General features: G+C 65.3%; 52 protein-coding genes and 2 pseudogenes. 28 read left to right on the plus strand and 26 right to left on the minus strand.

Features of this window, described 5'->3' with window-relative positions; translation table 11 throughout:
- Positions 1 to 61 precede the first annotated feature (61 nt).
- On the plus strand, positions 62 to 679 hold the full coding sequence (locus ACGFK1_RS27520) for a TetR/AcrR family transcriptional regulator (RefSeq protein WP_393437092.1): 618 nt from the start codon (positions 62 to 64) through the stop codon (positions 677 to 679).
- Here the strand turns inward: ACGFK1_RS27520 and ACGFK1_RS27525 are convergent, their stop codons facing one another.
- Positions 680 to 2,095, minus strand: coding sequence for a S1C family serine protease (locus ACGFK1_RS27525; protein ID WP_393437095.1), 1,416 nt, complete (start codon positions 2,093 to 2,095; stop codon positions 680 to 682).
- A gap of 67 nt (positions 2,096 to 2,162) precedes the next feature.
- Positions 2,163 to 2,780 (minus strand): TenA family protein, encoded by a 618-nt coding sequence (locus ACGFK1_RS27530; RefSeq protein ID WP_393437097.1) that lies wholly within the window; start codon positions 2,778 to 2,780, stop codon positions 2,163 to 2,165.
- 147 nt (positions 2,781 to 2,927) lie between these two features.
- Here ACGFK1_RS27530 and ACGFK1_RS27535 point away from each other — a divergent pair, with 147 nt between their 5' ends.
- The gene (locus ACGFK1_RS27535; RefSeq protein WP_393437099.1) at positions 2,928 to 3,434 is read left to right on the plus strand and encodes a hypothetical protein; all 507 of its coding nucleotides are present in this window, start codon (positions 2,928 to 2,930) and stop codon (positions 3,432 to 3,434) included.
- On the opposite strand, the gene ACGFK1_RS27540 is transcribed toward ACGFK1_RS27535, so the two are convergent.
- Both ACGFK1_RS27540 and ACGFK1_RS27545 read right to left on the minus strand, forming a co-directional pair.
- A complete protein-coding gene (locus ACGFK1_RS27540) occupies positions 3,419 to 4,627 on the minus strand; it encodes a metallophosphoesterase (protein WP_393437101.1) in 1,209 nt (402 codons plus the stop codon). The two genes, ACGFK1_RS27535 and ACGFK1_RS27540, sit on opposite strands and share 16 nt — an antisense overlap.
- Complete coding sequence (locus ACGFK1_RS27545; protein ID WP_393437104.1) at positions 4,590 to 5,498, minus strand: LysR family transcriptional regulator ArgP; 909 nt, start codon at positions 5,496 to 5,498, stop codon at positions 4,590 to 4,592. Before ACGFK1_RS27545 ends, ACGFK1_RS27540 begins: the two co-directional genes overlap by 38 nt.
- Positions 5,499 to 5,569: 71 nt before the next feature.
- Between ACGFK1_RS27545 and lysE the strand changes: the two genes are divergently transcribed.
- The 3 genes from lysE to ACGFK1_RS27560 all read left to right on the plus strand — a co-directional run bounded on the left by lysE (position 5,570) and on the right by ACGFK1_RS27560 (position 7,954).
- Complete coding sequence (lysE, locus tag ACGFK1_RS27550) at positions 5,570 to 6,169, plus strand: L-lysine exporter (protein ID WP_393437107.1); 600 nt, start codon at positions 5,570 to 5,572, stop codon at positions 6,167 to 6,169.
- A 26-nt stretch (positions 6,170 to 6,195) separates the two neighbouring features.
- The gene (locus ACGFK1_RS27555) at positions 6,196 to 6,795 is read left to right on the plus strand and encodes a TetR family transcriptional regulator (protein WP_393437110.1); all 600 of its coding nucleotides are present in this window, start codon (positions 6,196 to 6,198) and stop codon (positions 6,793 to 6,795) included.
- A gap of 76 nt (positions 6,796 to 6,871) precedes the next feature.
- Positions 6,872 to 7,954 (plus strand): hypothetical protein, encoded by a 1,083-nt coding sequence (locus tag ACGFK1_RS27560; protein WP_393437112.1) that lies wholly within the window; start codon positions 6,872 to 6,874, stop codon positions 7,952 to 7,954.
- Positions 7,955 to 7,993: 39 nt separating this feature from the next.
- On the opposite strand, the gene ACGFK1_RS27565 is transcribed toward ACGFK1_RS27560, so the two are convergent.
- Together ACGFK1_RS27565 and ACGFK1_RS27570 are read right to left on the minus strand one after the other, a co-directional pair.
- Complete coding sequence (locus tag ACGFK1_RS27565) at positions 7,994 to 8,341, minus strand: heme-binding protein (protein WP_393437115.1); 348 nt, start codon at positions 8,339 to 8,341, stop codon at positions 7,994 to 7,996.
- 38 nt (positions 8,342 to 8,379) lie between these two features.
- Positions 8,380 to 8,685 (minus strand): hypothetical protein, encoded by a 306-nt coding sequence (locus tag ACGFK1_RS27570; RefSeq protein ID WP_393437117.1) that lies wholly within the window; start codon positions 8,683 to 8,685, stop codon positions 8,380 to 8,382.
- Positions 8,686 to 8,963: 278 nt separating this feature from the next.
- Between ACGFK1_RS27570 and ACGFK1_RS27575 the strand changes: the two genes are divergently transcribed.
- Genes ACGFK1_RS27575 through ACGFK1_RS27600 form a run of 6 tightly spaced genes read left to right on the plus strand, consistent with a single transcriptional unit; the run spans position 8,964 to position 13,380 of the window.
- Entirely contained in the window at positions 8,964 to 9,518 is a 555-nt protein-coding gene (locus tag ACGFK1_RS27575; RefSeq protein WP_393437120.1) for a hypothetical protein, read from the plus strand.
- Positions 9,515 to 9,913 carry a YybH family protein gene (locus ACGFK1_RS27580; protein WP_393437123.1) on the plus strand — a complete coding sequence of 133 codons (399 nt, stop codon included), beginning with the start codon at positions 9,515 to 9,517 and terminating at the stop codon, positions 9,911 to 9,913. The genes ACGFK1_RS27575 and ACGFK1_RS27580 overlap by 4 nt, the downstream gene beginning before the upstream one ends.
- A 2-nt stretch (positions 9,914 to 9,915) precedes the next feature.
- A complete protein-coding gene (locus ACGFK1_RS27585; RefSeq protein WP_393437126.1) occupies positions 9,916 to 11,235 on the plus strand; it encodes a Dyp-type peroxidase in 1,320 nt (439 codons plus the stop codon).
- Positions 11,236 to 11,245: 10 nt separating this feature from the next.
- Positions 11,246 to 12,247, plus strand: coding sequence for a hypothetical protein (locus tag ACGFK1_RS27590; RefSeq protein ID WP_393437129.1), 1,002 nt, complete (start codon positions 11,246 to 11,248; stop codon positions 12,245 to 12,247).
- A 22-nt stretch (positions 12,248 to 12,269) separates the two neighbouring features.
- On the plus strand, positions 12,270 to 13,076 hold the full coding sequence (locus ACGFK1_RS27595) for an SDR family oxidoreductase (protein ID WP_393437132.1): 807 nt from the start codon (positions 12,270 to 12,272) through the stop codon (positions 13,074 to 13,076).
- Positions 13,077 to 13,104: 28 nt separating this feature from the next.
- Positions 13,105 to 13,380, plus strand: a complete 276-nt coding sequence (locus ACGFK1_RS27600; protein WP_393437135.1) for an EF-Tu/IF-2/RF-3 family GTPase — start codon at positions 13,105 to 13,107, stop codon at positions 13,378 to 13,380.
- A 3-nt stretch (positions 13,381 to 13,383) separates the two neighbouring features.
- On the opposite strand, the gene ACGFK1_RS27605 is transcribed toward ACGFK1_RS27600, so the two are convergent.
- The 4 genes from ACGFK1_RS27605 to ACGFK1_RS27620 all read right to left on the minus strand — a co-directional run bounded on the left by ACGFK1_RS27605 (position 13,384) and on the right by ACGFK1_RS27620 (position 19,070).
- A complete protein-coding gene (locus ACGFK1_RS27605) occupies positions 13,384 to 13,689 on the minus strand; it encodes an STAS domain-containing protein (protein ID WP_393437138.1) in 306 nt (101 codons plus the stop codon).
- Entirely contained in the window at positions 13,689 to 17,861 is a 4,173-nt protein-coding gene (locus ACGFK1_RS27610) for a SpoIIE family protein phosphatase (RefSeq protein ID WP_393437141.1), read from the minus strand. The genes ACGFK1_RS27605 and ACGFK1_RS27610 overlap by 1 nt, the downstream gene beginning before the upstream one ends.
- Positions 17,862 to 17,943: 82 nt before the next feature.
- Entirely contained in the window at positions 17,944 to 18,312 is a 369-nt protein-coding gene (locus tag ACGFK1_RS27615) for an STAS domain-containing protein (RefSeq protein ID WP_393437144.1), read from the minus strand.
- A 98-nt stretch (positions 18,313 to 18,410) separates the two neighbouring features.
- Positions 18,411 to 19,070 carry a PAS and ANTAR domain-containing protein gene (locus ACGFK1_RS27620; RefSeq protein ID WP_393437148.1) on the minus strand — a complete coding sequence of 220 codons (660 nt, stop codon included), beginning with the start codon at positions 19,068 to 19,070 and terminating at the stop codon, positions 18,411 to 18,413.
- A 247-nt stretch (positions 19,071 to 19,317) separates the two neighbouring features.
- On the opposite strand from ACGFK1_RS27620, the gene ACGFK1_RS27625 reads away from it, so the two are divergent.
- The 9 genes from ACGFK1_RS27625 to ACGFK1_RS27665 all read left to right on the plus strand — a co-directional run bounded on the left by ACGFK1_RS27625 (position 19,318) and on the right by ACGFK1_RS27665 (position 27,461).
- Positions 19,318 to 20,238, plus strand: coding sequence for an ABC transporter substrate-binding protein (locus tag ACGFK1_RS27625; protein ID WP_393437151.1), 921 nt, complete (start codon positions 19,318 to 19,320; stop codon positions 20,236 to 20,238).
- Between the two features lie 12 nt (positions 20,239 to 20,250).
- On the plus strand, positions 20,251 to 20,940 hold the full coding sequence (locus ACGFK1_RS27630; RefSeq protein ID WP_393437154.1) for a queuosine precursor transporter: 690 nt from the start codon (positions 20,251 to 20,253) through the stop codon (positions 20,938 to 20,940).
- Positions 20,941 to 21,015: 75 nt separating this feature from the next.
- Positions 21,016 to 21,708, plus strand: coding sequence for an allophanate hydrolase subunit 1 (locus ACGFK1_RS27635; RefSeq protein WP_393437157.1), 693 nt, complete (start codon positions 21,016 to 21,018; stop codon positions 21,706 to 21,708).
- Positions 21,705 to 22,589, plus strand: coding sequence for a 5-oxoprolinase/urea amidolyase family protein (locus tag ACGFK1_RS27640; protein WP_393437160.1), 885 nt, complete (start codon positions 21,705 to 21,707; stop codon positions 22,587 to 22,589). The genes ACGFK1_RS27635 and ACGFK1_RS27640 overlap by 4 nt, the downstream gene beginning before the upstream one ends.
- A gap of 102 nt (positions 22,590 to 22,691) precedes the next feature.
- Positions 22,692 to 23,255, plus strand: a complete 564-nt coding sequence (locus ACGFK1_RS27645; RefSeq protein ID WP_393437162.1) for a GNAT family N-acetyltransferase — start codon at positions 22,692 to 22,694, stop codon at positions 23,253 to 23,255.
- Between the two features lie 107 nt (positions 23,256 to 23,362).
- Complete coding sequence (locus ACGFK1_RS27650) at positions 23,363 to 24,757, plus strand: nitrate/nitrite transporter (protein ID WP_393437165.1); 1,395 nt, start codon at positions 23,363 to 23,365, stop codon at positions 24,755 to 24,757.
- Positions 24,758 to 24,839: 82 nt separating this feature from the next.
- Positions 24,840 to 25,988: a uroporphyrinogen-III synthase gene (locus ACGFK1_RS27655; protein WP_393437168.1), complete on the plus strand. Its 1,149-nt coding sequence runs from the start codon at positions 24,840 to 24,842 to the stop codon at positions 25,986 to 25,988.
- Positions 25,985 to 26,689 carry a sirohydrochlorin chelatase gene (locus ACGFK1_RS27660; RefSeq protein WP_393437170.1) on the plus strand — a complete coding sequence of 235 codons (705 nt, stop codon included), beginning with the start codon at positions 25,985 to 25,987 and terminating at the stop codon, positions 26,687 to 26,689. Before ACGFK1_RS27655 ends, ACGFK1_RS27660 begins: the two co-directional genes overlap by 4 nt.
- 55 nt (positions 26,690 to 26,744) lie before the next feature.
- Entirely contained in the window at positions 26,745 to 27,461 is a 717-nt protein-coding gene (locus tag ACGFK1_RS27665) for a superoxide dismutase family protein (RefSeq protein WP_393437173.1), read from the plus strand.
- On the opposite strand, the pseudogene ACGFK1_RS27670 reads toward ACGFK1_RS27665, so the two are convergent.
- The 3 genes and pseudogenes from ACGFK1_RS27670 to nirB form a co-directional block, all read right to left on the minus strand.
- Positions 27,458 to 27,729 (minus strand): annotated as a pseudogene (locus ACGFK1_RS27670) (indolepyruvate ferredoxin oxidoreductase subunit alpha). The gene ACGFK1_RS27665 and the pseudogene ACGFK1_RS27670 sit on opposite strands and share 4 nt — an antisense overlap.
- Before the next feature lie 138 nt (positions 27,730 to 27,867).
- Entirely contained in the window at positions 27,868 to 28,212 is a 345-nt protein-coding gene (gene nirD, locus ACGFK1_RS27675) for a nitrite reductase small subunit NirD (protein ID WP_393437176.1), read from the minus strand.
- On the minus strand, positions 28,209 to 30,779 hold the full coding sequence (gene nirB, locus ACGFK1_RS27680; protein ID WP_393437179.1) for a nitrite reductase large subunit NirB: 2,571 nt from the start codon (positions 30,777 to 30,779) through the stop codon (positions 28,209 to 28,211). Before nirB ends, nirD begins: the two co-directional genes overlap by 4 nt.
- Before the next feature lie 204 nt (positions 30,780 to 30,983).
- Here nirB and ACGFK1_RS27685 point away from each other — a divergent pair, with 204 nt between their 5' ends.
- Positions 30,984 to 31,400 (plus strand): Hsp20/alpha crystallin family protein, encoded by a 417-nt coding sequence (locus ACGFK1_RS27685; RefSeq protein ID WP_393437181.1) that lies wholly within the window; start codon positions 30,984 to 30,986, stop codon positions 31,398 to 31,400.
- 51 nt (positions 31,401 to 31,451) lie between these two features.
- On the opposite strand, the gene ACGFK1_RS27690 is transcribed toward ACGFK1_RS27685, so the two are convergent.
- Positions 31,452 to 31,943 carry a hypothetical protein gene (locus ACGFK1_RS27690; protein WP_393437184.1) on the minus strand — a complete coding sequence of 164 codons (492 nt, stop codon included), beginning with the start codon at positions 31,941 to 31,943 and terminating at the stop codon, positions 31,452 to 31,454.
- A 45-nt stretch (positions 31,944 to 31,988) separates the two neighbouring features.
- The gene (locus ACGFK1_RS27695; protein WP_393437186.1) at positions 31,989 to 32,513 is read right to left on the minus strand and encodes a DUF302 domain-containing protein; all 525 of its coding nucleotides are present in this window, start codon (positions 32,511 to 32,513) and stop codon (positions 31,989 to 31,991) included.
- A 78-nt stretch (positions 32,514 to 32,591) separates the two neighbouring features.
- Here ACGFK1_RS27695 and ACGFK1_RS27700 point away from each other — a divergent pair, with 78 nt between their 5' ends.
- Complete coding sequence (locus ACGFK1_RS27700) at positions 32,592 to 33,122, plus strand: winged helix-turn-helix transcriptional regulator (RefSeq protein WP_393437189.1); 531 nt, start codon at positions 32,592 to 32,594, stop codon at positions 33,120 to 33,122.
- Here ACGFK1_RS27700 and ACGFK1_RS27705 read toward each other — a convergent pair whose 3' ends face one another.
- The gene (locus tag ACGFK1_RS27705) at positions 33,123 to 33,491 is read right to left on the minus strand and encodes a hypothetical protein (protein ID WP_393437192.1); all 369 of its coding nucleotides are present in this window, start codon (positions 33,489 to 33,491) and stop codon (positions 33,123 to 33,125) included.
- Between the two features lie 9 nt (positions 33,492 to 33,500).
- Positions 33,501 to 34,259: an isocitrate lyase/phosphoenolpyruvate mutase family protein gene (locus tag ACGFK1_RS27710; RefSeq protein ID WP_393437195.1), complete on the minus strand. Its 759-nt coding sequence runs from the start codon at positions 34,257 to 34,259 to the stop codon at positions 33,501 to 33,503.
- 111 nt (positions 34,260 to 34,370) lie between these two features.
- Between ACGFK1_RS27710 and ACGFK1_RS27715 the strand changes: the two genes are divergently transcribed.
- The 5 genes from ACGFK1_RS27715 (at position 34,371) to ACGFK1_RS27735 (ending at position 38,466) form a co-directional block, all read left to right on the plus strand.
- A complete protein-coding gene (locus tag ACGFK1_RS27715; protein ID WP_393437197.1) occupies positions 34,371 to 34,661 on the plus strand; it encodes a hypothetical protein in 291 nt (96 codons plus the stop codon).
- A 45-nt stretch (positions 34,662 to 34,706) separates the two neighbouring features.
- Positions 34,707 to 35,528, plus strand: coding sequence for a hypothetical protein (locus tag ACGFK1_RS27720; RefSeq protein ID WP_393437200.1), 822 nt, complete (start codon positions 34,707 to 34,709; stop codon positions 35,526 to 35,528).
- Between the two features lie 32 nt (positions 35,529 to 35,560).
- Positions 35,561 to 37,474 carry a fumarate reductase/succinate dehydrogenase flavoprotein subunit gene (locus ACGFK1_RS27725; RefSeq protein ID WP_393437202.1) on the plus strand — a complete coding sequence of 638 codons (1,914 nt, stop codon included), beginning with the start codon at positions 35,561 to 35,563 and terminating at the stop codon, positions 37,472 to 37,474.
- Positions 37,475 to 38,227 (plus strand): succinate dehydrogenase/fumarate reductase iron-sulfur subunit, encoded by a 753-nt coding sequence (locus ACGFK1_RS27730; protein ID WP_393437203.1) that lies wholly within the window; start codon positions 37,475 to 37,477, stop codon positions 38,225 to 38,227.
- Positions 38,228 to 38,316: 89 nt separating this feature from the next.
- Positions 38,317 to 38,466: a hypothetical protein gene (locus ACGFK1_RS27735; RefSeq protein ID WP_393437206.1), complete on the plus strand. Its 150-nt coding sequence runs from the start codon at positions 38,317 to 38,319 to the stop codon at positions 38,464 to 38,466.
- Here ACGFK1_RS27735 and ACGFK1_RS27740 read toward each other — a convergent pair whose 3' ends face one another.
- Entirely contained in the window at positions 38,467 to 38,952 is a 486-nt protein-coding gene (locus tag ACGFK1_RS27740) for a flavin reductase family protein (RefSeq protein ID WP_393437209.1), read from the minus strand. It abuts the gene before it with no gap.
- A gap of 1,219 nt (positions 38,953 to 40,171) precedes the next feature.
- On the opposite strand from ACGFK1_RS27740, the gene ACGFK1_RS27745 reads away from it, so the two are divergent.
- Positions 40,172 to 40,903: a BTAD domain-containing putative transcriptional regulator gene (locus tag ACGFK1_RS27745; protein WP_393437212.1), complete on the plus strand. Its 732-nt coding sequence runs from the start codon at positions 40,172 to 40,174 to the stop codon at positions 40,901 to 40,903.
- On the opposite strand, the gene ACGFK1_RS27750 is transcribed toward ACGFK1_RS27745, so the two are convergent.
- The 8 genes and pseudogenes from ACGFK1_RS27750 to ACGFK1_RS27785 all read right to left on the minus strand — a co-directional run.
- Entirely contained in the window at positions 40,823 to 41,698 is an 876-nt protein-coding gene (locus ACGFK1_RS27750) for a poly-gamma-glutamate hydrolase family protein (protein ID WP_393437215.1), read from the minus strand. The genes ACGFK1_RS27745 and ACGFK1_RS27750 overlap by 81 nt on opposite strands.
- Positions 41,699 to 41,799: 101 nt before the next feature.
- Complete coding sequence (locus tag ACGFK1_RS27755) at positions 41,800 to 43,761, minus strand: M15 family metallopeptidase (protein WP_393437218.1); 1,962 nt, start codon at positions 43,759 to 43,761, stop codon at positions 41,800 to 41,802.
- 505 nt (positions 43,762 to 44,266) lie between these two features.
- Positions 44,267 to 48,472, minus strand: a complete 4,206-nt coding sequence (locus tag ACGFK1_RS27760) for a S8 family serine peptidase (RefSeq protein ID WP_393437221.1) — start codon at positions 48,470 to 48,472, stop codon at positions 44,267 to 44,269.
- A 26-nt stretch (positions 48,473 to 48,498) separates the two neighbouring features.
- Positions 48,499 to 49,113, minus strand: a complete 615-nt coding sequence (locus ACGFK1_RS27765; RefSeq protein ID WP_393437224.1) for a hypothetical protein — start codon at positions 49,111 to 49,113, stop codon at positions 48,499 to 48,501.
- 24 nt (positions 49,114 to 49,137) lie between these two features.
- Positions 49,138 to 49,635 (minus strand): hypothetical protein, encoded by a 498-nt coding sequence (locus ACGFK1_RS27770; RefSeq protein ID WP_393437226.1) that lies wholly within the window; start codon positions 49,633 to 49,635, stop codon positions 49,138 to 49,140.
- On the minus strand, positions 49,632 to 50,132 hold the full coding sequence (locus ACGFK1_RS27775) for a hypothetical protein (protein ID WP_393437229.1): 501 nt from the start codon (positions 50,130 to 50,132) through the stop codon (positions 49,632 to 49,634). The genes ACGFK1_RS27770 and ACGFK1_RS27775 overlap by 4 nt, the downstream gene beginning before the upstream one ends.
- Positions 50,129 to 50,836: a hypothetical protein gene (locus ACGFK1_RS27780; RefSeq protein WP_393437232.1), complete on the minus strand. Its 708-nt coding sequence runs from the start codon at positions 50,834 to 50,836 to the stop codon at positions 50,129 to 50,131. Before ACGFK1_RS27780 ends, ACGFK1_RS27775 begins: the two co-directional genes overlap by 4 nt.
- A gap of 755 nt (positions 50,837 to 51,591) precedes the next feature.
- Positions 51,592 to 52,234: pseudogene (locus ACGFK1_RS27785) on the minus strand (DUF222 domain-containing protein); the annotation flags it as partial.

Consider the following 52,234-nt stretch of genomic DNA (forward strand, 5'->3'; position numbering starts at 1 on the left):
CGTGTAGCTTAAAGCTACGCCACGTAGCTTCACCGGTGCGGCGACTGTCAAGGAGGTGCGGATGGCCGAGACCGCGCAACGGCGCAACCGTCCCTACGCACCCCGGCTGTCCCCGGAGCAGCGACGCGAACAACTGCTGGACATCGTGCTCGACGTCATCGACACCGATGGCGTCGGCGCTGTCAGCATGGATGCGGTTGCGCGGCGCGCCGGGGTGACAAGGCCGGTGGTGTACGGCCAGTTCACCGACGCCAACGAGATGCTGCGCGCCTGCCTGGACCGCGAGGAGCAGCGCGCGCTGGCGCAGATTCTGGACGCCATGCCCGCCGCGGGTGAGGACACCATCGAGGCGTTTCACCGCCTGTTCGACACCTACCTCAACGCGGTGGCCGAGGCGCCGCAACGCTGGCGGTCGATTTTCATGATCGCCCCGAGTTGGACCCCGACGCTGAGCAGAAGCATCGCCAGGACCCGTGCTCGCATGGTGGCGGATTTCGAAGGGGCCCTGCATAAGTCACGCCCCGGCGGTAGACAGGCCGACCTGGACCTGTTGGCCCATCACCTGGTGGCCGCGCTGTGGGAATCGGGACGACTGCTGCTGGTATCGCCCACCGAGTACAGCCACAAGCGTCTGCTGCGCTCGCTGGATGCGATGTCCGTCGCGCTCCTGCAGCGGTGACTACGACGACTTCTTGGCGTCGGGCTTGATGGTCAGCGTGACGGTCTTGCCGTCGCGCAGAACGTCGATGGGAGCGTCCTGACCGACCTTGAGTTGCCGCACCCCGACGGTGAGCTCATCGAGATTGTTGATCTTGCGATCACCGATCTTGACGATGACGTCCTTTTCCGCGAGGCCGGCACGTTGCGCCGGGCTGTTCGGGTTCACCTTGGTCACCCTGGCGCCGCCGGTTCCGCTGTCATTGACCGACTCGGCGCTGACGCCCAGCGTCGCATGCGCGATCTTGCCGTCCCGGATCAGCGTCTCGATGACGAACTTCACCTCGTTGATCGGGATCGCGAAGCCGAGGCCGCTGGCACTGTCGGACAGCGACTTGCTGGCCGTGTTGATGCCGATCACTTCGGAGTTCATGTTGACCAACGGGCCGCCCGAGTTGCCGTGGTTGATCGACGCGTCGGTCTGCACGGCGTCGATGACCGTCTTGGTGTCGGACCCCTCACCTGACAGCGGTATCGCCCTGTGCAAGGCGCTGATGATGCCCTGGGTGTCGGTGCTGCGCAGGCCGAGCGGCGCACCGGCGGCCATCACCTGGTCACCGACGCGGAGCTTGTCGGAATCGCCAAGACGCGCCACCGACAGCTTGTCGACGTTGTCGACCTTGATCACCGCGAGGTCGGTTTCGGGGTCGCGCCCGACGAGGTTGGCAGGCGCCTGTTTGCCGTCGTTGAAGATCACCGACAACTTGAACTTGTCCGGACTGGCCGCCGCCTCCGAGATCACGTGGTTGTTGGTGATGATGTAGCCACGGCCATCGACGACCACTCCTGAGCCTTGAGAGCCTTCGGTATCGCTGATGGCCTGGATCGTCACCACCGAATCAGCCACCGCGGCAGCGACTTTGGCCATCTGCCCGGCAGGCAGGTGGTCGGTGTCGGTGGTGTTGAGGGTGGTCTTCGGGATGGTGAAGGCCTCGATGACCTCCGCGGTCTTGCGGCCCATCCAGCCGCCGACGAGCCCGATCAGTAGCGCGACGACGGCCAGCATAACCAGCGCGGGCCGCGACACCCTGCCGCCGAACAGAATGTCGCGGACGCCGAGCTTCTGCGTCGCGACCGATGGCGGTGCCGGAGCGGGCGGTGCTTGCGCGGCGACGGGTTCAGGCACCGGGTCGCCCGGCCGACCCGGCTCGTCATCGGTGGGGTCGGCGGTCAACGACGGGCCGAACGCTTCGGCCAGCACCGGCTGGGGTGGCTGATTGGTCGGCGTGTACTCGCCCTGATCGCGGTCGTCGGTAGCCAGGAATGCACTGTCGACGCCGTCGGGCCTGCCGAACGCGCGCTGCGTGGAGGCATCGACCGCTGGCCGCGAGACAGGGTGCGGCGACTTGTCGCCGCTGGGCTGGTCGCGGTTCGTCACGGGTTTCACTCTTTCCTGGCGCTGCACATCACAGCTGAACTGGCTACAAACGTACCGGAGCCAGGCGTCAGCTCTCTGGTGCGAACGCCGCCTCGAAGAACGCCAGTTCCAGTTGCATGGCTCGGCGGTAGGCGGCGCGCACGGCGGGGGTGTCGGCCTGCTCGTCGAGCAGGTCTTCCAACGAGCGCGCGATGTCGTCGAACGCGGGGTCGGCGTAGGTCGAGACCCACTCGGCGTACGGACCCGCCGCGCTGGCGTCCAACGACGACCCGAGCCACGCGTACAACCGCATACACGGGGTCATCGCCGCGAAGATCTCGTCCGATCCTCGGGTGGCTGCGGTGGCAAGCAGGAACTCCGTGTACGCGAGCGTCGCGGGCCGCGGCGTAACGCCTGCCATGTCGATACCCCACGCGGCGGCGTAGGAGGAGTGCAGTCCGAGTTCTTGCCGAACCCCGGTGAGCAGATCGGCCAGGGTCAGCAGCGTCGAGGTGTCCTGGCTGCGGACCAGAGCCATGGCGTATGCGCGGGCGAACGATTCGAGGAAGAACGCGTCTTGAGCGACGTAACCCGCAAATAGTGGCCGCGGCAGTGTGCCGTCGCCGATGCCGCGGACGAACGGATGCGCAAGCACGTCGGCCGTCACGTCGTCGTTGGCGGCCCACAGTTGTTCAGAAAGCCTCATCGGTCTCCCTTCTCCTCAATGGTCAAACCAGCTGTTTCTTGATTGTTATTCAGGTTTGTCTCAGTTGTCACATGGGTAACTCTGGTACCAGTGGTGTAGTGGCACACCACCGTCCACAGCGAAGAAAGAGATGAATGGAACACCCGTATGAACACTGTCCTGTACTTCAGCCCCAGCGGCGCCGCTTATGAAACCCGCGCGTACACCGCCGCGGATATCGCCCAGCTTGTCAACAACCATGGTTTGCAGTGCCTGACCAGCGCGGATCGACAGTTCGACTTCTGGTTCACCTCCTCTACCCGTCGCTGCCAGCGCCGCGCCAACCGGATCGCCACCGAGCTGCTGCTCGCCACCACATCGTTCACGGCGAAGTCGGTCCCGCTGCTGCGCGGCCACGTCGTCGTCGCCACCCATGATTCGGACGGCGACCTCGACGGGCTCAGTTGGCAACAGCTGGACCTATTGGCCCAACGAGGCCGCTCCTTGACGCGCCGTGAGGAGCGAATCCTCAACCGCCGCTTCGCCCGTGAGGACCGCCGCCAACAACGCAACCGCGCGCTCAGCGCCGCGGCGGAAGTAAAGCCCTTGCGTCGCAACGCAACCGAGTTGGTTTCGCCGGATGTGCATCGTCGAGGCCGTCAGTCCGCGGCCTGAGCGCCCGCGATCCCGCCCGACCGGAGGGTCAGCAGGGTGATCTCGCTCGGCGCGAACACGCGAAAAGGCGGACCCCAGAATCCTGTCCCCCGGCTCGTGTAGAGCTGGGTCCGTTCGCCGTGCCTGCTGAGACCGGCCACCACGGGTTGCTCCAGGCGGACGAGGAAGTGGAAGGGCCAGATCTGCCCGCCGTGGGTGTGGCCCGACACCTGAAGGTCGACTCCGGCCAGGGCGGCGTGCCCAACTTGCTTCGGTTGGTGCGCCAGCAGTAGCACCGGCAGTGCGCGGTCTGTCCCGGCCAGCGCTTCGCCGAGATCGGCGCCGTGGCCGCGCACGCCGGACGCCTTGGCGGTGGCATCGTCGACGCCTGCGACGATCAGTCGGTCACCGCCGCGCTCGACGACGACGTGCCGGTTGTGCAGCGCGGTCCACCCGATGCGCTCCATGTACTCCAGCCAGCCTTGGGCTTCGCTGAAGTACTCGTGGTTGCCCGTCACGTACACGCGGGCTGCGGTGGCCCGTACCGAAGCCAGCGGACTCGCCTGCGGCTCCCGCACCTCGACGGTGCCGTCAGCGACGTCGCCGAGGTGGCCCACGACATCGGGCGCCAGACTGTTCACGCGCGCCGCCACCGCCGCCGACCACCGCGAGCGGTTGATTGGCCCGTAGTGCGTGTCGGTGATCAGCGCCACCCGCAGGCCGTCAAGACCGGCTCCGAGCCGCGCGATGGTCACGTCGACGCGTTTGACGCGTGGGACCCGCATGGCTTCCAGATAACCCCAGATGAGAAGCGCCACCGCCATCGCCACGACCGCGGCCGCGACGGCCCGAGAGCGCAGCGGATTGTCGACGCCGGCGACCAGCAACGCCAGTCGCGCCAGTTGGCCGAGCACCGACCACGCGAACAGCACCCACACCGCGCCCAGCAGAACGTCGCCCGCGGCGGCAGCCCAGTCGAGGTGCCTGTGACCGTGCCCCAGCGCCATCAGCACCGGCAACGCCGCCAGCGCTATCACGAAAGCCGTTGTGCCGCCGATGAAGACTGGAACCGGCCAGGCCGCACCGGGTGCCAACAGCGTCCACCATGGCACGCCGAACAGCAGCAACAAGACACACGTGACGACGGCCCAGCGCCGCCAGTGCCGCCGCGGTCGGTCAACGGATTCGACGACGTCCGCCGGATTGTCTGTCATCATCAGCGACGTTACCGGCCGCCGAAAGCACGGCGTCGGTGATGCGGGCGACGATCGGGCTGTCGAGTTTCCAGCACTGCCAGTACAGCGGCACGTCGAGATGCGCTTCGGCCACCCGGACGAAGGACCCGTCACGTAACAGGGGTTCGGCGAGCGAGTCCGGGAACATGCCCCACCCGAGCCCAGCACGCACCGCAGCACCAAACCCCTCCGCCGTGGGCACGTAATGCAGCGGCCGCTGGATGTCTCGACGAAAAACCCTGCGCACCAACATGTCCTGCAACGCGTCGGCGCGATTCCACGCCAGCGACGGCGCCGCCGCCACCGCGTGGGCGGTGAATCCGTTGGCCAGGTAGCGGTTCTTGTACGCCCGGCTGGCCACCGGCAGATAGCGCATGACGCCCAACGCGTGTACCCGACATCCCGGCACCGGATGGTGTTCGGTGGTCACCGCGCCCATCACCAGGCCCTCCCGCAACAGCCGTGTCGAGTGGTCCTGGTCCTCGATACGAACGTCGAACAGCACCTCACCGATCGATGCGAACACGTCGGTGAACCAGGTCGCCATCGAATCGGCGTTGACCGCCAACGCGATCCGAGGCGCCGCACCGTGCCTGCCGCTTATCTCGGCCAGCGCTTCGCCCTCCAACAACGCCATCTGCGCGGCCAACCGCACCAGCGGCGCACCCGCCGCCGTTGCCGTGCACGGCTTCTCGCGGACCACCAGCACCTGGCCCACCCGCTGCTCGAGTGCCTTGATCCGCTGACTGACCGCCGACGGTGTCACATGTAACCGCTCGGCGGCCGCGTCGAAACTGCCCAACTCCACCACTGCGGCAAAAGCGGCCAGCTGCTGGCCGTCCAGCGTCATATTAGAGATTCTAATGCATCTCAAGAATCATTAGCTGGACTGATGGCAGTCGGGCTCTTACTTTCGGATACGTGAGCTCGCCACTGATCGTCGGTTTCGTCGCCTCGTTCACGCTGATCGCCGCGATCGGTGCGCAAAACGCGTTTGTGCTGCGCCAGGGCATCCGTCGCGAGCACGTGGTGCCTGTGGTGGCGCTCTGCACGCTGTCTGACATCGTGTTGATCACCGCAGGCATCGCAGGCGTCGGGGCACTGATCACCGCTCACCCGAGTGCACTGACCATCGCCAAGGTCGGCGGCGCGTTGTTCCTCGCCGGCTACGGCCTGTTGGCCGCGCGACGCGCCTTGCGACCGTCGACGCTGACGCCCGCGGAGGCCGCACCTGCGCGGTTACTCGACGTGCTGCTCACCTGCGCGGCGATGACCTTCCTGAACCCGCACGTTTACCTCGATACCGTGGTGCTGCTCGGCACGTTGGCCAACGAACATCAGAACGGACGCTGGCTGTTCGGCGTGGGCGCGGTCACCGCCAGCGCGGTCTGGTTCGTCAGCCTCGGCTTCGGCGCGCGACGGTTGGCCGGCCTGTTCGCCACCCCGCTGACGTGGCGCATCCTCGATGGCCTGATCGCGGTGATGATGATCGGACTCGGGGCGTCGTTGGCCTTGTCCTAACACTTTGGCATCGACACAATGGCCCCATGGGGGTCAGCGGCCAGATCCTTGGTTTACGGGATCGCAAGAAGATCAAGACTCGCGAGACCATTCGCCGTGAAGCCATGCGGTTGATCGAGGAGAACGGCTACACCAACACGACGATCGAACAAATCGCGGACGCCGCCGAGGTCTCGCCCAGCACCTTTTTTCGGTACTTCCCGTCCAAGGAGATGGTGCTGATGGCCAACGACCTGGACCAGGTCACCATCGAGGCTCTCGAAAAGCAGTCCCCCGAACTTCCGTCGTTACAAGCCTTCCGCCGCGCTTTAGAGATCACGATGACGACGCTGTCGGAGCACGAGTGGCGGTTCGAGCGGACGCGACTTCGGATGGTGCTGTCGATTCCCGAACTCAGGGCCACCCAGTTCGACGTGTACCGCCGCACCGTCGAGGCGCTCACCGAAGCCGACTGCCGCCGGACCGGGCGCAAGCCCGACGACTTCGAAGTGCGCGTGTTCGTCGGGGCGTTGGCGGGCGGACTGATGGCTGTCATCGACCAGGCGTCAGGGGTAGCCGAACGGCTGTACCGGGCATTGGACTTCATGGAAGCCGGTATGCCGTTGGAATCCGCCCACGTCGAGTGAGTAGTGTCATTCGCAAATAATTGACGTCGCTGTCAGGGTACGGTTCTGCCGGGTAACAACTGGCAGGGGGCTTGTCATGCATACAGCTGTTCGTCCGTTGGCGACAGCCGGAGTCGCGCTGTTGGGGGCTGGTGTCATCGCGGCGACGCCCGTCGCGGCGCCTCCGGAGGCGCCGACGCCGCAGATCCACCTTTCCGAACTACCAATGCCGCAGGTGCAACTGACGGCATCGGTCGTCGACATCTTCACTTTTCCCGCCTTCCGGCAGTGGGTGGTCAACCAGATCGACGACCTCGCGACGCTCGGCATCGGATTGGCCCGATCCGCAGCGGGGTTGGGACAGTCGCTTGCCGCGATTCCCTCGACGTTGGTTACCGCCACTCAACAGGTGCTCTCGGGTGACCTGCTCGCCGCCCTCACCACCTTCGAAACATATTTGGTCGGAAGCCTTGTCGCCGTTGGCGGACCGACGTTGGCCGCGATCATCGAACGGCGCCAACGCGTGCTTGCGGTGAGCGAGGCGATGCAGGAAGCCGTCCCTGCCGCGCTCATCGGGCTGGGCACCGGCGTCTTCGCGGCGGTGGACGGCGTCCTGCGCTCGTCGATCATCGCGGGGCAGAGTGTGGTGGACGCGCTGCTGCCGCCCAATCTGGGCAACCTGGTCAATGCCTTGGTCGGCGGCACCCAGCTGATTGCCGGCTCACTGGTCGACGGCGGCCAGGACATCGTCGATGCAATCGTGTTCGCGCAGAAAACAATTGCGACAGCGTTGGCTGCCAAGCCGGCGGCCTCCGCGACGGCATTCAGCGCTGAGGTGACGGACGTCCCGGATCTGTCGAACAAGGCGGCAATGGTCCCCGTGAGCAGCTTCGACACAGCGGCACCCAAACGGTCGTCAATCGAGGCAGCGAAATCGGTCGGGGATCAAACGGAGCCAGAGTCAACGGGTGGCACGCCCGAAGCGAAGAAGAGCAAGCGTGAGTTGACCGCAGTGGACGGCGCGCCGCCCACTGCGCACAAGACCGATCGAGAAACGACGAACTCGCCGAAGGCCGAGGGTGGAAAGAAGAGCGGCGACTCACCCGAACAGGAGCCTAGAAAGGCGGGCAGCAAGAAGGCCGACAAGGACTCGCAGGCCGAAGCCGCCGAGCACAAGTGACGCTTGCGCCCGGCGGCTAGTGGCCCGATCTCTGCCGGCCTACCCCATCGGTCCGCCGTCCGGCAGAGGCGCGTTGCAGCGGTCACGGAAGTCTGACGCGGGCTGCCTGACCGCTCTGATCTCGTCGGCCACCTGTGGGTTGCCGTCGAAGTAGTTGGTGATCTCGGTCCGCATTTCTTCCCTGGGCTTGCCTTTGAGTCCGGTGAAGAACGCGTTCACGTCCGGATGGCTGAACAGGTAGGAGGACATCCCTGCGTTCACCCCGGACATCACCCCAGCCAGGTCGGCCGCGGTGCAGTTGGGTGGATCGGCCGCCGCGGTTGCCGCGGTACCAATGAGCGTCGCACCGGCGATCACGCCAGCGCCGATCAAGCTGCGGATGAACATGTCAAACTCCTTGTTTTCGTGGATGATTGGGCAATTTCTCAACGTGGACCGATTCCGCCACCGCCAATGCCGCCACCGCCGCCAGGACGGCCGGGGCGGATCGGAGGCAGGATGACATCGACATCCCAGCCGTCGTCGCAGTACCACGGGTCGGCACAGTAGGACGGGTAGGACGGACCCGCCGACGGCGCATCCGGACCGCCGCCGCGAACGGTGCCCTGCGCACACACCGTCGCATTGCCGGCATTGGTGCAATCCGCCGACGCCGGTCCGGCAGTGACAATGCCGAAGGGGACCGCCGCCGCTGTCAGTCCCAGAATCAGGTAGCGCTGGCTTCTTCGCACGGCTACTCCCCTCCTATACGTGAGTGGCTCGCCAAGGTGAACCCCCCCGACGACGCGCTGGATCGTTATGAGCGAAGCGTAAATCGAACCGTTGCGGTGCGTTGGGTTATGCAGAATTTCATGATCGAGTTCTGTTGTTCCGGACAACATCACGATCGTCTACTTGGATTGCTGGGCGGACAACTCGCATTCGCCCTTCGTCTGCCCGAATCAATCACCGCTCGCTGGTAGCGGGTGTACGTTCACGGCATCGGACCGCTGAAATAGGGGCGTACGGAATGCCGGATCAAGATTGGACGAAACCCGCCGCAATGGCGATCCCGAAGGAGGGATATTTCGAACTCGAGCGGGGTCGGTACGGGCCGATTTTTCCGCGCACGCCCGCCTGTCACGGCTTCTCGATCATCGCCAAGGTCAAGGAGGGCCGGGAAGAGGCCGTCCGGGCATACGGCAAGACGATCGAGGACACCATTGCGGCGAGTCCAGAGGCGTTGGCGCCGCTTCGCCTACATTATCTGCGCTGGGTGCTCTTCGACGTCGGATCCGGCCTGCACTTCCAATATCAAGGCATCTTCGATACCGACTTCGACAAGTACACCGAAGACGCGGTACAGCTTTTCAGCGCCACCGGAATCACGACCGTGTTCACCAACCTCGAGGGCTTCCCCGAAGATTGGAAAGAGAACCCGGAGGCGTTCATCAAATTCGTTCGCGAGCACCAAGTTCCGAGCTTCCTGGAGTACGGCGAATACCCTTACGTCACCGCCGACGAGATCAAAAAGGCGCTCAGACTCAAGGCCGCCTTCTCGACGATGCTCGATCAAATGCAATGACTTCCACTCCGCTCGAAGCCATCGAGCAGTACATCAACGGCTTCAACAACGGCGACGCCGATGTGATGGAAGCGACGTTCGCCGTCCCAGGATCGATCCTCGACGGCATGCCGCCACACGTGTGGCAGGGACCGACGGCTGCAACAGACTGGTACCGAGATGTGCTTACCGAAGGCGAACTTCACGGTGATTCAGGCTATTTCGTGGACCTCGGCGAGCCGCTACATGCGAACATCACCGGCGACAGCGCGTATGTGGCGGTGCCCGCGACCATGACTTTCACCGTCGGCGGCGAGAAGGTCACCCAGACCGGCGCTGTTTTCACGGTCGCCCTTCACCAACGGTCCGACGGTTGGCGCATCGCGGCGTGGGCGTGGACGAAGGGCAAACAGTAGCAGTGCTCGAGTTCGACGACATTCAACACATCCTGTTGACCCGCACACCGGCCATCACCGGACGTTACGAGTTCCTGACGTTCGATACGCCGGAAGGAGGTCGCGCGTGGCTCTCCGAATTGCTGGACAAGGTCCAGTCGGCGGCAGATGTGCAGGCCACGATGGACAGTTCGGACCGGTGGGTGACGTTGGCGTTCACATGGAATGGTCTGCGGGCGCTCGGCGTGTCCGAGGAGTCGCTGGCAACCTTCCCCGACGAGTTCCGTGAAGGAATGGCGGCCCGCGCCGGCATCCTTGGCGATACCGGGCCGGCCGCACCCGAACACTGGGTCGGCGGCCTTGCCGGTGACGACCTGCATGCGATCGCGATCTTGTTCTCGCGCACCGACGAGCAGTGCAGGCGGTCCATCGCCGAACACGACAAACTGCTGGCGCGGACCGACGGCGTGCGGTCGCTGTCGTACCTCGACCTCAATGCCACGCCGCCGTTCAACTACGCCCACGATCACTTCGGCTTCCGCGACCGGCTATCGCAGCCGGTCATGAAGGGCTCCGGCGAAGAACCCACGCCGGGCTCCGGGGATCCGCTCGAGCCCGGCGAGTTCATCCTCGGCTATCCCGACGAAAACGGGCCCGTGACGAACCTACCCGAGCCAGACGTGTTGTCGCGCAACGGCAGCTACATGGCGTACCGCCGGCTGCAGGAGCACGTCGCGACGTTCAGGGACTACCTGCGTGAGAATGCCGAAACCCCGGAGCAACAGGAACTGCTTGCCGCGAAGTTCATGGGCCGCTGGCGAAGCGGTGCGCCGCTGGTGCTCGCCCCGGACAAGGACGATCCGGAGTTGGGTGCAGACCCGATGCGCAACAACGACTACAACTACAAGGAGATGGATCCGTTCGGCTACGCATGCCCGCTCGGGTCCCACGCGCGCAGGCTCAATCCACGCGATACCGCCCACTACATGAACCGGCGGCGGATGATCAGGCGCGGCGCCACCTACGGCCCCGCCCTGCCAGAGGGTGCACCCGACGACGGAATCGACCGCGGCATCGCCGCGTTCATCATCTGCGCCGACCTGGTCCGCCAGTTCGAGTTCGCGCAGAACGTGTGGATCAACGACAAGGCGTTCCACGAGCTAGGCAACGAGCACGACCCGATCTCCGGAACCCAGGACGGCTCGCTGGACTTCACCGTCCCCAAGCGTCCGATCCGGAAGGTGCACAAGGGGATTCCGGCGTTCACCACGCTCACCGGCGGCGCATACTTCTTCCTGCCCGGCATCAACGCCATTCACTACCTCGCCTCGCTCGGCAGATAGAAGGACCATCATGCGGGCACGCACCTACAACCAAAGCCACATCGCACGCAATCATGATGGTCGGCGGCGCATCAGCATCTACTGGACGTGGAGTTACCCCTGGGAGTCCCAACGGGATCCGGCCGTCATCTACAACCGCTTCTCCACCATGACCGAAGTCCGAAACGTCCTGTGGCCCTCCTATGAGACACCGGAGTATGACGCGGCGAACTTTCTACAAGGCATCGCCGGAACGCTGGAACTGTTCCACCGCTCCGCGTTGGCCTTTCAGGAGTTGGCCGAGGAAGCCACCGGCCACCCGGTCGCCGTCTTCCAGCGCATCGACCAGGCCGGGTACAAATTGCCGATCGACGAACGCATCCTCGCCGACACGGACACGCTGATGGTGTTCGGGCTCGACCACCTGCTCTCCGAACAGGAGGCTGCGCCCGAGGAGATCGCCGCGATCACCGAGTGGCTCAAGAGGGAAGGCACCTGCCTGCTGCTGGCGCCGCACCACGATGTGGGCTTCACCGAGGATCCCGCACAGCAACAGATGGAGTACGAACACCACGGTGACCGCCTTGTTCCGCGCCAGCAGAGGTTCGGCCAGTACACCCGGTCGCTGATGAAGGCGCTCGACGTGCCCGTGCACAACATCTGGGGACTGCGGCCGGCGGTCGTCGAGGCCACCAAGGAGATCGCGCCGCTGACCGGTTTCCGTGACCTCGATACGCCGCGACTGCTCGACAACGTCAGCACATTCAACTTCCACCCGCATCTGCCGCATTACGAGCTCACCGTGCCGGAGGGCGAGGGCGTGCACGTCCTTGGCCGTCAGCGCGTCGACCCCAACCGGCCACATCCGTTCACCGAGGCAGGCAACACGGAGTTCAACGCGCTGATCTGGATGCCACCGGGCGACCAGCGCGCGGGCGACATCGTGCTCATCGACTCGACACACTTCACCACGCTGTTCGGCGGCACCGACAGCCTCAAGAACCTGTGGCGGAACCTGGCCACCATGAAGTGACGCCGATGGGCAATCATGACTCATGCCCAATAGGACACCCAGCAGATCTGTCTTCATCACCGGAGCCGCCGCAGGCATCGGCCGTGCGACCGCACTGACCTTCGCCAAGAACGGCTACACGGTCGGTGGCTACGACCTCGACGAGGTCGGTCTGAAGGCCTTGGCCGACGAGATCGAGGCGCTGGGTGGTACCGCCGTCGTCGGACATCTCGACGTCACCGACCCGGCCGAAATGGACCAGCGCGTCGCTGAATTCGCAGAAGCCGTAGGCGGTCGACTCGATGTGATGATCAACAACGCGGGCATCCTGCTGGCGGGCCGGTTCGAGGACATTGACATCAGCAGACATCTGGCGGAGATCGACATCAACACCAAGGGCGTCCTCAACGGGCTACACGCCGCGTTCCCGTACCTCCGCGACACCGCTGACTCGGTCGTCGTCAACCTCGCCTCCGCGTCGGCGATCTACGGTCAGGCCGAGTTGGCCAACTACAGCGCCACCAAGTTCTTCGTCCGCGGCATCACCGAGGCGCTCGACATCGAATGGCAGCGCCACGGCATCCGGGTGATCGCGATGTGGCCGCTGTACGTGCAGACCGCGATGACCGACCACATCAGGACCGGCACCACCGAATCGCTCGGCATCAAGCTCACCGCGCAGGACGTCGCCGACGCGATCGTCGAGGCGGTCGCGCCGTCCCGACTACGCCGGGCGTTGCACCAGGTGCATTTTCCTGTCGGCGCGCAGACCAAAACGATGGTCGCTTGTTCGCGGTTCTCGCCTGCGTGGCTGACCCGGCTTGTGAACAAGCGACTTTCGCACTCCTGAGCTCGCCTGCAACTGGCACACTCCTCACATGTTTCGCATGACGGACGAGGACGTGTTCGTCATCCGCAATCGCGGCACCGTCGCGACGGGCCTGGTGGAAAGCGGCACGCTGCGGGTAGGCGACACCGTAGCGATCGACGGCAAGATCGATGCGCGTGTCGACGGCATCGAAATATTTCGCAAGTCGACCGATGCGGCCGGCGCAGGGGACAACATCGGTGTGTTGTTCAAGACTGTCGACAAGGGGCAGATCGGCCGCGGTTCGGTGCTCACCGCAGCCGGCGAGTCGGCCTTCCTCATCTGAGCGTCAGCCACCAACCACGACGCTCATCACGTCGGTGATCCCGCTGATCTTGAGCACCGGCATCAGGATCGGATTGACCACCACGTGCACGCGGTCGCCGCACGCGAACAGCGCGTTGATGGCCCCGCTGTCCAGATATTCGATGCCTTGCAGGTCGAGCCGCACCGGCCGTCCGTCCGCTTGGTCCAGCGCGCCGGCAACCGCGTCGGTGAATCGGTCGAGGTTACTCAGGTCGAGCTCACCCGCCACCGTGACGACGATCTGGCCGTCAGGACCGCGGCTGGTGGACACCGTGATGAGCGTGGCCATCATGCGATCCTCAGGTCCATCGCCACCGTGGTGCCATGGGCGCCGGGCGAGATGTCGACGTGGTTCATCAGCCCCCGCATCAGCATGATGCCGCGGCCACGGTCGGGGTTGGCCTCGGGCTGCGGGGTCTTCCATGATCCGGCGTCGGCGACCGTCACCCGCACACAGTCGCCCGACGCCGTGGCGTGCAGGCGCACCAGCCCCTCCGGGTCGTGACGATGACCATGCTCGATCGAGTTGGCCAGCGCTTCTCCGGTCGCGACAAGTACATTGACCGCCTGGTCCGGCCCGACGCCCGCCTGCGCCAGCCAGCTACGCAACGCGGTGCGGATCGGCGCCAACTGATCGGCTTCTGCCGGTATCGAGATGCTCAGTGGCGGCGGGTGTCGGTACAACAGCATGGCCACGTCGTCCTGGTAACCGTCGTCCGGCGTGATACGCGACATGATCGAGTCCGCGAGTTCGTCGAGGGTCGCGTCGCGGTTGTCGACAAGTAGATGCGCGGCGCGGCCGATACCGCGGTCCAACGGTTCGCGTCGCCGCTCGACGAGGCCATCGGTGTAGAGCAGCAACATCGAGCGGACCGGCAGCGTTCGCACGGCCTCACTTCGTGTGCCGCGGAACCCCAGACCGAGGGGGATGGCCCGGCCGCCGTCGAGCAGTTCGACGCTGGTGTCCGCGTGCACCATTACCGGCGGGGGGTGCCCGGCGCTCGAATACACCAACTCGCCGGTGGCCGGATTCAGCACCGCGCAGAACGCCGTGGTGGTCCGCGCGCCGGGCAGCCGGCCTGCGAAGCGGTCCAGCGCGGTCAGCACGGCGCACGGACTGGACTGTTCCAGTAACAGCGCACGGCACGCGCTTCTCAGCTGACCCATGACGGTGGCCGCCGCAAGACCGTGACCCACGCAGTCACCGACCACCAACCCAATGCGGCCGTCGTCGAGTTCGATGACGTCATACCAGTCACCGCCCACTTGAAGTGGCCGGGTTGCAGGCTGATAGCGCGCCGCGAATCCGCCCGGTAACACCGCCGGACCGAGAATCGCGGACTGCAACGCCAGCGCTGTCTCACGTTGCTGGTCAAGCTGATACACGCGCTGCAACCCTTGCCCGAGGCGGCTGGCAAGCACGGCGAAAAGCGTGCTGTCCTCGGTGGTGAACGGTCGCCGGTGAGCCAACTCCAGATACAGCACCAGGATTCCATGCGGATGTTGTAGGGCAATGGCCGCGGTTCCAGGATCTGACGCATCGCTGACCAGCAGATCACCGTCCCGCATCGCGGTCAGCCGTTCTCGGACGCGTTCGGCGACGTCGTACCACTGCGTCGGCACGCCCGCAGTATGAATCCGCGGCGGATCATCCTCGGAGCCCGTCGAAGCCATGGTGAACGTCGCGGCCAACACTGTGCGGGCCTGCCAGAGGCGGCGCAGCTCCTCAGCGGCGGCGGTGATGGCGTCGTCCAGTGTGTCCGCTTGCGCGAGTTGCTCATTGAGCTCGGCGAGGGCAAGGTCGCGTTGCAGGGCGTAATGCTCGGCGGTGACATCGCGGAAGGAGCCGACAATCACCCGGTGCCCGGTGTCGGGGTCCTCGGTGCGGTTGAAGCTGTAGCTGACCCACAGTTGATGGCCGTCCCGGTGGACCACCGGGATGGTGCCCGCGTCGCTGCCGCGGGTGAACAGTGAGTCGAACGCGGCTTGAACCTGCCGGTATCCGTCCGGGTCGGCGTCTGCATCGGGCCACCACGGGTGGACCGGTTCGAACGGCAGATGTTCCGGCCCGTAGCCGAGGATGTCGGTGAACGCTGTGTTGATCTCGACGACGGCGCCACGCTCGTCGCAGACGAAGAACGCCTCTTGCAAAGCATCGACAAGTGCTGTGCGCCAGCGTGAATGATGTCTGCGCAGCCGGAACAACTCGACATTGGCGCGGACGCGGGCCAGCAGTTCCGCTGCGGCGAAGGGCTTGACGAGATAATCGTCCGCGCCGGCCTGCAGACCCTCGATCGAGGCTTCCTGTCCAGCCCGCGCGGACAGCAACAGAACCGGCACGGCCGCCGTGCGGGTATCCGCCCGCAATGCCGCGACAAGCGCGAGTCCGTCCATCCGAGGCATCATCACGTCGCTGACGACCAGGTCGGGCATGCTCTCCCGGACCGCTTCGAGGGCCGATCGGCCATCGGTCACGGCATCGACGACATAGCCCGCGCTGTGCAGCAGCCGCGAAAGATACTGGCGCATATCGGCGTTGTCGTCGGCGATCAACACCCGCGCTGGCGGCCCCGAGACAGCGAACGTCATGCTCACTTCGGTGTCGGCCGTCAACACGTCCTCGGTCGGTCCGGTGCCGGGCTCGTCTGGAAGCCAACGCAGCGCCTCCGCCACATAGGGTTCTGCCAGACCAGACGGTGCGAGTTCACGCCCTAAGGCGACGACCTCATCGGCGGGCAGGTGATCCGATCCGAATCGCAACCGAATGGTGAAAGTCGTGCCCGCGTCTTCTTCGCTTTCGGCCTCGATGGATCCACCGTGCAACGCGACAAGTTCCTTGACGAGCGCCAAGCCGATCCCGCTGCCCTCATTGGAGCGGGCGCGAGTCGCCTCGATCCGGTGGAAACGTTCGAACAAGCGGGGTATCTCGTCGGCCGCCACACCGACGCCGGTGTCGCGCACCGTGACAACCGCGTGGCGGTCCTCTCGCCGCACGCTGACCGAAAGACTGCCTTCGAACGTGAACTTCAGCGCATTGGACAGCAGGTTGAGCACGACCTTCTCCCACATGTCCCGATCGACGTACACCGGTTCACCCAGCGGTGGACAGTCCACCTCGAACTTCAACCCGGCCCGATTGACCGCGGACCGGAAGACGCTGGCGAGTTCGGCGGTGACGGCCGACAAATCGACTGGCTCGTACCGAGCCTGGGCCCGGCCTGCTTCGATGCGGGAGAAGTCGAGCAGCGTGTTGACCAGCTTGGCCAGTCGCAACGAGTTGCGGTACACGACCTCCAGCTCCTGGCGCACATTCTCGTCCAGAACTGATGCGGGAGAACGCATTTCGGCCACCGGCGCCATGATCAGCGTCAGGGGTGTCCGGAACTCGTGGCTGATGTTGGAGAAGAAGGTGGTCTTGGCGCGGTCCAGTTCGGCGAGTTCCTCGGCGCGCCGCTGCTGCGCTGCATAACTTCGAGCGCTGCCGATACCGGCGGCGATATGACCCGCCACCAACGTGACGAAGTCGCGGTAATGCTCGTCGAGGGCGCGATAACGATTGATCGCCGCGACGAGGAACCCCGCGGGCGCGGCGCCCTGTTGCGCCAACGGCGTCACCAGGGCCTGGGTCGGCGGCTCATGCCAAACACCGCGGGGCAGATTCGGATACCGCTCGCCGTCCAACTCGACGAGAAGCTGTTGCCCGCGCGCAGTTTCCGCCAACGGCCATAGCGGGGGCGCGTCGGCGGACAGCAGTGCCGGTGCGGCCGGATGGCCGGGCTCGATACCGCTGCATCCCGCCAGCCGTGCGCCCCCCTTGCCGTCGAACAGGTACGTCAAGGTGAAAGGCAGATCGCGGGGGTTGTTGCTGAGTTGGCGGGCGGCGTGCGCCAGGGTCTCGTCTTCGGTGCGCACGACGCTGGGATCGGAACCGAGATCACGCAACGTGGTGATCCGGCGCTGCGCGATCACCCGTTCGGTGTCCTCGCTGACCACGCACAGCATGCCCACCGCACGTCCCAGTTCGTCACGCAACGGGCTGTACGAAAACGTGTGGTAGGACTCTTCTGGGTAGCCGGACCGTTCGAGGAACAACAGCAGCGCGGAATCCCACGTCGCCCGTCCGGTGGCCAGCACACCGTCGATGCGTGGGCCGATGTCGGGCCATATCTCGGCCCAAACCTCGTGGGCGGGGCGGCCCAACGCCCACGGATACTTGCGGCCGAGGGTGTCCCGGCGGTAGGCGGCGTTGCAGAAGAACGTCAGCTCCGGGCCCCACGCCATCCACATCGAAAAGCGCGACGACAGCAGGATGCTGACCGCCGTCTGCAAACTCTGCGGCCATTCTTGGGCCGGACCGAGTGGTGTCCGTGCCCAATCGACAGCTGCCAGATCGCGTCCGATCTCCGGATCCGCGTTGAACACCGCGGGTAGCGAGTCTGGTCCGATGTCGTCCGCGCCCATCTCACTCCCGTCGGCTAGCTGACCCCGAAGGGGGTGGGGCAGCGGCAATTGCACGACGCGATATACCCACGATGACGGCGCGTCAACCGCCGTCGTCGGCCGGCGCAGTGAGTGCGTCCGACACCGTCGGGTAGGGCCGAACCACGGAGTCGAGTTGAGTGACTTGCAGCGGCCGCAGCACCTCGGCGGCGTTGGCCACCAGGCGCACTGCCACGCCGCTGGTGGTGCCGAGCTGATAGCACCCCAGCACGGCGTTCAAGCCGGCGCTGCCGAAATACGTTACGTCACCCAGATCCACGATCAGCAGTTTGTGTGATTGGTCGGACGCCACCGTGAGCGCGGTTTCCAGATTGCGGACCAACGCATCGACCGTCGCGGTGTCGATGTCGCCCGCCACTGCGACGACAACCGCGCAGTCGCGCACATCCTGTTTGATTTCCAGATTCGGCACTGCTGATGTGGTCCCCTACTTGTCGCCATCCCCGTTTCGGAGATTAGGCGACGGTGCATCGATAGCGCACAGTTTCACCGCACACACTGGGCCGACGCTCAGCGCGGCACCCGCTGGTGCACGGTGAGCAGCAGGTGATCGAACTGCCGGCGCAGCACGTCGGGTTGATACTGCACACTGTCGAGTTCGGCGACGATCTGAGCGGCCAGCGCCCGGAGTTTGGTATTGGTCTGCTGGGAACGCCATTGCAACATCGCGAAGGCTTGATCGGCATCGATCCGATACACGACCATCAAGGCACCCTTGGCCTGTTCGATGGCGGCGCGGGCTTCGAACATCTCAGGCAGGACCGCGTCGAGCGCGCTCTTCCGCGACTGGTCGACGGAGTCGGTCAGGTCGATGTAGAACCCTTCGGTTCCGACCACGGCGCCCTGGTCGTTGTACATCCTGTCGGCGAGGACGATCACGCTGTGTTCGCGCCCCGCGGTGTCGATGAAACGATGCCTGCTCGAGAACGAGCCGCCCTGATGGAGCGCCTGGTCGAGGAGATCCTGGACGTGCTGGCGGTCGTCGGGATGTTTGTGAGACAGCAGAAGCGCTGTGGTCGGCTCGACGGCGCCCGGTTGGTAGCCGTGCATGCGGGCGACCTCGTCCGACCATTCCCATCGCTGGCCGACGAACCAGAACCGGAAGGCGCCCACGGTCAAGTCGTCGTGCTCGCCGGCTCTGACGCTCGGCGCCAGTTTCGAGAAGGCCATGCTCTATGTCACCACAACGCTGCCGGCTCAGTGGCGAGTCCGCCGTTCGTGGCCATCGGCTTGAAGTTTTCGCTGCGGGGGCCCGGGGATGCGGGCCTGCGGCACGTCGCGGTGTTCGCCTTGGCGACCGTGCCGGCAGCCGTCGTCGGGTTTGGCCTGGCCAGCGTATTGTTAGGTAACGTCCGAATGGGTTAGCGGCTAGGCTCGCGACGTGCGAGCTGCGTTGTCCCGCCGGGGTTTCCTCTCGATGACTGCGAGCGCGGCACTGGTCGCTGCCTGCAGTTCGCCCAAGCCGGGCGCGGTCGCCAAGGACGGCTCGGTGACGGTGAAGCACATCTTCGGCGAGACCAAGATCCCCGGCCCGCCCAAGCGTGTGGTCAGCGCGGGCTTCACCGAACAGGACGATCTGCTGGCCGTCGGCGTCGTCCCGATCGCGGTCACCGACTGGTTCGGTGGCGAACCGTTCGGCGTATGGCCTTGGGCGCAACCCAAATTGGGCAACGCGCAGCCGGTGGTGCTCAGCCTCAACGACGGCATCCAGGTCGATCAGATCGCGTCGTTGAAGCCGGACCTGATCGTCGCCACCAACGCGGGGCTGGACCAGGACACCTACACCAAGCTGTCGGCGATCGCTCCGACGATCGCCCAATCGGGGTCAGACGCGTTCTTCGAGCCCTGGAAAGACCAGGCGACGGCGATCGGGCAGGCCGTGTTCAAAGCGGACGACATGGCCAAGCTGGTGGCGGCGGTCGACGACAAGTTCACCGCCGTCGCAAAGAACAACCCGCCGTTCGCGGGCAAGAAGGCGCTCCTGCTGGCGGGCACGTTCTACGACGACAGCGTCCGCATCACCACGCCCGGCTGGCGCACCGACTTCCTCACCAAGATGGGCTTCACCGTCCCCGACTCCGGCGCCGCTCTGGTGAAGCGCGACAAGATGGCGCCGGTGCTCGATGACGCCGACGTGTTGATCTGGACCACCGAGAGCGACGACGAACAGGCCGCGCTACTTGCCGACCCGGTCGTCGCAAAGCTGCGGGCCACCACGCAAAACCGCAACGTCTTCACCGGCAAGGAGCTGTCCGGGGCGATCGCATTCGCATCGGCGCTGTCGTATCCGGTGGTGGCTGATCGATTGCCGCCTCTGATCTCGAAGGTGTTGTCCTGATCTAATTACCCGGTGACAAGCGACCAGACCACAAAAGCACAGCATGCGGCTTTCGCTCAGGTCGGGTCGAAGTACTATCCGATCTTCGTCGCGGTCTTCACGGCGCTGGTGATCATCTCGAACGTGACCGCCACGAAGGGCGTCGCGTTCGGGCCTATCATCACCGACGGCGGGTTCATCGTCTTTCCGCTCACCTACGTGATCGGCGACGTGCTCTCGGAGGTCTACGGCTTCAAAGCCGCTCGGCGGGCGATCTTCCTCGGGTTTGCTATGAACGGGTTGGCCGCCCTCACGTTCTGGATCACCATCTATCTGCCGGCGGCCGATTTCTACACCAACCAAGCGCACTTCGAGAACGTCGTCCACGCCTACACACAGTTGATCATCGCGGGCCTTGCCGGCTTCATCGTGGGCCAGACCATCAACGCCTGGGTCGTCGTCAGGATCAAGGAGAAGACCAAGGAGAAGCACCTTTGGGCGCGGCTGGTCGGCTCCACATTCGCGGGACAGCTTGGCGACACGCTGGTGTTCTGCAGCATCGCGGCCGGTGCAATCGGCATCAGCACGTTCGGTGACTTCGTCACGTACACGGCGTTGGGCTGGTTCTACAAGACCGCCGTCGAGGTGGTCATGCTGCCGGTGACCTACCGGGTGATCGCTTTCGTCAAGCGCCACGAGCCGACATACAGCGCGACAATATGAGCTATCGCTAAGCCTTCTCTGGCAAGCCTCATAGAGCCGGTTCATTCTTAGCTACCCGCGGGTAAGTTCCACCCCATGAGCGTGATTGCGGATCTGATGGACGTGCCGGCACTCGGCACCGTGCGCGACTATGGCGACCAGGCGCTGCTGCTCGAATTCGACAGCACTACCGAGGTATTGGCGTGGACAGATGCGCTGCGCGAGGCCGACTTGCTCGGCGTGCTCGACATCGTCCCCGCATCGCGCACGGTGCTGCTCAAGCTCGCCGGTCCCCGTTATCAGGCGCCGACCCGGCAGCGGTTGGCGAAGCTGCGTGTGAGCGCCGAGGCGTTGGCGGCGGCGAGCGCACCGCCGAGTGGACACGCCGACCTCGAGATCGGCGTGGTCTACGACGGCGCCGACCTCGAAGAGGTGGCCCGACTGACCGGACTGACCGCCGAGAAGGTGATCGCAGCCCACACCAGCAGGCCGTGGCGCGTCGGCTTCGGTGGATTCGCACCGGGTTTCGGGTATCTCATCGGCGGCGACGAGCGGCTCAACGTGCCAAGGCAGTCCGAGCCGCGAACCAGGGTGCCTGCCGGATCGGTGGCGCTGGCCGGGGAGTTCAGCGCCATCTATCCGCGGGAATCGCCGGGCGGTTGGCAGCTGATCGGGCGTGTCACCGACGACGTGCCCGCATTGTGGGACATCGATCGTGATCCGCCGGCCCTGCTACAGCCCGGCATGTGGGTCCAATTCAAGGCGGTAGGCAAGGGGGCACGGCCATGAGCGTGACACTCGAGGTGCTGCGCACGGGGCCGCTCGCCTTGATCGAGGACCTCGGCAGGCCCGGCTTCGCGCATATGGGCGTGTCCCGCTCAGGGGCGGCCGACCGGCGCTCCCATCAGTTGGCCAACAGGCTGGTGGCCAATCCCGGCGACCACGCCACCATCGAGGTGACATTCGGCGGGTTCTCGGCGCGGGTCCGCGGCGGCGACGTCGCGATCGCGGTGACCGGCGCGGACACCGATCCTGCGGTGAACGGAAACCCGTTCGGTACCAACAGCATTCACTACGCGCACGACGGCGAGGTGATCTCGCTCGGTGCGCCGCACACCGGTCTTCGGACCTACCTCGCGGTGCGCGGAGGCATCGATGTCTCACCTGTGCTCGGCTCCCGCTCGTATGACGTGATGTCGGCGATCGGTCCGCTGCCGTTGCAACCCGGCGACGTGCTGCCGGTCGGCGCACACACCGGCGAGCTTCCAGAACTCGACCAGGCGCCGGTGGCCGCCATCGAGGACGAGGTGCTCGAACTGCGGGTGGTGCCGGGGCCACGCGACGACTGGTTCCTCGATCCGGACATCCTGATCCGGACCAACTGGCAGGTGACCAACCGGACCGACCGGGTGGGCATGCGGTTGATCGGCATGCCGCTGGAGTACCGCTGGCTGGATCGTCAGCTGCCGAGCGAGGGCGCGACGCGCGGCGCAATTCAGGTGCCGCCGAACGGTTTTCCGGTGATCCTTGGACCGGACCACCCTGTCACCGGCGGCTATCCGGTGATCGGGGTGCTGACCGACGACGACATCGACAAGGTCGCGCAGATCCGGCCCGGCCAGACCGTCCGGCTGCATTGGTCGCGCCCGCGCAAGCCCTTCGAGGAGTGAGCCGCGGCGAGTGTGAACTCATGACACGCATCCGACCGAAAACTGCGCAATAACTTCACACTCGACCGGCCGGGGAGCGCGCGATCCTGGTAGACAGACAGTGTGCACACGCAGGAACCTCGCACCCGCGCAGTCCACACCGCCCGCCTGGTCCACACCTCCGACCTCGACAACGAGAGCCGCGAGGATGCCCGCCGAATGGTCATCGAAGCTTTCCGCGGTGAGTTCACCGACGCCGACTGGGAGCACGCGCTCGGCGGTATGCACGCCTTGATCTGCCACCACGGCGCGCTCATCGCGCACGCCGCCGTGGTCCAGCGCCGCCTGCTGTACCGCGGGACCGCGCTGCGCTGCGGCTACATCGAAGGTGTGGCGGTGCGCGAGGATTGGCGGGGCCAGGGCCTGGCGCACGCGTTGATGGATGCGGCCGAACAAGTGCTGCGCGGCGCCTACCAACTCGGCGCGCTCAGCGCCTCGGAGGCCGGCAGGCACATGTACGTCGCGCGCGGCTGGCTGCCGTGGCAGGGGCCGACGTCGGTGCTCGCGCCCGCAGGTCTTACCCGCACTCCCGACGACGACACCGGGCTGTTCGTCCTGCCGATCGGCATCGACCTCGACACCTCCGCGGAGATCACCTGCGACTGGCGCGAGGGCGACGTCTGGTAGCGGCGCGCTCGAACTCACACGGTTGCGCGCGGTGACGTGAGCGGAAGTTCACGGCGGGGTCATCGCGGGGCGTTTGGCCGCAATAAAGCGTTCCTAGCGTTGGCGCCATGTCGAAACGCATCACAGACTGGGATCCCGAGGACGTCGCAGCCTGGGAGGCCGGTAACAAGTACGTCGCCCGCCGCAACCTGATCTGGTCAGTGGTCGCCGAGCACATCGGCTTCTCGGTGTGGTCGATCTGGTCGGTGATGGTGCTGTTCATGCCCGAATCGGTCTTTCACTTCTCAGCGGGCGACAAGTTCTTGCTGGGTGCCACCGCGACGCTGATCGGCGCATGTCTACGGATCCCGTACACGCTGGCCACCGCGACGTTCGGGGGACGCAACTGGACGGTGTTCTCGGCGTTCGTCCTCGTGATTCCCACTCTGGGCACCATGTGGCTGCTGGCGCATCCCGGCCTCCCGCTGTGGCCGTTTCTGGTGTGCGCGGCGCTGACCGGCTTCGGCGGGGGCAACTTCGCGTCGTCGATGACGAACATCAATGCGTTCTACCCGCAACGGCTCAAGGGCTGGGCGCTCGGCATCAACGCGGGCGGCGGAAACATCGGCGTGCCGATGATCCAGATCGTCGGCCTGCTCGTCATCGCCACGCTCGGCAACCGGCAGCCGTACTGGGTGTGTGCGGTTTACCTCGTCGCTTTGGCCGTCGCCGGAATCGGCGCGGCGCTGTACATGGACAACCTCGAGCAGCACAAGATCGACCTGACGGCCATGGCTGCCATCTTGAAAGTGCGTGATACGTGGGTGATTTCGCTGCTCTACATCGGCACCTTCGGCTCGTTCATCGGGTTTGCGTTCGCGTTCGGTCAGGTGCTGCAGATCAACTTCACCGCCGGCGGCCAGAGTGCGGCGCAGGCTTCGTTGCACGCGGCACAGATCGCATTCGTCGGGCCGCTGCTCGGATCGCTGTCGCGGGTGTACGGCGGCAAGCTGGCTGACCGCGTCGGCGGCGGCAGGGTCACATTGGCGGTGTTCGCCGGGATGATCTTCGGCGCCGGGATCCTGGTAGCGGCAAGCACACTGGACGACCACACCGAGGGTGCTGCGACCGGTGCGATGATGACCGCCTACGTCATCGGCTTCATCGTGCTGTTCTTGTTGTCGGGCATCGGCAACGGATCGGTCTACAAGATGATCCCGTCGATCTTCGAGGCCCGCAGCCGCTCCCTTGCAGTCTCCGAGGCCGACCGGGCGGCCTGGTCACGCGCGATGTCGGGGGCACTGATCGGCTTCGCGGGCGCGATCGGCGCGCTCGGCGGCGTCGGCATCAACATGGCGTTGCGTCAGTCATACCTGAGCAGCCACTCCGCGAGCGCGGCGTTCTGGATCTTCCTGGCGTTCTACCTGGTGGCGTGCGCGTTGACCTGGGTGATGTATGTGCGCAGGCCGGTTTCGGCGACGGTCAGCGGTGCGGCACCGGCAACCGGGCTGGCCAGGGCATGACGTCGGCCAGCTCACACCGGGCGACACGGCTCGGCAATGGCCGGGTAACGGGCAGGAAACATGCGCTACGTAGACATGGCACATGAGTGAGCCCGACTGGGCACCGCTCACCGGTTTCAGGGTGGCGGTGACCTCCGCCCGCCGCGCCGATGAACTGGCCACCCTGCTGGAGCGGCGCGGAGCCACCGTGACATGCGCGGCCGCGATCGCGATGGTCCCGCTTCCTGATGACGAGCAGTTGCGCGCCAACACGGAAGCGTTGATCGCAACGCCTCCCGACATCGTGATCGCCACCACGGGCATCGGGTTCCGCGGCTGGTTCGCTGCCGCCGACGGGTGGGGCCTTTCGGATGATCTGCTGCGCGCACTGGGCAGCGCGCGCATCGTCTCGCGAGGTCCGAAGGCGACCGGTGCGCTGCGGGCGGCGGGGTTGCCGGAGGAGTGGTCACCTGAGTCCGAATCGTCGCGCGAAGTGCTGCATTATCTGGTCGAGGGCGATGTCGCGGGCAAGCGCATCGCGGTGCAGTTGCACGGCGCCACCGACGACTGGGACCCCTTCCCGGAGTTTCTCGACGAATTGCGCTGCGCCGGTGCGGAAGTCGTCCCCATCCGGGTATACCGCTGGCATCCGGCACCCCGCAACGGCGACTTCGACCAACTGGTCGCGGGAATCGCCGATGGCAAGTTCGACGCGGTCAGCTTCACATCGGCGCCCGCGGTCGCATCGGTTCTGATGCGCGCCGTGGAACTGGGCATCGAGGACAAGCTCTTGTCGGCGTTGCGGACCGACGTACACGCGATGTGTGTCGGCCCGGTGACCGCCAGGCCGCTGGTCCGGCTTGGTGTGCCGACATCGGCTCCGGAGCGGATGCGGTTGGGCGCGTTGGCTCGCCACATCACCGACGAACTGCCGCTGCTGCAGTCGCGCACACTGCAGGTGGCCGGCCATGTCCTCGAGATCAGGGGCACCTGTGTGATGGTGGACGGCGTGGTGAAGGCCGTCTCGCCCGCCGGGATGGCCACCATCAGGGCGCTGGCCCATCATCCCGGCGCGGTGGTGTCGCGCTTCGACCTGCTCGGCGCGCTGCCCGGCGCAGGCACCGATACGCACGCCGTCGAAACGGCGGTGCTGCGGCTGCGGACCGCGTTGGGCGACAAGAACATTGTGTCGACGGTGGTCAAGCGCGGCTACCGGTTGGCGGTCGACGACGATCTGGCGCATACCCAATGAGCTCCCCAGCTCGCGCGGGGGCCCAGGTGTTGGTCGCACACGGCACCCGCAAACACCAAGGCGTCGCGATGGTCGGCGCTCTCGCACAACGGGTATCGCAGGCTCTCGGGCAGACGGTGCACGTGTCGTTCGTCGACGTGCTCGGTCCCACGCCTTCGGAAGTGCTGGCCGGGTTGACCCGCGGGCCGGTCACCCTTGTGCCCGCCTTCCTGTCCCGCGGCTATCACGTCACCAGCGATATCCCCGCCCAGGTCGACGCCAGCGGACATCTCGACGTCACGGTGACGCAGGCGCTCGGGCCTGGGCCGCAACTGGTACGGGTGTTGACCGATCGACTGATCGAATCCGGTTGGCGGCCTTGTGATTCAGTGATTCTGGCAGCGGCGGGTACATCGGACCCGAGCGCCCAGCGTGACCTGCACACGATGGCGACCTGGCTGTCGGCGGTCACGAGCTCTCGAGTGGAACTTGCGTTCGCGGCGACGGGCACGCCACACGTCGGGGACGCGGTCGAATCGCTACGGCGACGCGGCGCCCGCAGGATTGTCGTCGCGTCATACCTCCTGTCAGAGGGCCTGTTCCAGGACCGCCTGCGGGACAGCGGCGCCGACGTTGTGACCGACCCGCTTGGCACACACCACGGCCTGGTCCGGTTGATCGCGAACCGATTCAGCCGGGCCCGGTATCCCGTCGCCGCCTGAACCCGCTTCGCGAACTGGCCGTTTGCTGCCGGGGTCGACGGGGTAAGCCGCGCGCATGATCAAACTCGTCGCGTCCATTGCTGTGCTTGCCGCGCCGGTCGCGGTCGCGAGCGGTTGCGCCCACCAGTCGGCCGAAAACCCGTCAACTACGACCACATCGGCGGCCGCCTCTCAGACGCTGACCACTCAGCTCAACACGGCCGACGGTAAGCACGTCGCGAATGCCACCGTCGACTTCACCAGCGGGTACGCCACGGTGACGGTGGAGACCGTCGCGACAGGCAGCCTGTCGCCCGGTTTCCACGGATTGCACATCCACGCCGTCGGCAAGTGCGAAGGCGACTTCACATCCGCGGGCGAGCATTTCCAGGCCTCCGGGCACACCGGCCAGCCCGCCAGCGGCGATCTGCCGCCGTTGCTCGTGCGTTCCGACGGTTCGGGCAAACTCGTCGCCACCACCGACGCCTTTACAGAAGGCCAGCTCAAGGGTCCACAGGGTGCGTCGATCGTGCTGCACCAAACCGCCGATTCGGAACAACGCATCGCCTGCGGCGTGCTCAGTCCTGCTAGCGCTTCGGCCACCACGGTGTCCACGTCGATCTCGACGTCGACCGTCACCACTGCGGTGCCTGCCGTGCCGCCCGCGACCGTCACCGAGACGACGTCACCGACACCGGCCACCACGACCGCCAGCCCCACTGCCACGACCAGCCCCACGACGACCACAGTGACGCAACCGACGGTGACCACGACCGCGGCTCCGGGCGGCTAACCGACCCCGACGCGGCCTAGTTTCGCCGCGCCGCAGGGCGAGCCCAGCGGAGTGTCGCGGCCGGGGAGCACCTCGCTGAAGAAGGCGGCGTTGTCGGCGCGGAACTGCAGCTGGTCCTCGGGAAGATCAGTCTCGTAGTAGATCGCATCCATGCGGCAAATGAACGCGCACGCACCGCAATCCACACACTCGTCGGGGTTGATGTAGAGCATCCGATCGCCCTCGTAGATGCAGTCAACCGGGCAGTCTCCGACACACGATTGTCCATCACGTCGACGCAGGCGCTGGGCCAAAAGTCCTCAATTTCCTGGCGCGAGTTTCCTGGCGCGAGCAGACGCAGAAACGTGCAAAACCGGCACACGCAACACGTATCTGCGTCTGCTCGCGGGGAGAGTCTCACCAGGGGCTAGTGGCCGATTTCCACGTGGCCGTCCACGATCCGGGTGGCGTATACCGCCAACGCGACGTCGGGGTTGTCGAGGCAACGGCCGTCGTCAAGGCCGAAGGCCTGCTTCTTGATCGGTGTCTGCACCGTCGCCCGCCCACCCCTGTCGCCGACGATGCCACGCGACATCACTGCCGCACCCGAAAACGGGTCGATGTTGCCGACCGCGCGCAACGATCCGTCGTCGAGGCGGAACAGCGCCGCCTGCGCGCCATCGGCCAGCAGCACTCCCACGCCGCGATTCGGGATCAGGAACTCGTACGCGCACGCGGTGGTCCAGGTCTGAATGTCGTTGGCGAGCGTCATCTTTGCGGGACCTCAGGCATACCGACGGGCACGATGCGGCCCGACTTCTCGGTGAATTCGATGGTGGGGTCCGCGACGTCGGGCGCGTTGACGAACGACACGAATCGCGACATCTTGTCGGGGTCTTCGAGGACCCCCTTCCATTCACAGGCGTAGCCCGCGACGTGGCGGGCCATCGCCTCCTCGAATTCTGCGGCAAGGCCGAGCGAGTCGTCGCACACCACCTCCCGCAGGTGGTCGAGGCCGGTCTTGTCGGGGAAATTCATGGCCTCCAGCCACGGCGCCGTCCGCTGTAACCGGTCGGCGGTGCGGATGTAGAACATCAGGAACCGGTCGATGTAGCGGATCAGCGTTTCGTCGTCCAGGTCGCTCGCCAGCAGTTGGGCGTGGCGCGGGGACATGCCGCCGTTACCGCAGACGTAGAGGTTCCAGCCCTTCTCGGTGGCGATGATGCCGACGTCTTTGCTTTGCGCTTCCGCACATTCACGCGCACACCCCGATACGGCCATCTTGATCTTGTGCGGCGCCCGCAGGCCGCGGTAACGCTTTTCGATAGTGACCGCCATGTCGACGGAATCCTGTTGGCCGTAACGGCACCAGGTGCTGCCGACGCAACTCTTCACCGTGCGCAGCGCCTTGCCATAGGCGTGCCCCGATTCCATTCCGCCGTCGACAAGCCTTCGCCAGATCTCCGGTAGTTGATCGACCCGCGCACCGAACATGTCGATGCGCTGGCCGCCGGTGATTTTCGTGTACAGGTTGAAATCCCGTGCGACTTCCCCGATCAGGATCAGTTGCTCGGGCGTGATCTCGCCGCCTGGCGACCGCGGCACCACCGAGTAGCTGCCGTTTTTCTGGATGTTGGCCAGAAAGTGGTCGTTGGAATCCTGCAGCGACGCCTGCTCGCCGTCGAGGATGTGTTCCGAACTGGTCGACGCCAGAATGGACGCGACCACGGGTTTGCAGATGTCGCAACCTTTTCCGGTGCCGAAGCGTTCGATCAGCGCGGTAAACGTCCGGATCGACGTCGCGGAGATGATCGAGAAGAGTTCAGCGCGCGACTGGCTGAAGTGTTCGCACAGCGCCTTGGACTGCTCGACCCCCTCGGCCTCCAGCAGTTGCTTGAGCATCGGCACGCACGATCCGCAGGACGTGCCCGCCTTCGTGCAGGTCTTCAGCGCCGGGACGTCGCTGCATCCTCCGGCGATCGCATCGCACAGGTCACCCTTGGTGATGTTGTTGCACGAGCATATCTGCGCGGCGACCGGCAGTGACCCGACGCCCAACGCGCCACTTGTTGCGCCTTCTGGTCCGGCGGGCGCGATCAGCGCCATCGGGTCTCCTGGCAGCGCCTCGCCGACCATGGGTCGCAGGACTCCGTACGACGATGCGTCGCCGACCAGAAGGCCGCCCAGCAATGTCTTGGCGTCGTCGGACAACACCAATTTCGCGTAGGTCTGGTTGACCGCGTCGTTGACAACGACTTCGAGGCACTTGGGAGTAGTGCCCATGGCGTCGCCGAAGCTGGCGACGTCGACGCCGAGCAGTTTGAGCTTGGTCGACATATCGGCCTCGGGGAATTCGGCGCCACCGCCGAGCAGTCGGTCGGCGACCACCTCGGCGCTGGTGTAGCCGGGACCGACAAGACCGTAGCAGCGGCCGTCGATGGCGGCCACCTCGCCGATCGCATAAATGTTGGGATCGATTGTGCCGCAGGATATGTCCGTGAGCACACCACCACGCTCGGCAATCGGCAGACCGGCGGCACGAGCAAGCTCGTCGCGAGGACGCACCCCCGCGGCGAAGACGACGATGCCCGCGTCGATGACCGTGCCGTCGCTGAGTGTCACCCGCACCGAGTCGTTTTCGGCGGACCGCCGCACGGGCCGATTGCGTTGCGATGGCGCAATGCTCTGCGTGCCGACACCGGTGTGCACCGTGATGCCGAGCGCACCGATCATCCGGCCGAGCAGCGCGCCACCGGCTTCGTCGAGTTGCTGGGCCATCAGCCGCGGCGCCATTTCGACGACATGGGTCGCAAGACCGAACCGCCGCAACGCATTCGCCGCCTCGAGCCCGAGCAGCCCGCCGCCGATCACGACACCCGTCGGGGTGCCACCGGCCCCAGCGGCACGGGTGGCGTCGGCGCGGATTGCGTCGAGATCATCGAGGGTGCGGTACACGTGGCAGGACGGCAGATCGTGCCCAGGCACCGGAGGGACGAACGCATACGAGCCGGTGGCGAGCACCAGCGCGTCGTACTCGATGCGGACGTCGTCGGCCGTCATCACGGTCTTGGCCGCTCTGTCGATGCCGGTGACCCGACTGCCCAGCCGTAATTCGACGAGGTCGTCGCCGGCATAGTCGTTGCCGGCAAGCGCGAGTTGCGTGCGGTCCCAGTGTTCGGTGTAGCCGGTCAAGCCGACCCGGTCATAGGCCGCGTCGGCCTCTTCGGCCAGCACGGTCACTCGCCACGCGCCCGCGGCGTCACGTGACCGCAGCGCCTCGACGAACCGATGGCCGACCATGCCGTGGCCGACAACCACGACGTTCGATGAAGCCCGCATGCCGCCGAGGCTATGTAGCGGATATTGCCGCTATGTCGCTTCGTGTGAAGCGCCCATCACGGAGTTCTCACCGCCGACACGACCACGGTGTGAGCCGTTCACCAACGGCTAACGCGCAGCTGGAACATGAGCGTGGCTGACTCAAGTTGTATCGGGTAGTCGACCGGCGTGGAGCCGGTCACGGCGCAACGAGGAGAGTCAACAGTGAGCCAGATGACGTTGTGGGCCAGGCCCGCCTGGGAGATCGACCGGTGGATCAAGCAAGGCGTGTTCGCGGGGTTCAGTCCCGCCGCCGAGATCGTCAGGGATGGGGACGACGCCGTCGTGCGCCTGGAACTGCCGGGTGTCGACGTAGACAAGGACGTCAACGTCGAGGTCGAAAGGGGTCAGCTTGTGATCCGCGGTGAGCGCCGCGACGAGTACGTCGGTGAAGACCCCGCGAAGGATGGCCGCACGCTCAGTGAGGTCAGGTACGGGTCGTTCCGCCGGTCGTTCAGGCTGCCGTCGCACGTCACCGGTGACGCGATCTCGGCGTCCTATGACGCCGGCGTGCTGACCGTGCGGATCGCCGGTGCGCACAAGGGCGCTCAGGCGCAGCGCATCGCGATCGAAAGCAAGTGAACACGCGCTGAAATCCGGTGGGACCCAAGCGGTTCCACCGGATTCGCGCGGTCACCTCAATGACGCGATGATCTCTGAGGTGTAGAAGTCGCCGATGACCTTGCCGGGTTTCGGCGGTCCGTCCACGGACACCCAGGCGCCCGTGGCTCCGTCGGCGATGGGGCCAACGACCCTGGTGGTTCCGCTTCCGCTGGCGTCGGTGAAAAGCTCGCCGACGGCCACTCCGGGATCTCCCGCGGTGCATGTGCGCTCCGAGGGCCGGGGCACCTGAATCAGGCGGACCGTGTACCGCGTGTTGGGCTGGGCGGTAGCAAGTCGCACGGCGGCGGTGACGCCCTCCGGGCCCGACCCGATCTCGGCACCACCACTGCCGTAGCCGGTGGCCGACACCCAATGCGTCTGCTCGTGGCTGCAGGCCCGGAACAGGCTCGAGAACGGCACGAAGGTCGGTCCTGCGGAGGCGGCGGCTGAGCCGGCTGCGGTGCTTGCGGCAACGTTCGCGGTCGCGACAAGCAGCGCGAGAACCCCTTTCGACGATTGCATCGCCTCACCTTAATTGACGGCAAAGGAAGACGTCGCGCCGGACGCCTAGCCGCCAAACGCGCGGCCGGAGTCAACGCCGATGGCCCCTAAGAGGTTTGCCACCTTGCGGTCCAAGCCCAACCCGACTTCGGTGACGTCGGCGATGCCGAGGCTGCCGAACGCCGAACTGGGCCGGTCCATCGAGAACACCGCGTTGCCGTCGGAGTCGCTGTAGACCAAGACCCGCAGCGGCGCGTAGAGCAAAGCCCGCGGATCGTGGCGGAACATGGTTTCGGCGACGGTGTGGTTGCCGAGCAGATACTCGACCGCCTTCACCGGATGGCCCGCGACACTGAGCAGCCGCACCCCGTCGACCTTCGCATAGACCATCAGAGCGTTCGGTGCGTTATCGGCCGCCTGGGCAAGGATGTCGTCCCGGGTACCGCCGGAATCGACGATCTGCATCACGCACGCCACGTCGTACGGCGGTGCCGCGGCCTCGAATGCCACGACAAACTCGTCGAATCCGATGCCGGTGGAAACGTCCAGTCGCGTCATCGTGTGGTCGTGCGCCTCGAAGCGTGCGTTCATCGACGGTCCTCCCGGTTCGGTGATTGAACCAACAATAAGGTTCAGTCATTGAACCGGCCAGGTGACATACTTCATTCCATGCCACTTCCCCGGGAGTACACAGCCGAGAGCTGCCCGATCGCGCGATCACTGGAGGTGATCGGCGAGCGATGGACGCTGCTGATCGTGCGTGACGCCTTCTACGGTGTCCGGCGGTTCAGCGACTTCCACGACCATCTGGGTATTCCGAAGGCCGTGTTGGCCGAACGGCTGGCACTGCTCGTCGAGGAACGGGTGTTGACACGGACGTCGGCCCCCGGTCGCCGCGACGAATACGTCCTGACGGCCAAGGGCCACCACCTGTGGCCGACGATCTGGTCGCTCATCACCTGGGGTAACGAAAACTATCTCCAGCGCCCGGCCCATCGCACCTTCAAGCACGTCGGGTGCGGCGGCTCGATCGGCGCAGGCTCCGTCTGTTCTGGATGTGGTCAGCAGCCGGATCCCGGCGACCTGGTTGTCCATCCGCCCCGCAGGCCCGGTGCAGGGGCGAGGCGCGACGGTGTCGTCAGCCGGGCGCTTGGTCGCCCGCACCGCCTGCTGGAACCGATCCGCGGCAGCGCCGACTGATCAGATGTGGCCCGCGTTGGTCGGGGTCGTCGTCGGGTAGGGGTTGGTCGTGGTGCTCGACGTGGTCGTGTCGTCGCCGGGTCCGTCGTCCGACGGCGTTGACGGCGGCGGCCCCGTCAGCGTCGGGTTGTCCTGGCTGGTTTGCACGCTCGGCAGGGTGTAGCTCGTGCTCGACGTCGAGCTGGTGGTGTACGTCGACGACGTCGCCGACGAGGCGGGCATCTCGGTCGGCTGCGGTGGCAGCGACGACTCGTCCGCGGTGCGCAGCACCGCCCACACCAGGATGATCACCAGCACCACAGCCGCCACGCCCGCAGCGACGATCACCGGCTGCTGGTCGTGCCAACGGCCGTCGTCGTCAGGGCTCACGGCGCGATGCTAGGCCCAGCGGGCCAGCATCTCTTTCGAGTAGGCGGTCAGCGCGTACTGCCAGAACGGCCCGAAGCTGATCCGCGCGACGCCGAGCGGGCCAAACGATGCCGGGTCGTCCTGATCCGGCAGCGCGACCGCGTTGATGGGCAACGGCAGTTCAGAAGCCAAGCGCCGCAACGTATCCGGGTCATGACGACCCACTGGATACAACGAATCTGCGCCGGCGGCCGCGGCTTCTTTCAGCCGTTCGATGGCGCGGTCGACCCTGTCGTCCTCGTCGCCGTCTTGACGAAGAAACAGGTCGGTGCGTGCGTTGAGCACCACATGCACCCCTGTCACGTCGGCCGCCTCGCGCAGTGCCCCGACGAGTTCGGCGTGCTCACTGGACGAGCGCAGCCGGCCGCCCTCGCTGTGCACGGTGTCCTCGATGTTCAGCCCGACCCCACCGGCTTCCAGCAGCCCCTCGATGAGGCGGGGGGCTGGTTGCGCGTAACCCGATTCGAGGTCGACCGACACCGGGACGTCGACGGCCGAGGTGATCTGGCCGACCCGCGTGACCACGTCCTCGAACGACATGCCCTCCTGATCGGCCTTGCCGACCGAATCGGCCATCGGGTGGCTGCCGACGGTCAGCGCGACGAATCCGGCGCCGACCGCCAACCGTGCCGACCACGCGTCCCAAACGGTCGGGAGGACCACCGGGTTGCCCGGCTGGTGCAGGCCTAGCAATGTCTCGGCACGCTGCTTAAGGACCTCGGTGGACATGGACCTACCTCCGCTTCTCCGACGTGACCTGTCTCACTCCAAACCCCCTGATGTAACTAACATCGGGTGTCGTACTGTGATCCGAGACACCCTTCAGCCCGAGGAGGTCAAATGTCGAGCACAACTGAACTTACCGAGCTTCACGAGCTAATCGGAAGCCTGCGGCGCTGCGTGACATCGCTTGCGTCGAAGTACGGGGACAGCCCCGCCACTCGCCGGATTGTCAACGACGCCGAACGCATCCTCAACGACATCGACCGACTCGACATCGACGCCGAAGAGCTGGAGTTGACACGGGGCGTGACCCGCCACAGCCATTCCGCCGAGAAGATCACCATCCCCGACACCCCCTACGACACCGCCTTCTGGGCGGATGAGGGCGACAGAGGGGTCACCGGCTAGCGCCGCGGGCTTCTGAGCGGGACATAACCACACCGAAAGGGAAAAGTGAGCGCACCCACCGCCGACCGCAAAGCGACCGGCGTCTTTTCACCGAGCCGTGCACAAATTCCGCAGCGCACCTTGCGCACCGACCGGTGGTGGCAGTCGCCGCTGATCGTCGACCTCGGCTTCGCCGCATTCGTGATCTACGCGACGGTCCGGGCGTTCCTGCAGAACAACTATTACGTCGCGGCGTACAACTACCTGACGCCGTTCTACTCGCCGTGCGTCAGCAAGGGCTGCACTCCCGAGGCCAGCCACTTCTGGCCGCAGATCATCCCCGACGTGTGGTGGATTCCGTTCGCGGCCCTGTCGCTGCCGTTCCTGCTGCTGTTCCGGCTGACGTGCTACTACTACCGCGGCGCCTACTACCGATCGGTATGGCAGGCGCCCACCGCCTGTGCGGTCGCGGAACCGCATGCGAAATACACTGGGGAGACCCGTTTCCCGCTGATCATCCAAAACACCCACCGGTATTTCTTCTACATCGCCGCGATCATCTCGGTGATCAACACCTACGACGCCATCGTCGCGTTCCACTCACCGTCGGGCTTCGGATTCGGTTTGGGCAACATCATTCTCGTCGTCAACGTGGTGATGCTGTGGATCTATACGCTGTCGTGCCACTCCTGCCGCCACGTGGTCGGCGGCCGCCTGAAGCACTTCTCCAAGCACCCCGTCCGCTACTGGTTCTGGACGCAGGTCAGCGCGCTGAACACTCGGCACAAGCTGTACGCGTGGGTCACGCTCGGGACGCTGATGCTGACCGACTTCTACATCATGCTGGTGGCCAGCGGCACCATCCACGATCTCAGATTCATTGGCTGACAAGCCTTTACGCAATTTAGTGAGGTTCATCAATGGCGGAAGTTGAACGGCATCAGTACGACGTCGTCGTGATCGGTGCCGGCGGTGCGGGTTTGCGTGCGGTCATCGAGGCACGCGAACGTGGCCTGAAGGTCGCGGTGGTCTGTAAGTCGTTGTTCGGCAAGGCCCACACCGTGATGGCCGAAGGCGGTTGTGCGGCCGCGATGGGCAATGCCAACCCGAAGGACAATTGGCAGGTCCACTTCAAAGACACCATGCGGGGCGGGAAGTTCCTCAACAACTGGCGGATGGCCGAGTTGCACGCCAAGGAGGCTCCCGACCGGGTCTGGGAACTGGAGACCTACGGCGCGCTGTTCGACCGCACCAAGGACGGCCGCATCAGCCAGCGCAACTTCGGTGGCCACACCTATCCTCGGCTCGCGCACGTCGGTGACCGCACCGGCCTCGAGATCATCCGCACCCTGCAGCAGAAGATCGTCTCGCTGCAGCAGGAGGACAAGGCCGAATTCGGCGACTACGAGGCCCGCATCAAGGTGTTCCACGAGTGCACCATCACCGACCTGATCAAGGATGGTGACCGGATCGCAGGTGCGTTCGGTTACTGGCGTGAAAGCGGACGCTTCATCCTGTTCGAGACGCCTGCCGTGGTGATGGCCACCGGCGGAATCGGCAAGTCCTACAAGGTGACATCGAACTCGTGGGAGTACACCGGCGACGGGCATGCGCTCGCGCTGCGGGCGGGCGCCACGCTGATCAACATGGAGTTCGTCCAGTTCCACCCGACCGGGATGGTCTGGCCGCCCAGCGTGAAGGGCATCCTCGTCACCGAGGGTGTGCGCGGCGACGGCGGGGTGCTGAAGAACTCCGAAGGCACCCGGTTCATGTTCGATTACATCCCGCCGGTGTTCAAAGGCCAGTACGCGGAGAGCATTGAAGAGGCCGACCAGTGGCTCAAGGACAACGACTCGGCCCGCCGCACCCCCGACCTGCTGCCCCGCGACGAGGTGGCCCGCGCCATCAACTCCGAGGTGAAGGCCGACCGCGGTACCCCGCACGGCGGTGTCTACCTCGACATCGCGTCGCGGCTGCCCGCCGAGGAGATCAAGCGCAGGCTGCCGTCGATGTACCACCAGTTCATGGAGTTGGCCGAGGTCGACATCACCAAGGAGCCGATGGAAGTCGGGCCGACCTGTCACTACGTGATGGGCGGGATCGAAGTCGATCCTGACACCGGCGCGGCCACGACGCCGGGGTTGTTCGCCGCAGGCGAGTGCTCCGGTGGCATGCACGGGTCGAATCGGTTGGGCGGCAACTCGCTGTCGGACCTGCTGGTATTCGGCCGCCGCGCCGGGTTGGGCGCGTCCGACTACGTCAGGGCGCTGCCGGAACGACCGAAGGTGTCCGACGAGGCGCTCGCCGACGCGGCCAAGCTGGCGCTGGCACCCTTCGACGGTCCGACCAACGGCGATCGCGCCGAGAACCCCTACACGCTGCAACTGGACCTGCAGGACACGATGAACAACCTGGTCGGCATCATTCGCAAGGCCGACGAGGTGACCGAGGCGCTGGGCAAGCTGACCGAACTTCGGGAGCGCTACAAGAAGGTTCAGGTCGAAGGCCATCGGCAGTTCAACCCCGGCTGGCACCTGGCCATCGATCTGCGCAACATGCTGCTGGTCAGCGAGTGCGTCGCCAAGGCGGCGCTGGAGCGCACGGAGAGCCGTGGCGGGCACACCCGCGACGACTATCCGTCGATGGACGCCTCGTGGCGCAAGACGCTGCTGGTGTGCCGGGCCGAGGGTGATGCAGTGGTGCCCGACATCACCATCACCAGGGAGGACCAGGTACCCATGCGCGACGACCTTCTCGAACTCGTCGACATCGAGGAACTCGAGAAGTACTTCACCCCGGAAGAACTCGTCAACCACCCGGCAAGGAGAAGCTGAATGGCGGCCTATCAAGCGAAGCTGCGGGTGTGGCGTGGCGACGACGGCGGCGGCGCGCTGCAGGACTTCTCCGTCGAGGTCAATGAGGGCGAGGTGGTGCTCGACATCATCCACCGTCTGCAGCAGACCCAAGCCGGGGACCTCGCGGTGCGGTGGAACTGCAAGGCGGGCAAATGTGGCTCGTGTTCCGCCGAGATCAATGGCCGACCACGGTTGATGTGCATGACGCGGATGTCGACATTCGACGAGGCCGAGACCATCACGATCACCCCGCTGCGGACGTTCCCGATCATCCGCGATCTGGTCACGGATGTGTCGTTCAACTACGAAAAGGCAAGGGAAATCCCCTCGTTCACGCCACCCAAGGATCTGCAACCGGGCGAGTACCGGATGATGCAGGAGGACGTGAACCGCTCCCAGGAATTCCGCAAGTGCATCGAGTGCTTCCTCTGCCAGAACACCTGCCACGTGGTACGCGACCACGAGGAGAACAAGCAGGCATTCGCGGGGCCGCGGTACCTGATGCGCCAGACCGAACTCGACATGCACCCACTGGACACGCATGACCGTCGCGCGGTGCAGGCGCAGGAGGAGAACGGCCTCGGCTACTGCAACATCACCAAGTGCTGCACCGAGGTGTGCCCCGAACACATCAAGATCACAGACAACGCGTTGATCCCGCTCAAGGAGCGCGCCGCAGATCGCAAGTACGACCCGATCGTCTGGCTGGGAGACAAGCTCTTCCGGCGCTGACGAGCGGGTAACCGTTCAAGGCAGGTTGAGTTAACAGGGCTCGCGGGTAGCCTTCATACAGCGGCCAATCAACGACGAAGGGCAGCAGTATGACGCACAGCATCAACGACATTCGCACGGCGATCCGTGAGCTCAGCGCGCGCGCGGAGTTGGCCCGAAAAGAAGGCAGGCCAGCGGACGCGGAGGAACTCGAACGGCGTGTTCAGGGCTATCGCGAGGAGCTTGCTGCCCGCCCGTGATCAGGCGCCGAGCCGACGGAATGTGCTGCGGTGAAAGACTATCGGCGGCACGTCGGCATGCACGGTGATATCGCTGACCCGCAATATGACAATGGTGTGATCACCTGCAGGCACCAACTGTTCGATGGCGCTTTCCAGCCACACGCTGGTGCCGGTGACGAATACCGCGCCCGACTCCCTGGACACCGTCTCCAGACCAGCGAACCGGTCCCCCGTTTTGGCGGCCAGTGTGCGCGCGGCCGCGTCGTGGGCTTCGCCGAGCACGCTGATGCCCAGCGCCGGCAGGCCCCTGAGCTTTGGCCACGTCTCCGATGTGTTCTGCACGCAGAACGACACGAGAGGCGGGTCCAGCGAAACGGGCACGAAGGTACTTGCCGCCAACCCCACCCGAACACCGTCGACTTGGGCGGCGATCGCGATGACGCCCGCAGGGAAATGCCCGAATGCCTCCCGCAGGCTGGTGGGACTCAGATCCTTCGACGCCATCGCTTCCATCTTCACACGCCGCGTCCGATGTGCACCGGCAGGTCATCGCCCCCTTGCCCGGCCGCCGCCGCACAAGATCGCTGGTCCCGACCCGTCCCTCGCCAACACGGGTGGCAATGAAATCTCGATGAATGCAAAGGACCGAATGCCCAGCCCGCAGCGGCAATGTCGCGGACGGCGAGGAAGGTGACCGTTCCGGGCCGCCTGATGCTGACTGTTCGGATTGCGCACCTCTGAGCGACAGTGCCGCTGCCGGCGACTTTGTCGCTGTGAGGTGGCAACCGAATACTTCTGGGGTCGGGGAACCGAACGACCAAGTCCCACAGCACTTATAGCCGGTGTCTTGGCGGGCGGTGTATCACCCGTTGATTAAGTTGTGGCGTGCTGCAGCCGCGGCCTGCAGTGCGGACAGAACGGATTTCACCGCGTCGGCGTTCTTGAGGACCAGAGCGGGTCGCTTGAAGGAAACGGCCGAAGCGGACGAGGTGTTCGGCCACGCTGGGGGAGCAGGCGGTGATGCTCGAGCAGGCCGCGCAGGTGAGTATATGTCGCCCAGTGCTCGGCGGTATCCAGGCTTTCGTGGGCTGAGCGCATTCTCGCCGGAGGACAGACCAGTGAGTAGGGCTTGGACGGTGGGGTATGGCGGCAATGAGCTGCGGCGCGCCGCCTGGCTATACCCGCTTCCTTCGTTGCATGTTCAGCTGCAGCTCGGTGAACTTCACGCCCAAACAGCCAACCAACGGCGGTGGATACCAAGGCACTCAGGCCGTGCATTCGTGTTCTTATGACGCGGGCGTGTCGCAGGTGCTCCCAGGCGTCGGACACTTCCACACAGCAGCGCGCTGGCGTGATTTCACGTAGCGCTGACTTGACGCTGCCGGCAGGCGATATTGCCCGCGTCCTCCACGGCGAATCACACGGCACGCATCGCGGTGCATCGGACACAACAAATGAGATGAACGGTGTCGGGATAGCAGCCCGAACAAATGCGACAGTTTCCGGTACAGAAATAGAGGTTCTTCTGTGTCAATCGCCGAGGCGGTGACTGCAATCGGCGGGGATCGGCCAAAAGCTGGCCGACCGGATGGCGCCTGAAGGGCGGGGCCCATCGGCAACTCGTCGTCTTCCCGCGAAATTCTCCGAGACCGTCAATTTTCGCGACCTACGACTCTGCCCGCGCATTATCGTGCAATTGAGCACGCGACAGGGGAGGCACGCGATGCGTCACGGGAATTTAGCGATGCGCCTGTTTGGCGGCTTCGAGCTTAGGTGTGATGGTCAAATCGTGAAAGTGCCGCAATCGGCGCATCGCGTGTTGAGCTTTCTGGCCCTCAAGGACCGACCGTTGCCGCGAGGTTATGTCGCCGACTCGCTGTGGCCCGACACCAGGGAGGACAAGGCATACGCGAATCTGAGGACCGCGTTGTGGCGCCTGCATTGTCTGCGCTTGGACCTAATCGAGGCGAGCCCCGGCGAAATTGCGCTCAACTCCGCTGTGTCCGTGGATGTTAGGACCGTGCATGACGCCGCATGCAAACGCCGGCGGAACGGCGTGCTGCCCCAACCTGAAGCTCTGGTTGAGATCCACGGTGAACTACTTCCCGGCTGCTTCGAAGCCTGGCTTACTTTTGAGCGAGAGCGCCTGCGGGAGGAGGCGGTCGAATTGCTCGAGGCAGCAAGTCGCGCCTGCCTAGTTCGCGGGCAGACACATCTCGCGATGATGCTTTGTCTGGGCGCCGTTGAATGCGATGCGCTCAGAGAATCTACGAATCTGCTGCTGGTACAAATCTGCGATCTGGCTGGGGAGCGGATACGCGCTATCCGACATGCGCAGACTTACGCCGAAAGGCTCAAGGAGGAGCTCGGCGTGTCACCGCCTCCGGTATTGACCGAGCTGCTTGACTGCTGTGCGAATCAGCGCAGCCGCTATGGCGATCAGCCGGGCCATTAAGCGATGGCATCTCACCGGGCGGGAACCATAAACATTGGCGACCGCGTCGGCGATTTCGACCCAGTGCTCGGTGCGGGCCAACAGGCTTTGCTCGATCTGCACGCCATTTGTTCCCCCTGCGGTGAGCCGGTTCACGATATTGGCCGGGTCGTCGCCGCCAAAGACGTCGCCTGCAGATGCGATCCGTACGGGTATGTTTGAGCTGGCGAGCACCTTCTCGATCTCGGCTGCCACATCAGCCTTCAACGACGACAGGCCTCCGACGAGGATCTCTTCCCGGTCGAAACCGTGGAAGGCGACGGCGTCGGTGAACCCGCGAGAAAGTATCGACCCCAGCAGCGGAAAGCTTCCGGGATCGATGTCGGTGGAAGTGATGTGCCAGGTTCGATTCGCGCCGCGTGACTGGTAACCCTTGCATCGCCAGACACTGACCGCCATCTTGCGCGCCAGACGGGATGCGACGCGTTGTGCCTGATCGTCGGTGTGGTTCTCGATGTCACCGCCGTGGGGCGCGATAGCGATCAGCGCGGTGTTCGCGCCGTCATCGCTGAGGCGTTCGACGTACTCGCCATTCGCCTCGGCCTCCTCGTCCGACATGGTCGGGTGAACGACCTGGGAATCGAGCTCGGCGTCGAATTCGTCGTCGGTGTCGAGTCGCCGGCGGCCCGTCAGCCCCATGCGGACAACGTCATTCGGGTCGTCCGAGGGAACATCGCTAACCGTGTACAGTGCATATCGTTCGTCGCTGCGGACGACCCGCACCTGTTGTCCAGCGTCGATGCCGATCGCGCTCAACGCGTGTGGATCAACCGAGCAGTGTTCCCGGTGTTGTCTCAATCTTCTTGTTTCGCAAGGCTTTTACTCACGTATACTGGATGTGTGGCCATGGCTACCACCTAGACGTTGAATTTGTTGAAAACCTCGTCCCACAACTTGTTGACGCTTTGCCAGTCCTCAACGGCCTCCCGAGTGAGCACGGGCTCCCATACGTAATGGGCTTCACGCCACGCTCGCCGAATTTGGGTAATGTCGGCAAACGGGTTTTGCTGTCCTCTCCAGCTCAGGTCCCGAAGTGAGGCTTCCTCGATGACGTTACGCGCGTTGATGGCCTCAACGAGTTTGCCGCGAGCAGGAGGGCCGATGACCGCCAGTGCTCGCCATGCGTCTGCGACGAGGATGGGCATTCGAATCTCTGCCAGTGCCTCGGTTCTCGTTTCCCCCCGGGGTGCCAACCGTTGGCCAACCAGTGCCGCTTTCTGTCGTGCCTCCAGTCGAGACCTATCGCGATCCCGCGCAGCTTCAGCATGGTCGAACAGCGAACTCCAGTACGCCTCCTGAGCATCTCGGACCTTCTCGCGTCTGGACTCCAATTTGGGTTCCACAGCGCGCGCGAGGTCCCAGAACTCATTCATCTTCTTGTCGTATTCCTTGCGCTTCTCTCTTGCGTTGATAACTGCGTCCGCCGCGTAGGCCGCGACAGTAAGAGCCGCCATCGGACCGCCTGCGGCGATCGCGCCGGCGACGCTGACGGCGTCCGACAGCTTCAGGTCGAGCGCGTCATATTGAGGCTTGTTCTTGGCCAGACGTTTCGCATCGGCAATCTCCTGCTTCAGCTCGGCGGTCGTCTGCCAAAACGCATGTCGCTCTCTCTCAAGTCTTCGGGCGGTGCTGGCGACACGGAAAACAAGTCCGCGCAATGCTCCCCGTTCCGCATTCGCATATTTCGCTTGTTCGTCTCGCCACTGCCGGTACAGGATCTTCTTGTCTGTGTCTTCGGGCCGGTCGGTTGTGGGCCTCAACGCGTGCTTCTGGCGCGACGTCATGAAGTCCGGAATCTCCGGTGCCCCGGCACTGAGCAGATCCTGCAATCGCCCGATCGCAGCCAGCACCTCGCCAAAATAGAAGGTGAAGTCGTTGTAGTCGGCGACAAACTCGCCGAGCCGACCGGAACCGAAGCGGGTCCACTCCCTACTTGCGCTTAACGGAGCCGGGGCACGGCCGGTCAGGCGTTGCTCGAGTCGGCCAATGACGCTGGCGGTCAGAATTAGACCAGCGGGGTGCTTTGCGGCCCGCGCTTTTTCGTTGGGCGTGTATTTTCCACCGTCGATCGCGTAGTCATCGACGTCCTCGGCCAGGGTCTCAAAAGTTGCTTGCGTGTCGTCCGTTCGCTCGATGTCGGTGACAGCAGTGGAAGAGGCGTCCGCACGGATGCCGCGGGCGAGTTCGGTTGGGGTGACATTAACCTGGAAGTGCATCGTGTCCTTGGTCAAGCGCCATCGGCCGCCCCACGTGAACACCTGGTGGCCGTCAACGGTGTGGATGGCCTCGATGGCCGCGATCTGCTCGGCGGTAAAGCTGGTGTCGGCGGCACCCCTACGAACGTCGTGGCACCGTTCTTCCTTCGTGCCGGCGGTGGAGAATCGAACCGCCCTACCGTCGGGCGTTGGTCGGTTGACGTTGCACGTTGGCCCGTCGTGGTCGATGTCGATCGCCAGGCCGTAAGCGTGCAGTGAGCGGGTGTGCTGACCGGCGATCTGCCGGCAGTTGTACACCCACGCGCGATGCGGCTGATAGCCAGCCGCCACCAGCACGCGTTCGAACACCCGCCAGGCATCGACGGTCTCGGGATTGACGGGCGTGTTCCATCCGAACAACGACAGCGCGGTCATCCGGTCGTCGGCACACTCATACGCCGACCACGCCTGGCGCAAACGCGCGGAGGCCAAAATCCTTGGCCGACCGCCATCCTGCTCGTCTTCGGCAAGTTCACGGTGGTCTGGCCACGCCTGCGGCGCCGGGTAAGCCGCGTGACGCGCTAGCTCCTCTGATTCGAACAGCCAATCGTCGTCGTCGTCCACGATCGGTCCTGCCCGTGTCGGCTGCGGTCGGCGAATCGTCTGCCCGCGCGGTCCGCGTCCTCGGGCATCCGTGATGCGTCGCGCGGAGAATTCCACCGCTCCTCCTTCGAACGGGACCTCGGCGACCTCGACGTACATGCCGGGTCCGGCCGCCTCCACCGTCAGCCCACGGGCGGCGAAAGTTTCGGCTGTCGCGACGTAGTCACCGACGATGACGCCCAAATAGTCGATCGCTTCCGCGGGCGCGCGGCGCACGAGCAGATCCCCCGGAAGCGGGCCGTCCTTTACCAGCTGCATGGGGTCGACCGCGTCGAGCGGGTCGTCCGGATGGTGTCCGCTGGCGCCCAGCGCGAGTGCTCGCAGGTCTTCATTGTCGCCGATACCGACGCGCGCGCCGAGTTCGCTGATCACTGCCCGGAAGCCGGCCACGGGATGCTCGGCGCTTCCGGTGAGAGTTGTCTGTTGTGGTGTGCCCATCTCGGCTTCCCCTTTCGGCCGCCGTGATTCAGAACTTCATGCCGACTGGACGGGGATCCCAGTCTCGCCAAAGCCAGTTCAGGGGCGGAATGAACGTTGCAGGGTTGTTGGCCAGATCGACAGAGGTCGTCGCATCCAGCACGGTGGGGCGTAATGTCCTGCGTAGTCCCCATGCGAAGGCCGCTTTGGAGTCGCGCAAGTCTCCGATGAAGAGCACATTCACCTTCGTCGGCTCGAAATCAACGACGCACAAATGGTTTTCGAAGATGTAGGTTTTCCGGCCCAGGTCACCGTTGAGCTTCCTCGCCGCTGCCCGCTGGGCGATCTTCGTGCCGTCGGGCATCGTTTTGTACTGGTTCTCGTACTTCGGAATCAATATCTGACCAACTTTGCCGGCGTCCGTGATGAGCAACTTGTTGTCGACGAACGCCGACTTCTTGATGTTCTTGATCGCGCTGCTGGTGATCTGAACGACCTGCATCGCCCATGCGGCGTTGCCGCGGTAGATCTCCTCGAGCGTCTTGGCGCCGGCATACAAGCCGTCGATGACGAATCCGTGGTGGACGTCACCCGACAACACAATCAGCGCTGGCGCATTGAGAAGTGAACGCACGAACCAGATGAGGTCGGGACGCTGATCGGCGTTGTTGCCGTAGAGCTCGTAGTCCCCCTCGTAGCGGTCCCGCGGCCACGGATGGTACTTGTTTTGCACGTAGAACGTGCTGCGATGGCCCAGCAGCGGAGTGGGCAGTACGATCGTCAGCGGTTCACCGCGGGTGAATCCGCCGCCGGCCACCAAGCGTTGCAGGTGCGGATAAACACTCTTCCCGCTCAGCACGGTCTTGCCGTTGGGCAGAAATTCGCGTCGGGTCCGAGTGTCGACACATAGCACCGGCGGCTGGGTGGGTGCCGCGTATGCCCAATACTGGGCGTGAAGAGTGTGATCGAAGCTTCTCGCGGCGGGACCGGGGCGGCCCTTGGATGCTGACATGTCGGCGAGGTGCTGTGTCACGGTGGAGACGAAGTAGGCGTCGAACTGACTCGGGTCGTTGCCCCAGGCCTGGAAGGCCCAGTACGCAGCCAGTCCGTTGCTGATGATGCGCCTTGCCATTGGGTTGTTGGTGGCGGTGCTCCAGTCGCCGTCGAGGTTCCAGTCGTCGGTGATCTCATGGTCGTCGAACATCATGTATGTCGGCATGTTCGCCATCAGGCGGCGCGCCGCCTGGGCGCCCTCCGCGAAGCCAGTGAGGTTGTCGGTGTCGTCATCATCGGAGCCAGGCTGCTCGCTGACGTAGCGTCTCCACAGGTCGGGGTTCCAGACCAGCAAATACATGGCGGCGAATTCGGCGAACGAAAGCAGGTGACCCTCACCGTCTTCGGTGGTAAACCCGATCCGGCCGGGAACGTCACGGTCGGAGACCGCCGGAACGTTGGGGCGGGATGGCTCGCCGGGAGAGCCGGCCTGCGCGGCATTCAAAGCGACCACCTGATTTAGTGTTAGGTCATTGTTTTTGGGTGGGCGCCGGGTGAGCCGTGCACGCGCGGAGGCGAACCACTCGCTCACCCACGACATGCCGCGCCAGTCGTTCACCTTCAGTTGCGCGGTAGTGATGCCGCGGGTACCGGTGGGCGGTGGCAGCTGCTCGTCGTAGCCGAACACGTCGGCCGCCAGCCGACGAACCGCTTGAAAGAGCGGGTAGGCGACGTCGTCGGCGTAGATCTGATCGCCGGTCAGGAACAGCGCCGTGGGCCGCTTGCCGGTGGTCCCCTTGGACACCTCCCCTTCCACCCACTTGTCGAACACGACACAGGCGTCGGCTCCGTAGCCGCCCGGGCGTCGGCATGAGCCGTGCGCGATGCGGTTCTTGCTGCGCGAGCCGAGCCGGAAGGTGGGGCGGTCGAAGGGCTTGTATGCGATCCCGGAAAGGGTGAGCCGCGACGTTCGGTTGGGTAGGCCGATGGTGAAGTTATACCCGTAGATGGGTCCGGTCTCGAACTTCTGGTTCGTCGGCCGCGCGGCGACGATCGCGACCCACATGTGCTCGCCGAGGCGGGCCACTTGCGGCGTGGCGGGCGCGAGTGCCATCCGCCCGGCGAGGGATCCGTCGGGGTTGTAGACCGTGACGTCCGGCGTGAAGGCGCTGATCTCCTGACTGCAGGCGATCCAGAACCACACGGCATCAGCCTCCGCCCGCCGAACCATCGGTCCTGCCAGCACCTCCGGGAGCGCCACCGGCCCCATCGGGGTGAGCTGCAACGGGGATTGCAACGGCGACTCCCCGGCGGCTTCATCGCCGAGGACTTCAACGTCGGCCACGCCGCCGACGGACTGCTCCTCTCCGGCGAACCACTCCTCGGATTCAGATGGCTGCGGGTTAGGGACCCATTCGTCGGCGGAGGTATTCATCGTGAACTCCGAAGTGTCATAAAACGTTTCACCGTCGTGATCGTCGAGGACCGCACGCTCGGCTGCGACCGGATCGAGGTAGCCGGCTCCGACGCGATTCACGTCGACATGGTGTGGGCCCAGATGCGGGCGGCTCGCGGTGGCCAGCAGGATCGCACGTACGTCGTAGACGTCCAGCGTCTTGTCGGCCGCGCCGAGCATGACTGCCACGATTCCGGTCACATGCGGTGCGGCCATGCTGGTTCCGCTCATGACCGCTGTCGTCGGACCGGGTGTGCCGCCGCGCGGGGTCGAACGCGCCGCGGGGATGCACACGCCGGGTGCGACAATCTCCGGTTTGACCAAACCAACCACTGTCGGCCCGCCGCTGGAGAACACAGCGATGGGCCGGTCCGGGGAGTACGGATCGTAGGCTCCAACCCCAATTGTCAACCGCCCGTTGGATAAACTGCCCGTAGTCGTGCGCGGATCGTCGTTGTCCGGGACGAACCGGGGCCGGGGTCCGCCCTCACGTTCGATCCAGGAGTAAAACCTTCCGTCTCCCGCAGGCACCGATTCGGCGGTCAGTTCAACGACCCAGTCACCGCCCGGCGCGCGGGGGGCCAGCAGCAGGTTGATCAGATGGCGCCCGTTGCGGGCCGACCGCACGTGGTACAGGCGACCGATCGGGCCAGGTTCGTCACCCAAGGGAACAACGCCTCCCGGCCTGGCCGAGCCCAAAGCCGAACCGTCCGGGCCGAATACCGTCACCGTGAACCGGTCGGCACCGGAGTACCAGATCTCCAATTCGCTCGGCGTGGGATCCGCACGGGGCACCCGGACCGTGAGCTTAGCCTGCTCGCCCTGGCGCAGGCGACCGTGGCGGTGAGCACCAGCCCTGGCATAGTTGCCGGCGCTGAACACGACGACTTTTTGATGACCGAGCTCGATCGCCTGGTCGATGGCCTGCTCGCCGAGCGAACTGCCGTCATGCGACCCACCTTGGGCACCAATGCTCACGTTCACGACAGTGGGGCGGTCGCCGGCCGTTGCGAACACGAAGTCGAAGGCTTCAACCGCGCTCGCGGAGTCGCCGAGGTTCGCAGGACCGACCACTTCGGCGGTGTGCGCGAGATGGACTGCCAGAAGGTCACTTTCGGGTGCCACGCCGCTCATCCCGCCGTCGTAGACACTCCCGGCGGCGATCGACAGGACATGGGTGCCGTGGGACGGCCCGACGCGTTGGCCGGTCTGCGTGTCGACGGTTGCCGCGTCGGCCGGATGGTAGCCAAGGGCCGCGTAGGGATCGGAACTGGCCAGTGCGCGCTCAATATCGCCACGAGTGAAGATTCGCCCATAGCCCCAGCGGTTTTCGCGTCCGCCACCCTGCAAGCCGCGTTGATCCCACAGGGCGACAAAGCGGGTGCTGCCGTCGGGACGCCGAAACGCCGGATGGGCAATATCAAACCCGTAGTCGATCGACGCGACGATGACCCCGGCGCCGGCGCCGCGCAGTCCGTCCGGCCGGCGGGTGTACCCCGTGGGCTCTGCCTGCCCGTCGATATCGACCGCCTCACCGAACCGGTCAGGCGGGATCGGTGGCCGCAGTTGACGGACCGCCTCCAGGTCGACCGCTGCCGGGCAATCCGCCAGCCGCTCAAGGTCTTTGCGTTTGGCCCGCAAGGTGACGATGTCACCGAACCGGGACACTGTGCGCACTCCGGGTGGCAGAGCCTGGGTATCGATGACCCGCGCGATCAGCGCGATTTCGCCTTCTTCATCGCCGGCCCGCCGAGCCTCGGCAAGTGCGGGGTCATAGACCTCGACCGGTGCGCGACCAACACTCATCGGCCGTCGTCTCCAATTGGCCGTCGCTACTTGGTCTTTGACGCCGTTCCGCTGCCGGTTGTCTGCGCCTGCTCCAACGCCTTCACGCGTTGTTCGAGGGAGTCAAGTCGTGAAGAAGTGGAAAGGCTCACCGCGGCTCTGGCCGGCACGAAGTCGATGTTGCGCTGGCGCAGACCGGCCTTCGCCGCACGCTCCAGCAGCACAGGCTCGATGTCGGCCACCCACTCGCGCGCCTCGGTCGCCGCTGTATCTCCACCGGCCTGCACCGCCAATTGGGCGGTGGCGACCAGTGCCGCGTCGACATTGACCGCCCGCGCCGCCGCGCGCTGCTCGGAGGTCGGCTGCACGGCCGCCGGAGCGTCGACCGCCGCTGCCACCGCCTGCAACACCGGATCCAGCGCTGGCCGGTTGATGACGTTTTCGGCCACACCGCCCGGATCGTTGACGGCTTGCTTGGCCAATTCCAGCGCCGCCGCGGGATCCTGCAACGCCGCGGCCGCCGCCACAGCGCGGACCACCTTCTCCTCGCGACTGGAGCCAAAGAACCGTGGGACCTGTGCGGCGCCACCAATCGGGATGGTCACGCCGCGCGCCGCCGTCGGGGATTGCGCCGAACCGTTGAGCGGAATCTGCACGCTCATTGCCACGCCTCCTACCCTGTCGGCCTAGGTTGTCCCGCCCAAGGCGCCCTTGAGGATTTGGGGATTTTGCAGCAGCAGGCCGGCGACGCCGATTAGCGCCGGATTGCCCAGCGCACCCTTCGGCGTGCCGAAGAAGCCGCTCTTGTACGACCCCCTGAGCACCTGGAACACGTCGACTCTTCCGTTGGCCAGATCGAAACTTTGCGCCAGGTCAAGGGCGCCATCGATCTTGCCGAGCTTTTCCAATCTCGTGATCGCGGACCTGTCCCGCGCGATAACGCCGACGGCCTGGTTCACCTTGCCTTCCAAGGCGTTGATGCGGTCGTTGATCGCCTTGATGCCCTGACCGTTACGCTGCATCTCCGCGGCGGGGGCCGGTGTACGTGAGGGGGCTCGACCCCTGCGCCCACGGCCGCGGCGGCGCTCGGCGAATTCCTCGCCGTCGGCCTCCACGAGCGCATCGAGCATCTCATCGGCTTGCTCGGTGTCGTATTCAGCGAGTGCGAATTCCGGTTCGGTCATTGTTTTGCCTCCTCATCGGGGAACCGGACGGAAGTGACGGCGTCTGCACGTGTAGCGGTCATCCGCTCGACAGCGGGCCTGACGAGCTCGTTGTACAGACGCAGATCGGGCAGGTTGGCACCCGGGCGGCCCTGCCCGGCGCAGACGGGGCAGAACTCGTCTCCGCCCCAGCACACCCGGCACGCCCCGAGTGCCGCGGCGGCAGAATCGTTGACCTCACGAAGGTCGGTCACCTCGTCACGTAGGGCCTGCAACTCGGCCATGCCCGAGTGTTGTTGCTGCGCTGGCGCATCGAAGTCCGTTGTCGGGGCCGGGCCGTGGTCGAGCCCTTCGAGCAGCTCCAGGAATTCGATGACATCGCGCTGCTCCGGGGACAGCGTCGTTTCCGCCAACAGCGGGCGCATCGCGGCGATGCCGCCGCCGGACTTGAGTGCGTCCATGACCTGGCGCATGACCGGCGAGCGGGCCGCGGTGTCGACGGAATCGGTGTCAGTCATTCGGTCCGCCACCCGTAGGCGACCCGCTCGTAGGTACCGATCGGGATTTCCTCGGCCTGGACCGCCTCGCGCAGATCTGTCAGCAGAATCGCCGCGCGTTCTGCGGGATTCGCCAGATCGCCTCGTGGCCAACCAGAATCGCCGTAGAGGTAGTCGGCGCTGGCCTCCGTTGTCGTATCCTGCTCGGCAGCCATCGCGGCGTATTCGGCGATCGCGTTGGCGAAGGCGGCCGGCGGAACCTGTTTGTCGCCGACCGACACCGTTGACCGGCCGGCGGCCTGCATCAGGATGGCCAGAAGCGCGTCGAGCGTCGCCCGGTTGGTGAGGAGTTCCAGTAGCCCGGCGGCCGCGGCGGCCTGTGATGTCATTGGTGGACTCGGCGCCGTCGTCAGTGGGGCGGGCGGCTGCACGGCGGTCGGCGGCTGGACCTGAGCCGATAGCGGCATTGGCGCCGCCGGGGCCGGCCGTGGGGCCAATGCGCCGGTGGCGCCGAGCGCGGCGCCCGCCAGGGCACCGTATGGTCCGCCAATGCCGGCACCGGTCACGGCGCCCTGCACGGCTCCTGGCAGTGCGCGCGAAGCGATCGGCGCAACCTCGTTGCCGAAGCGTTGCAGGGTTCCCATGAAGGACTCGACGTCATCCGGATCGGCGTCGGGAAACAAATCCTCCAGCATCGATTCGAGCGCGCCGTCGTCCACACGCATACGCTGCTCACCCATGACGCGTCGGATGGCTGGATAATCCGTGTCCGTAATCGGCACACCCCTCATGCTGGGGCCCCCTTCGCAACCCAAGGACCCAATTGTTGCGCATCGGCGTCACGACGCCGTCGCCGCCGCGGTGACGCTCGGGTGACGCGTCTTGCCGCGATGAATACGGTTGATTTCAGTGACGATTTCGAAACCCACGACATGAAACCTAAGCGCCCAGAGTCGCGACTTGCCGACAGAAAATCAGTAAGCGCACGGGATTTCGCGTCAGTTTTGCCGCCCCTACTAGCCGTACAAACGTGCCACAGCGGTCTTGCAGCGATGTACATGATGCAGCGGTCGCGGCCGCGGTCACCGAAACCGTCATCGCCATCCCGATACTCACCGGCGATCCCGACACAGGACTCGGAGTCATGGTCGACGACGACCACCGGGCCGCAACGCTTGATCACAACCGTATGAGAAATGCACCCGCGTCACTTCGAGCGGACCGTCGGCACCGAGGTACTCACCGACGTCAGCAACATGCTGTTTCGCATGCTCTCAACATCAGACCCAGGCCTTGGTGGCGGTCGCTGACGTTAAGCCTGCTAAACCAGGTCCAGCACAAAGTGAATACAGCGTCCGTACGCTCATGGCTTGAGCACCACTCGCAGTGCGCGCCCGTCGATTTGTCGGCGGCAACGGGGAATGCCTCGTCTGGCGCATCGTCGAGCGGAACCGAGGGCTCGAGGGGTTTTGGTGGTGGCTCAGTTGGTATTGGGTGGCGGTTCGGGCTCGTAGGGGTCGTACCACCACCAGTCGGCGCGTTCACCGATCGGCCCGTTCCAGGGAGCGACATCTGGTGGGGGTCCGGTGGGTGGACGGGCCAGTGAGGCGGAGGTCTGTGGGTGGCCGTCGCTGTCGGTGACGATGAGCTGATCGGCGGGGCCGGTGAGGGTGATGCCCGCCGCGGTGGTGCATGCGGTGGTGATATGGACACAGCAGCACCAGGTTGTCCAACTCGGTGCGCCCGCCGTCTTCCCAATGAATGAGGTGGTGGGCGTGCAAACCCCGCGTCGCGCTACACCCGGGCACCGCGCAGGTGCGGTGGCGATGCTCCAACGCCCGCCGCAACCGCCGATTGATCGTGCGTGTCGCGCGCCCGGCGCCGATCACCTGCCCGCAGCGTTCAAACCACACCTCACACGTCGCATCACAGGTCAGATACTGGCGGTCGGCGTCGGAGAGCAGCGGACCCAGATGCAGGGCCGCGATGCGCGCCTCGACATCAACGTGCACCACCACGGTGGTGTGCTGGCCGTGGGGGCGGCGCGCCGCCTCGGCGTCCCAACCGGTCTGCGACCAGCCGCATAAACGCTGCCGAGTTCGTCGGCGCCGAACCACCGCCAT

The organism is Mycobacterium sp. NPDC048908, assembly GCF_043197955.1.
In the GTDB taxonomy this organism is placed as follows: domain Bacteria; phylum Actinomycetota; class Actinomycetes; order Mycobacteriales; family Mycobacteriaceae; genus Mycobacterium.

Excerpts from the sequence above, each read along its gene's own strand:
- ACGFK1_RS27775 (WP_393437229.1), bottom strand. The coding sequence starts at position 50,132 with ATGACTGACACCGATTCCGTCGACACCGCGGCCCGCTCGCCGGTCATG.
- ACGFK1_RS27640 (WP_393437160.1), top strand. The coding sequence starts at position 21,705 with ATGAGCGTGACACTCGAGGTGCTGCGCACGGGGCCGCTCGCCTTGATC.
- ACGFK1_RS27765 (WP_393437224.1), bottom strand. The coding sequence starts at position 49,113 with ATGAGCGTGCAGATTCCGCTCAACGGTTCGGCGCAATCCCCGACGGCG.
- ACGFK1_RS27700 (WP_393437189.1), top strand. The coding sequence starts at position 32,592 with ATGCCACTTCCCCGGGAGTACACAGCCGAGAGCTGCCCGATCGCGCGA.
- ACGFK1_RS27610 (WP_393437141.1), bottom strand. The coding sequence starts at position 17,861 with ATGGGCGCGGACGACATCGGACCAGACTCGCTACCCGCGGTGTTCAAC.
- ACGFK1_RS27600 (WP_393437135.1), top strand. The coding sequence starts at position 13,105 with ATGTTTCGCATGACGGACGAGGACGTGTTCGTCATCCGCAATCGCGGC.
- ACGFK1_RS27740 (WP_393437209.1), bottom strand. The coding sequence starts at position 38,952 with ATGGCGTCGAAGGATCTGAGTCCCACCAGCCTGCGGGAGGCATTCGGG.
- ACGFK1_RS27660 (WP_393437170.1), top strand. The coding sequence starts at position 25,985 with ATGAGCTCCCCAGCTCGCGCGGGGGCCCAGGTGTTGGTCGCACACGGC.
- ACGFK1_RS27625 (WP_393437151.1), top strand. The coding sequence starts at position 19,318 with ATGACTGCGAGCGCGGCACTGGTCGCTGCCTGCAGTTCGCCCAAGCCG.
- ACGFK1_RS27745 (WP_393437212.1), top strand. The coding sequence starts at position 40,172 with ATGCGTCACGGGAATTTAGCGATGCGCCTGTTTGGCGGCTTCGAGCTT.
- ACGFK1_RS27710 (WP_393437195.1), bottom strand. The coding sequence starts at position 34,259 with ATGTCCACCGAGGTCCTTAAGCAGCGTGCCGAGACATTGCTAGGCCTG.
- ACGFK1_RS27575 (WP_393437120.1), top strand. The coding sequence starts at position 8,964 with ATGCCGGATCAAGATTGGACGAAACCCGCCGCAATGGCGATCCCGAAG.
- ACGFK1_RS27725 (WP_393437202.1), top strand. The coding sequence starts at position 35,561 with ATGGCGGAAGTTGAACGGCATCAGTACGACGTCGTCGTGATCGGTGCC.
- ACGFK1_RS27595 (WP_393437132.1), top strand. The coding sequence starts at position 12,270 with ATGCCCAATAGGACACCCAGCAGATCTGTCTTCATCACCGGAGCCGCC.
- ACGFK1_RS27650 (WP_393437165.1), top strand. The coding sequence starts at position 23,363 with ATGTCGAAACGCATCACAGACTGGGATCCCGAGGACGTCGCAGCCTGG.
- nirD (WP_393437176.1), bottom strand. The coding sequence starts at position 28,212 with ATGACGCTCGCCAACGACATTCAGACCTGGACCACCGCGTGCGCGTAC.
- ACGFK1_RS27545 (WP_393437104.1), bottom strand. The coding sequence starts at position 5,498 with ATGACGCTGGACGGCCAGCAGCTGGCCGCTTTTGCCGCAGTGGTGGAG.
- ACGFK1_RS27770 (WP_393437226.1), bottom strand. The coding sequence starts at position 49,635 with ATGACCGAACCGGAATTCGCACTCGCTGAATACGACACCGAGCAAGCC.
- ACGFK1_RS27580 (WP_393437123.1), top strand. The coding sequence starts at position 9,515 with ATGACTTCCACTCCGCTCGAAGCCATCGAGCAGTACATCAACGGCTTC.
- ACGFK1_RS27730 (WP_393437203.1), top strand. The coding sequence starts at position 37,475 with ATGGCGGCCTATCAAGCGAAGCTGCGGGTGTGGCGTGGCGACGACGGC.
- ACGFK1_RS27760 (WP_393437221.1), bottom strand. The coding sequence starts at position 48,472 with ATGAGTGTTGGTCGCGCACCGGTCGAGGTCTATGACCCCGCACTTGCC.
- ACGFK1_RS27655 (WP_393437168.1), top strand. The coding sequence starts at position 24,840 with ATGAGTGAGCCCGACTGGGCACCGCTCACCGGTTTCAGGGTGGCGGTG.
- ACGFK1_RS27690 (WP_393437184.1), bottom strand. The coding sequence starts at position 31,943 with ATGCAATCGTCGAAAGGGGTTCTCGCGCTGCTTGTCGCGACCGCGAAC.
- ACGFK1_RS27620 (WP_393437148.1), bottom strand. The coding sequence starts at position 19,070 with ATGGCCTTCTCGAAACTGGCGCCGAGCGTCAGAGCCGGCGAGCACGAC.
- ACGFK1_RS27605 (WP_393437138.1), bottom strand. The coding sequence starts at position 13,689 with ATGGCCACGCTCATCACGGTGTCCACCAGCCGCGGTCCTGACGGCCAG.
- ACGFK1_RS27555 (WP_393437110.1), top strand. The coding sequence starts at position 6,196 with ATGGGGGTCAGCGGCCAGATCCTTGGTTTACGGGATCGCAAGAAGATC.
- ACGFK1_RS27715 (WP_393437197.1), top strand. The coding sequence starts at position 34,371 with ATGTCGAGCACAACTGAACTTACCGAGCTTCACGAGCTAATCGGAAGC.
- ACGFK1_RS27780 (WP_393437232.1), bottom strand. The coding sequence starts at position 50,836 with ATGCGTGTGGACGACGGCGCGCTCGAATCGATGCTGGAGGATTTGTTT.
- ACGFK1_RS27635 (WP_393437157.1), top strand. The coding sequence starts at position 21,016 with ATGAGCGTGATTGCGGATCTGATGGACGTGCCGGCACTCGGCACCGTG.
- nirB (WP_393437179.1), bottom strand. The coding sequence starts at position 30,779 with ATGCGGGCTTCATCGAACGTCGTGGTTGTCGGCCACGGCATGGTCGGC.
- ACGFK1_RS27695 (WP_393437186.1), bottom strand. The coding sequence starts at position 32,513 with ATGAACGCACGCTTCGAGGCGCACGACCACACGATGACGCGACTGGAC.
- ACGFK1_RS27565 (WP_393437115.1), bottom strand. The coding sequence starts at position 8,341 with ATGTTCATCCGCAGCTTGATCGGCGCTGGCGTGATCGCCGGTGCGACG.
- ACGFK1_RS27665 (WP_393437173.1), top strand. The coding sequence starts at position 26,745 with ATGATCAAACTCGTCGCGTCCATTGCTGTGCTTGCCGCGCCGGTCGCG.
- ACGFK1_RS27535 (WP_393437099.1), top strand. The coding sequence starts at position 2,928 with ATGAACACTGTCCTGTACTTCAGCCCCAGCGGCGCCGCTTATGAAACC.
- ACGFK1_RS27735 (WP_393437206.1), top strand. The coding sequence starts at position 38,317 with ATGACGCACAGCATCAACGACATTCGCACGGCGATCCGTGAGCTCAGC.
- ACGFK1_RS27590 (WP_393437129.1), top strand. The coding sequence starts at position 11,246 with ATGCGGGCACGCACCTACAACCAAAGCCACATCGCACGCAATCATGAT.
- ACGFK1_RS27560 (WP_393437112.1), top strand. The coding sequence starts at position 6,872 with ATGCATACAGCTGTTCGTCCGTTGGCGACAGCCGGAGTCGCGCTGTTG.
- ACGFK1_RS27520 (WP_393437092.1), top strand. The coding sequence starts at position 62 with ATGGCCGAGACCGCGCAACGGCGCAACCGTCCCTACGCACCCCGGCTG.
- ACGFK1_RS27530 (WP_393437097.1), bottom strand. The coding sequence starts at position 2,780 with ATGAGGCTTTCTGAACAACTGTGGGCCGCCAACGACGACGTGACGGCC.
- ACGFK1_RS27540 (WP_393437101.1), bottom strand. The coding sequence starts at position 4,627 with ATGACAGACAATCCGGCGGACGTCGTCGAATCCGTTGACCGACCGCGG.